Annotated in this window: 44 protein-coding genes and 1 riboswitch (2 of these 45 only partly in view); of the genes, 37 read left to right on the forward strand and 7 right to left on the reverse strand. The window is 58.7% G+C overall.

Annotation, left to right across the window (positions count from 1 at the left end; genetic code table 11):
- The 9 genes from DWY95_RS02175 to DWY95_RS02215 all read left to right on the forward strand — a co-directional run.
- On the forward strand, positions 1-1,777 hold the 3' portion of the coding sequence (locus DWY95_RS02175) for a hydratase (RefSeq protein WP_118551938.1). 500 nt of this gene lie to the left of the window's left edge; the window shows 1,777 of its 2,277 coding nt (coding positions 501-2,277); the start codon falls outside the window, past its left edge; its stop codon occupies positions 1,775-1,777.
- Positions 1,778-1,852: 75 nt separating this feature from the next.
- A complete protein-coding gene (locus tag DWY95_RS02180; protein ID WP_118551940.1) occupies positions 1,853-2,701 on the forward strand; it encodes a PHP domain-containing protein in 849 nt (282 codons plus the stop codon).
- A 45-nt stretch (positions 2,702-2,746) separates the two neighbouring features.
- Positions 2,747-3,007, forward strand: a complete 261-nt coding sequence (locus DWY95_RS02185) for a TIGR03905 family TSCPD domain-containing protein (protein ID WP_097792504.1) — start codon at positions 2,747-2,749, stop codon at positions 3,005-3,007.
- Positions 3,008-3,128: 121 nt separating this feature from the next.
- Positions 3,129-5,441, forward strand: coding sequence for an ATP-dependent Clp protease ATP-binding subunit (locus DWY95_RS02190; RefSeq protein WP_118551942.1), 2,313 nt, complete (start codon positions 3,129-3,131; stop codon positions 5,439-5,441).
- A gap of 84 nt (positions 5,442-5,525) precedes the next feature.
- Entirely contained in the window at positions 5,526-6,521 is a 996-nt protein-coding gene (locus DWY95_RS02195; RefSeq protein ID WP_118551944.1) for a diacylglycerol kinase family protein, read from the forward strand.
- A gap of 246 nt (positions 6,522-6,767) precedes the next feature.
- Positions 6,768-7,055, forward strand: coding sequence for a co-chaperone GroES (locus DWY95_RS02200; RefSeq protein ID WP_055187788.1), 288 nt, complete (start codon positions 6,768-6,770; stop codon positions 7,053-7,055).
- A gap of 50 nt (positions 7,056-7,105) precedes the next feature.
- Entirely contained in the window at positions 7,106-8,749 is a 1,644-nt protein-coding gene (groL, locus tag DWY95_RS02205) for a chaperonin GroEL (protein WP_118551946.1), read from the forward strand.
- Between the two features lie 287 nt (positions 8,750-9,036).
- Entirely contained in the window at positions 9,037-10,032 is a 996-nt protein-coding gene (locus tag DWY95_RS02210; protein ID WP_118551948.1) for a type II toxin-antitoxin system antitoxin SocA domain-containing protein, read from the forward strand.
- A gap of 16 nt (positions 10,033-10,048) precedes the next feature.
- On the forward strand, positions 10,049-10,999 hold the full coding sequence (locus DWY95_RS02215; protein WP_118551950.1) for a hypothetical protein: 951 nt from the start codon (positions 10,049-10,051) through the stop codon (positions 10,997-10,999).
- Positions 11,000-11,083: 84 nt separating this feature from the next.
- Here the strand turns inward: DWY95_RS02215 and DWY95_RS02220 are convergent, their stop codons facing one another.
- The 3 genes from DWY95_RS02220 to DWY95_RS17505 all read right to left on the reverse strand — a co-directional run bounded on the left by DWY95_RS02220 (position 11,084) and on the right by DWY95_RS17505 (position 12,190).
- Entirely contained in the window at positions 11,084-11,461 is a 378-nt protein-coding gene (locus DWY95_RS02220; protein WP_118551952.1) for a type II toxin-antitoxin system HicB family antitoxin, read from the reverse strand.
- A 140-nt stretch (positions 11,462-11,601) separates the two neighbouring features.
- Positions 11,602-11,793 carry a type II toxin-antitoxin system HicA family toxin gene (locus tag DWY95_RS02225; RefSeq protein WP_118551954.1) on the reverse strand — a complete coding sequence of 64 codons (192 nt, stop codon included), beginning with the start codon at positions 11,791-11,793 and terminating at the stop codon, positions 11,602-11,604.
- A 112-nt stretch (positions 11,794-11,905) separates the two neighbouring features.
- The gene (locus DWY95_RS17505; RefSeq protein WP_118551956.1) at positions 11,906-12,190 is read right to left on the reverse strand and encodes a helix-turn-helix transcriptional regulator; all 285 of its coding nucleotides are present in this window, start codon (positions 12,188-12,190) and stop codon (positions 11,906-11,908) included.
- Positions 12,191-12,328: 138 nt separating this feature from the next.
- Between DWY95_RS17505 and DWY95_RS02235 the strand changes: the two genes are divergently transcribed.
- From DWY95_RS02235 to DWY95_RS02265, 7 genes are all read left to right on the forward strand, one after another.
- Positions 12,329-13,918, forward strand: a complete 1,590-nt coding sequence (locus DWY95_RS02235) for a penicillin-binding transpeptidase domain-containing protein (protein ID WP_118551958.1) — start codon at positions 12,329-12,331, stop codon at positions 13,916-13,918.
- A gap of 99 nt (positions 13,919-14,017) precedes the next feature.
- Positions 14,018-14,266, forward strand: a complete 249-nt coding sequence (gene secG / locus DWY95_RS02240) for a preprotein translocase subunit SecG (protein WP_097792492.1) — start codon at positions 14,018-14,020, stop codon at positions 14,264-14,266.
- A gap of 233 nt (positions 14,267-14,499) precedes the next feature.
- Positions 14,500-16,620 carry a ribonuclease R gene (rnr, locus tag DWY95_RS02245; RefSeq protein WP_118551960.1) on the forward strand — a complete coding sequence of 707 codons (2,121 nt, stop codon included), beginning with the start codon at positions 14,500-14,502 and terminating at the stop codon, positions 16,618-16,620.
- Between the two features lie 228 nt (positions 16,621-16,848).
- Positions 16,849-18,621 carry an oleate hydratase gene (locus tag DWY95_RS02250; RefSeq protein WP_118551962.1) on the forward strand — a complete coding sequence of 591 codons (1,773 nt, stop codon included), beginning with the start codon at positions 16,849-16,851 and terminating at the stop codon, positions 18,619-18,621.
- A gap of 334 nt (positions 18,622-18,955) precedes the next feature.
- Positions 18,956-20,731 (forward strand): bifunctional UDP-sugar hydrolase/5'-nucleotidase, encoded by a 1,776-nt coding sequence (locus DWY95_RS02255; protein WP_118551964.1) that lies wholly within the window; start codon positions 18,956-18,958, stop codon positions 20,729-20,731.
- Between the two features lie 270 nt (positions 20,732-21,001).
- On the forward strand, positions 21,002-23,356 hold the full coding sequence (locus tag DWY95_RS02260) for a glycoside hydrolase family 3 N-terminal domain-containing protein (protein ID WP_118551966.1): 2,355 nt from the start codon (positions 21,002-21,004) through the stop codon (positions 23,354-23,356).
- A 185-nt stretch (positions 23,357-23,541) separates the two neighbouring features.
- The gene (locus tag DWY95_RS02265; protein ID WP_118551968.1) at positions 23,542-23,919 is read left to right on the forward strand and encodes a PH domain-containing protein; all 378 of its coding nucleotides are present in this window, start codon (positions 23,542-23,544) and stop codon (positions 23,917-23,919) included.
- 98 nt (positions 23,920-24,017) lie between these two features.
- On the opposite strand, the gene DWY95_RS02270 is transcribed toward DWY95_RS02265, so the two are convergent.
- The gene (locus tag DWY95_RS02270; RefSeq protein ID WP_118551970.1) at positions 24,018-24,269 is read right to left on the reverse strand and encodes a hypothetical protein; all 252 of its coding nucleotides are present in this window, start codon (positions 24,267-24,269) and stop codon (positions 24,018-24,020) included.
- Between the two features lie 26 nt (positions 24,270-24,295).
- Positions 24,296-25,459 (reverse strand): MFS transporter, encoded by a 1,164-nt coding sequence (locus tag DWY95_RS02275; RefSeq protein ID WP_118551972.1) that lies wholly within the window; start codon positions 25,457-25,459, stop codon positions 24,296-24,298.
- Positions 25,460-25,621: 162 nt separating this feature from the next.
- On the opposite strand from DWY95_RS02275, the gene DWY95_RS02280 reads away from it, so the two are divergent.
- On the forward strand, positions 25,622-26,551 hold the full coding sequence (locus tag DWY95_RS02280; RefSeq protein ID WP_118552076.1) for a helix-turn-helix domain-containing protein: 930 nt from the start codon (positions 25,622-25,624) through the stop codon (positions 26,549-26,551).
- A 101-nt stretch (positions 26,552-26,652) separates the two neighbouring features.
- On the opposite strand, the gene DWY95_RS02285 is transcribed toward DWY95_RS02280, so the two are convergent.
- The gene (locus tag DWY95_RS02285) at positions 26,653-29,154 is read right to left on the reverse strand and encodes a hypothetical protein (RefSeq protein WP_118551974.1); all 2,502 of its coding nucleotides are present in this window, start codon (positions 29,152-29,154) and stop codon (positions 26,653-26,655) included.
- 465 nt (positions 29,155-29,619) lie between these two features.
- Positions 29,620-29,695, forward strand: a riboswitch (cyclic di-GMP riboswitch).
- 230 nt (positions 29,696-29,925) lie between these two features.
- Between DWY95_RS02285 and DWY95_RS02290 the strand changes: the two genes are divergently transcribed.
- From DWY95_RS02290 to guaA, 12 genes are all read left to right on the forward strand, one after another.
- Entirely contained in the window at positions 29,926-30,546 is a 621-nt protein-coding gene (locus DWY95_RS02290; RefSeq protein WP_118551976.1) for a YigZ family protein, read from the forward strand.
- A 236-nt stretch (positions 30,547-30,782) separates the two neighbouring features.
- Positions 30,783-31,781, forward strand: coding sequence for a deoxyguanosinetriphosphate triphosphohydrolase (locus DWY95_RS02295; RefSeq protein ID WP_097792482.1), 999 nt, complete (start codon positions 30,783-30,785; stop codon positions 31,779-31,781).
- A gap of 22 nt (positions 31,782-31,803) precedes the next feature.
- Complete coding sequence (gene dnaG, locus DWY95_RS02300) at positions 31,804-33,582, forward strand: DNA primase (RefSeq protein WP_118551978.1); 1,779 nt, start codon at positions 31,804-31,806, stop codon at positions 33,580-33,582.
- 43 nt (positions 33,583-33,625) lie between these two features.
- The gene (gene rpoD, locus DWY95_RS02305; protein WP_118551980.1) at positions 33,626-34,702 is read left to right on the forward strand and encodes an RNA polymerase sigma factor RpoD; all 1,077 of its coding nucleotides are present in this window, start codon (positions 33,626-33,628) and stop codon (positions 34,700-34,702) included.
- Positions 34,703-35,138: 436 nt separating this feature from the next.
- The gene (locus DWY95_RS02310; protein ID WP_118551982.1) at positions 35,139-38,966 is read left to right on the forward strand and encodes a DNA-directed RNA polymerase subunit beta; all 3,828 of its coding nucleotides are present in this window, start codon (positions 35,139-35,141) and stop codon (positions 38,964-38,966) included.
- Positions 38,967-39,090: 124 nt separating this feature from the next.
- Entirely contained in the window at positions 39,091-42,666 is a 3,576-nt protein-coding gene (gene rpoC / locus DWY95_RS02315; RefSeq protein ID WP_118551984.1) for a DNA-directed RNA polymerase subunit beta', read from the forward strand.
- A 311-nt stretch (positions 42,667-42,977) separates the two neighbouring features.
- A complete protein-coding gene (gene rpsL / locus DWY95_RS02320) occupies positions 42,978-43,406 on the forward strand; it encodes a 30S ribosomal protein S12 (protein ID WP_005940205.1) in 429 nt (142 codons plus the stop codon).
- A 159-nt stretch (positions 43,407-43,565) separates the two neighbouring features.
- Positions 43,566-44,036 carry a 30S ribosomal protein S7 gene (gene rpsG / locus DWY95_RS02325; protein WP_005930552.1) on the forward strand — a complete coding sequence of 157 codons (471 nt, stop codon included), beginning with the start codon at positions 43,566-43,568 and terminating at the stop codon, positions 44,034-44,036.
- A 24-nt stretch (positions 44,037-44,060) separates the two neighbouring features.
- Positions 44,061-46,187, forward strand: coding sequence for an elongation factor G (gene fusA / locus DWY95_RS02330; RefSeq protein WP_118551986.1), 2,127 nt, complete (start codon positions 44,061-44,063; stop codon positions 46,185-46,187).
- A 171-nt stretch (positions 46,188-46,358) separates the two neighbouring features.
- Positions 46,359-47,561, forward strand: coding sequence for an elongation factor Tu (gene tuf, locus DWY95_RS02335; RefSeq protein ID WP_118551988.1), 1,203 nt, complete (start codon positions 46,359-46,361; stop codon positions 47,559-47,561).
- Positions 47,562-47,768: 207 nt separating this feature from the next.
- Complete coding sequence (locus DWY95_RS02340; RefSeq protein ID WP_118551990.1) at positions 47,769-48,398, forward strand: GyrI-like domain-containing protein; 630 nt, start codon at positions 47,769-47,771, stop codon at positions 48,396-48,398.
- A gap of 97 nt (positions 48,399-48,495) precedes the next feature.
- Positions 48,496-50,043 carry a glutamine-hydrolyzing GMP synthase gene (gene guaA / locus DWY95_RS02345; protein WP_118551992.1) on the forward strand — a complete coding sequence of 516 codons (1,548 nt, stop codon included), beginning with the start codon at positions 48,496-48,498 and terminating at the stop codon, positions 50,041-50,043.
- 157 nt (positions 50,044-50,200) lie between these two features.
- Here the strand turns inward: guaA and DWY95_RS02350 are convergent, their stop codons facing one another.
- Positions 50,201-50,704 carry a helix-turn-helix transcriptional regulator gene (locus DWY95_RS02350; protein WP_118551994.1) on the reverse strand — a complete coding sequence of 168 codons (504 nt, stop codon included), beginning with the start codon at positions 50,702-50,704 and terminating at the stop codon, positions 50,201-50,203.
- Positions 50,705-51,037: 333 nt separating this feature from the next.
- Here DWY95_RS02350 and DWY95_RS02355 point away from each other — a divergent pair, with 333 nt between their 5' ends.
- The 8 genes from DWY95_RS02355 to DWY95_RS02390 form a co-directional block, all read left to right on the forward strand.
- Positions 51,038-51,223: a hypothetical protein gene (locus tag DWY95_RS02355; protein WP_055184318.1), complete on the forward strand. Its 186-nt coding sequence runs from the start codon at positions 51,038-51,040 to the stop codon at positions 51,221-51,223.
- A gap of 4 nt (positions 51,224-51,227) precedes the next feature.
- Positions 51,228-52,304 (forward strand): site-specific integrase, encoded by a 1,077-nt coding sequence (locus tag DWY95_RS02360; RefSeq protein ID WP_118551996.1) that lies wholly within the window; start codon positions 51,228-51,230, stop codon positions 52,302-52,304.
- A 2-nt stretch (positions 52,305-52,306) separates the two neighbouring features.
- Positions 52,307-52,630 (forward strand): hypothetical protein, encoded by a 324-nt coding sequence (locus DWY95_RS02365; RefSeq protein WP_118551998.1) that lies wholly within the window; start codon positions 52,307-52,309, stop codon positions 52,628-52,630.
- Positions 52,627-53,751, forward strand: coding sequence for a helicase RepA family protein (locus DWY95_RS02370; RefSeq protein WP_118552000.1), 1,125 nt, complete (start codon positions 52,627-52,629; stop codon positions 53,749-53,751). The genes DWY95_RS02365 and DWY95_RS02370 overlap by 4 nt, the downstream gene beginning before the upstream one ends.
- 85 nt (positions 53,752-53,836) lie before the next feature.
- Positions 53,837-54,070 carry a complexin-2 gene (locus DWY95_RS02375; RefSeq protein ID WP_118552002.1) on the forward strand — a complete coding sequence of 78 codons (234 nt, stop codon included), beginning with the start codon at positions 53,837-53,839 and terminating at the stop codon, positions 54,068-54,070.
- Positions 54,071-54,323: 253 nt separating this feature from the next.
- Positions 54,324-55,592, forward strand: a complete 1,269-nt coding sequence (locus DWY95_RS02380; RefSeq protein ID WP_243082525.1) for a plasmid recombination protein — start codon at positions 54,324-54,326, stop codon at positions 55,590-55,592.
- Positions 55,593-55,844: 252 nt separating this feature from the next.
- Complete coding sequence (locus DWY95_RS02385) at positions 55,845-57,407, forward strand: type I restriction-modification system subunit M (RefSeq protein ID WP_118527921.1); 1,563 nt, start codon at positions 55,845-55,847, stop codon at positions 57,405-57,407.
- 1 nt (position 57,408) lies between these two features.
- Positions 57,409-57,671: the beginning of a virulence RhuM family protein gene (locus DWY95_RS02390; protein ID WP_118552006.1), read on the forward strand. Its footprint extends 775 nt past the window's final position; only the first 263 of its 1,038 coding nucleotides appear in the window; it begins with the start codon at positions 57,409-57,411; the stop codon falls past the right edge of the window.

A 57,671-nucleotide genomic window follows, 5' to 3' on the forward strand; every position in this document is an offset into this window, starting at 1 on the left:
GCTGGGCACTATGGCCATCGGTGAGGGCGGCGGTGAGCTGGCAAAGCAGCTGCTGGGCCGCACTTACGATGTGGCCCGCCCCGGCGTGGTCGCCATCTATCTGACGGGTGCGCTGCCTGCGGGCTGCGGCCCCCACGATGTGGCCATTGCACTGGTGGGCGAGCTGTTCAAGAGCGGCTACGTCAAGAACAAGGTGATGGAATTTGTCGGCCCCGGCATTGCTTCGCTGCGGCAGGATACCCGCAACGCCATCGACGCCATGACCACCGAGACCACCTGCCTGTCCTCCATCTGGGAGACCGATGAAAAGACCCGGAACTTCCTCGCAGCCCACGGCCGAGCAGGGGACTACAAGCCCCTCAAGCCCGCAGACCTTGCGTACTATGACGGTGTGGTGCAGGTGGACCTGTCGAAGATCCGCCCGATGATCGCACTGCCCATGCACCCGTCCAATGCGTTCACCATCGAGGAACTGAACGCCAACCTGCACGACATCCTGCATGACTGCGAGGAAAATGTCCAGAAGCTCGTGGGCCGCAGGGACGTGAAGCTGGACCTGTGCAGCAAGATCGAGAACGGGAAACTGCGGGTGGATCAGGGCGTCATCGCGGGCTGCGCAGGCGGCCTGTTCGACAGCATCTATGAGGCGGCTTCCATCCTCAAGGGCCACACCGGCGGCTGCGGCGACTATGCGCTCAGCGTTTACCCCGGCAGCCAGCCCATCATGATGGAGCTGACCCGCACCGGCGTCCTGACCGACCTGATGGCCAGTGGCGCCACCATCCGCACCGCGTTCTGCGGCCCCTGCTTCGGTGCCGGTGACGTGCCCGCCAACGGGGCACTGTCCATCCGCCATACCACCCGCAACTTCCCCAGCCGCGAGGGCTCCAAGCCCGGCAGCGGGCAGCTGGCCGGGGTGGCGCTGATGGATGCCCGCAGCATCGCGGCCACTACGGTCAACGGCGGCATCCTGACACCGGCCACTGAGATCGACTACGACCCTACCGTGCCGGAGTACCACTACGACCCGTCCAGCTACGAGACCAGAGTCTATCAGGGCTTCGGCCACGGCGATTACGACGCACTGCTCAAGTTCGGTCCCAACATCAAGGACTGGCCGGAGATCGCCCCGCTGGGCGAGAACCTGCTGCTCAAGGTGGCCTCCTACATCACCGACCCGGTGACCACCACCGATGAGCTCATCCCCTCCGGCGAGACGTCGTCCTACCGCTCCAACCCGCTGGGTCTGGCAGAGTTCACCCTCAGCCGCAAGGACCCCGCCTATGTGGGCCGCGCCAAGGCTGTGCAGGCCGAAGAAGCCGCCCGCCGCGCCGGGCAGGGGGATGCGGCCCTGCTGGAACAGATCCGCGCCGTGCCCGGCTGTGAGCAGCTGACCTGGGAGGATGTGCAGCTCTCGTCTACCATCTTCGCCGTCAAGCCCGGCGACGGTTCGGCCCGTGAGCAGGCAGCGTCCTGCCAGCGTGTGCTGGGGGCCGGGGCGAACATCGCGGTGGAATATGCCACCAAGCGCTACCGCTCCAACCTCATCAACTGGGGCATGCTGCCCTTCCAGCTGGCCGGGGCCACCCCGTTTGGGCTGGGAGACTATATCCTCATCCCCAACATCCGCGAAGCCCTCAAGGGCGACTTGCAGAACATCCCCGCCTATGTGCTGGGCGGGGCCGTCAAGCCGTTCACCCTGTATATGGCTCCGCTGACTGCGGACGAACGCCAGATCCTGGCCGACGGCTGCCTCATCAATTTCTATAAGCACTAAGCATTGATACGATGCCGAAAAAGCATTCGCCCTTTTGGGACGGGTGCTTTTTGGGCTTTCATGGGAGGAAACACAATGCCCGGCGATCTTCACAATCATTCCACCTGTTCGGACGGCTCCGTCCCCATCCACCGCCTGCCCCAGATGGCAGCGCGGGTGGGGCTGGACACCATGGCCATCTCCGACCACGATACGCTCCTGAGCGTCCGGTACTGTTACGAACACCCCACTCAGGACGGCGTCCGGCTCATCCCGGCCACCGAGTTGACCGGTTACGACTACGAGCGGCACCACCGGGTGCACCTGCTGACCTTCTGGCCCGACCCGGAAAGCCCGGAACTTATCCGCCACTGCGACATCATGCGTCAGCGCCGGAACGAGTGCTGCCTGCAAAGTGCGCGGGAGATCGAGCAGATCTACCCGCAGTTCCGCACCGAGCAGGCGCTGGAATATGCAAAGGACAGCGGGGTGCTGTTCAAGAGCGGCATCATGCAGGCGCTGTGTGAGCTGGGTCTGGCCGAGGGCATCTACGGCGAGGAGTACCACCGGCTGTTCGGCTGGGAGCCGCGCGGCATCGTGCTGCACTCGCCGGAGTATCCGCCGGTGCAGGAGGTGCTGGCCACAGCCAAAGCGGCGGGAGCCGTCGTGGTGTTTGCCCACCCGACCGTCTACAAGAGCATGCCGCTGCTGCGGGAGCTGGTCAAAGAGGGGATGGTGGACGGCATCGAGGTGGACCACCCCCGCAACAGCCCGGAAGACCGCGCCGAGTGCATCGCCCTGTGTGCGCAGTACGGCCTGATCCGCACCGGCGGCACGGATTTTCACGGCTCGAACCACAAGCACCCCCACCCGGTCGGCACCTGCACGACCCCGGACGACCAGATCGCTCGGATCGAAGTGCTTGCGCAGAAGCGGAGAAAATAGTATAATAAAAAACACCCAAATGTAAAAAGAGAGGATGTTTCCGATATGAGCAAATCGTTTGAGTTCCCCAATGTGGGCACCTGCTCCAAGCTGACCAAGATCGTCCTGAACGATGACCACACCATCGAGTCCATCGAGGTCGTCGGTGGCTGCAACGGCAACCTGAAGGGCATCAGCCGCCTGCTGAAGGGCATGAAGGCAGAGGACGCCATTGAGCGGATGGAGGGCACTACCTGCGGCCCCCGCCCCACCAGCTGCCCCGACCAGATCGCAAAGAACCTGAAAAAGGCACTGGCAGAGCTGTAACCTGCCGTGTTCCAAAGGCCGAACTGCATGTTTTGTGCGGTTCGGCCTTTTTTGCTGATTTTTTCCGGCCCGATGGGGCTATACTTCTGCTGAGTCATATCAAACGACAGGGAGCAGGCAAATGAGCATTTGGGAAGCATTCGGCATGGGCAGATACAAGGGCTTTTCGCGGGAGGCGGGGCTGCTGCTGGACGAGGCAGTGGAGTTGGCGGGCGGCTTTGGCTGCAAAAAGGCAGATACCGGCCACCTTCTCCTCGCCATGCTCCAGACAGACCGGGGCGCGGCAGGGCGGTTCCTGGCCGGAAAGAACATCACCGAGCTGGCCGTCCGGCGGCAGCTGGCCGAGGACCGCCCCGGCCCGGTGCAGCATCTGGACCGCCGTGCGCTGGCACCGGACCTCCGCCGGGCCATGGATTATGCCCTCATCGGGGCGCAGAATGCCCACCAGCCCCGCGCTGAGCCGGAACACCTGCTCTGCGCCATGCTGGAGGATACCGACTGCGCCGCCGGGGTGCTGCTGGCGTCGATGGGCGTCCAGCTGACGGATGCCGTGCGGGAGTGCCGCCAGCTTTCGGGGCAGTTCATCCTGCCCAGCCAGCCCCGCGCCTCGGCCATGCCGCGCGGGAGCCGTGCCAGCGACAAATACTGCCGCGACCTGACCCGCCGCGCCGCCGATGGCGAGCTGGACCCGGTGTTCTGCCGGGAAAAGGAACTGGACCGGATGGTGGAGATCCTGTGCCGCCGCCAGAAGAACAACCCCTGTCTGGTGGGGGAGCCGGGCGTGGGCAAGACGGCACTGGCCGAAGGGTTGGCCCAGCGCATTGCAGCCCGCGAGGTGCCCCGGATGCTGCAGGGCCGCCGCCTGCTGGCGCTGGATATGGCCAGCCTTGTGGCGGGCACGAAATACCGCGGCGACTTTGAAGAGCGGTTCAAGAACCTGCTGGAAGAACTGGTGCGGGACGGCACGGCCATCCTGTTCGTGGACGAGTTCCACACCATTGTCGGGGCCGGTGCGGCGGAAGGTGCCATTGACGCGGCCAGCATCCTCAAACCGGTGCTGGCCCGTGGGGAACTGCAGCTCATCGGTGCGACCACGAATCAGGAGTTCCGCACCCACATCCAGAAGGATGCCGCGCTGGAACGCCGCTTTGGCCGGGTGCAGATCGAAGAGCCTGCGCCGGAGCAGGCAGTGGCCATCCTCGAAGGGCTGGCCCCCCGCTACGAGCGCTACCACAATGTGCGTCTGCCGCTGGAGACCCTGCAGGAGGCCGTGGAGCTTTCGGTGCGGTATCTGCCGGGGCGGTGCCTGCCCGATAAGGCTATCGATCTGGTGGATGAGGCCTGTGCCGCCGCCCGCATCCGCGCCGAGCGGGAGGGCATCCGGGACCCGGAACTGACGCGGGAGGAGATCGCCCGTGTGGTGGCGCAGGCCAGCGGCGTCCCCGCCGAGCGGGTGGGGGAGAAGGAGCGGGAGCGGCTCGACCGTCTGGAAGAGCGTCTCAACGCGGAGATCGTCGGCCAGCAGAAAGCGGTGGCGGCGGTGGCCGGTGCCATCCGGCGCAGCCGCACCGGGCTGGGGGAGCCGGGGCGGCCCATCGGGGCGCTGCTCTTTCTGGGACCCACCGGCGTGGGAAAGACGGCTCTTGCCAAAGCGCTGGCCCGCAGCTGGTTCGGCAGTGAGAAAGCCCTGCTCAAGTTCGATATGTCGGAATATCAGGAGCAGCACACCACGGCCCGGCTGCTGGGTGCGCCGCCGGGCTATCTCGGCCACGATGAGGGCGGGCAGCTGACCGAGGCCGTCCGCCGCCGTCCTTACAGCGTCGTGCTGTTTGACGAGATCGAAAAGGCGCACCCGGACATCCAGAACATCCTGCTGCAAATTCTGGAGGACGGCCAGCTCACCGATGCCATGGGCCGCAAGGCGGATTTCCGCAACACCATCGTGCTGCTGACGTCCAATCTGGGCGCGCGCTTTCTGGCGGGGCAGAACGCGCCGCTGGGCTTTGCGGCGGGCAGCGAGGCCGTGTTCGAAAAGCAGTCGGCACAGGCCATTGAAGAGGCGAAAAAGTGGTTCCGGCCGGAGCTGGTCGGGCGGCTGGATGAGCTGATCGTCTTCCGCCCGCTGGCCGAGGACAGCCTGTGTGCCATCGCCGAAAAGCTGCTGGGCCAGCTGGAAGAGCGGGCGGCCCACAGCGGCTATCAGCTGAGCCATACGTCCCGCGTGGGCCCGGTGCTGGCGGCGCGGGCGCGTTCGCCCTATGGGGCGCGCGAACTGCGGCGGCAGGTGGACCGCGCCGTCGAACAGGCCCTGGCCGACCAGATCGCCGCCGGTGCCGCCCACACCGGTCAGCACTGGACGGCCGACTGCACAGCCGATGGGCAGGTGACGCTGCTCCAAACGGAAACAGCAGCCGTGGGGCAGACCACCGGCTGACGACCCGCTGCTCTGCCGAAAGACCCCTTGAAACTCCTGCGATTTCTGTTATCATAGAGGTAATCGAAATTATAGGAGGACGCCATGCGCACCTTATTTTTACTGAATCCCGCTGCGGGCAAACAGGACTGTACGGCCCAGCTCATTCCGCAGATCGAAGCCGCTGCCCGGCGGGCGGGCCTTGCCCCGGAAGAGGTCACGATCCACGTCACCGAATACGCTGGGCACGCGCGGAAACTGGCCCGCGCAGCGGCACAGCAGGCCGCAGCGGAGGGCGTGCCCCTCCGCATCTATACCGCCGGAGGCGACGGCACCTTTATGGAGGCTATGACCGGGGTGCAGGGCATCCCCGGCGCAGCGGTCGGATGCCTGCCCTACGGCAGCGGCAACGATTTTCTGCGCACTTACGGCACAAAGGAAGAGTTTGCGGACTTGGACGCACAGCTGGCAGGCGGGGAAGTGACCATCGACCTGCTCCAGACGAACCTGGGTCTGTCCGCCACCATCTGCGCGGCGGGCCTGGACGCCCAGGTGGCCTATGGCATCCCGAAATTCCGGCGCATCCCGCTGTGCGGCGGAGAGGCGGCATATCTGCTCTCCATCGTGGAGCAGCTGTGCGGCCGCATCGGCCGGACGCTGACCTTCACCATCGACGAAGAAACCCTGACCGTGGACTGCCTGATGTGCGCCATCTGCAACGGCAAGGCGTATGGCGGCGGCTTCCTGGCCGGGCCAGAGGCGGTGCCCGACGACGGCTGGCTGGATGTCTTCATCGTCCGCAAAGTCGGGCGGCTGACCATTGCCAAGCTGCTGAGCATGTACAAAAACGGACGCCACTTCGTGAACGGCCAGCTGACTGAGGCGGCAAAACCGTATTTCATCTACCGCCGCGCAAAGCGTGTGTCGCTCCGCCCGTCAGATGGGCGCGGGCCCATCGTGGCCACGGCGGACGGCGAGTGCGCCCCCTGCGGCGAAGTGACGGCAGTGCTTCAGCCGCTGGCAGGCCGCATCCTGCTGCCGAAGCCTGCCTATGAGCGGTTCTGTGCAGCGCGCAGCACACCGGCCGATGTGACAGAATGACTGCAAAGATCCCTGTGCGGGAGTCCATTCCGCACAGGGATTTTTACGTGGTGCGGAGGGATTTTGGAATCGTCATAAATATTTAACAAAAAAAGTTCTGAAACCTCTTGATTTTTGCGGGCAAGATGAGTACAATACACTTAGCACTCAGAGAAAAGGAGTGCTAAACAACCGGAAGCCGGTAAACCAGAGCCTCCGGGCACAACGATGTTTTCATTTTATTTTTATAATAGGAGGGCAAGAACTATGAAGATCATTCCTCTTGCAGACCGTGTTGTTATCAAGACTGTTGAGGTCGAGGAGACCACCAAGGGCGGCCTCATCCTGACCGGCAGCGCAAAAGAAAAGCCCCAGGTGTGCGAGGTCATCGCAGTCGGCCCCGGCGGCGTCGTGGACGGCAAGGAAGTCAAGATGACCGTGAAGGTCGGCGACAAGGTCCTCACCAGCAAGTATTCCGGCACCGAAGTGAAGGTGGATGGCGAGGAGTGCACCATCGTCCGTCAGGGCGATATCCTGGCCGTTGTGGAAGACTGAGTTTCCCCCTCTACTGTAAGAAATTGAGCTTTTGAAGGAGCGATTGGATTATGGCTAAACAGATCAAGCAGGGCGAGGACGCCCGCAAGGCACTGTGCGCTGGCATTGACACGCTGGCAAATACGGTTAAGATCACCCTGGGCCCCAAGGGCCGCAACGTGGTGCTGAGCAAGAAGTTCGGCGCCCCCGTCATCACCAACGACGGTGTGACCATCGCCAAGGAGATCGAGCTGAAGGACGAGTTTGAGAACATGGGCGCGCAGCTGGTGCGTGAGGTCGCAACCAAGACCAACGACGCAGCAGGCGACGGCACCACCACCGCAACCGTTCTGGCACAGGCAATGGTCACCGAGGGTATGAAGAACGTCACCGCCGGTGCAAACCCGATGGACATCCGCCGCGGTATGAGCAAGGCAGTCAACACCGCCGTTGAGACCATCAAGGCCCACAGCCAGAAGGTCAAGGATGCCAACGACATCGCACGTGTCGGCACCATTTCTGCAGGTGACCCGGAGATCGGCCGCCTGATCGCAGAGGCCATGGAAAAGGTCACTTCCGACGGCGTCATCACCATCGAGGAGAACAAGACCACCGCTGAGACCTACAACGAGATCGTCGAAGGCATGCAGTTCGACCGCGGCTATCTGACCCCGTATATGGTCACCGATACCGACAAGATGGTCGCCGACCTGGACAACGCCGCCATCCTCATCACCGATAAAAAGATCAGCGTCATTCAGGATCTGGTCCCCCTGCTGGAGCAGGTCATGCAGAACGGCATGAAGCTGCTGATCGTGGCTGAGGACATCGAGGGCGAGGCTCTGTCTACCCTGATCGTCAACCGCCTGCGCGGCACCCTGAACGTCTGCGCCGTCAAGGCCCCCGGCTTCGGCGACCGCCGCAAGGAGATGCTGCAGGATATCGCGACCCTGACCGGCGGCACCGTTGTGTCCGCTGATCTGGGCTATGAGCTGAAGGACGCAACCGTCCAGATGCTGGGCCATGCCCGCCAGGTCAAGGTCACCAAGGAGAACACCACCATCGTTGGCGGTGCAGGCGATAAGGACGCCATCGCAGCCCGTATCGCACAGATCCGCAACCAGATCGAGGCTGCGACCAGCGACTTTGACCGCGAGAAGCTGCAGGAGCGTCTGGCAAAGCTGGCCGGCGGCGTGGCCGTCATCAAGGTCGGCGCTGCGACCGAGGTCGAGATGAAGGACAAGAAGCTCCGCATTGAGGACGCTCTGAACGCGACCAAGGCAGCCGTTCAGGAAGGCGTCGTTGCCGGCGGCGGCACCGCTCCCATCAACGCCATCCCCGCTGTCCGTGCGCTGTGCGAGACGCTGGAAAGCGACGAGCGCACCGGCGCAAAGATCGTCCTGAAGGCTCTGGAAGCACCTCTGCGCCAGATTGCAAAGAACGCCGGTCTGGAAGGCAGCGTCATCATCGACAAGATCATCTCTGCCAACAAGCCCAACTACGGCTTTGATGCACAGAACGAGGTCTTCGTGGACGACATGATCGCTGCTGGCATCGTCGACCCGACCAAGGTCACCCGCTCCGCTCTGGAGAACGCAGCATCCGTCGCCGAGATGGTGCTGACCACCGAGAGCCTGGTCGCTGACCTGCCCGAACCCCCGGCTGCTCCCGCAGCTGCCGGCGGCGACATGGGCGGTATGGGCGGCATGTACTAATAACTGCCTAAAAACCGCATGAATCCTTGATTTTTGGAGCGCGCAAAAGCGGATTTACGCCAAACTTACGCCACTTACGCCAAAAATCAAAGCGCACTATAGGGTAACAAAATCGGCACTCGCTGAAAAGCGGGTGCCGATTTTTGTATCCGGAAGAATTAAAAAATGATGAACCCGCTGGTGGATTCTGCGAGCGGCAGACTGTCAGCAGCTTTATTGTTGACGAAAATCAAAGGTAGGGATACAATAATAAAAAAGAATGTAAAACTGGAAGGGAGCGTGCCGCCATGGAAAATCAGAGGGACTTCTGCACAGAATGCCGCAGAAAAAGGAGCTACACCCTGAAGAAAATCAAAATCAACCAGACCATCCGGGAAAAGGAGTATACCTTTGAGCTCACGGCTGCTTTCTGCAACAAATGCGGCGGCGAGATGGGTGTTCCCGGCCTGATGGACTACAACGTAAAGGAGATTGACGAGCAGTATCGTAAAGCGGAGGAGATCATCACGGTGGAGGACATCGAACGCCTGATGAAGCTCTACAATATCGGCAAAGCTCCTCTGTCGTTGGCATTGGGTTTTGGGGAAGTGACGATTTCCCGCTATCTTGCAGGACAGGTGCCCTCCAAAGAGTACTCGGATATCATGCTGCACGCATTGGCATCGGCTTCCTATATGAAGGAATTGCTGAACCAAAACCGTGAGAAGATCGGAGAGACCGCCTACAAAAAGGCCTATACGGCTGCAACGCAACTGGAAAATCTCTATGTGGCTGTCCCGGTGGAGCTGCTGGCAGTGATCGCCTATATCTTCTCGGCGTTGCATGAGGTGACACCGCTGACCCTGCAAAAGTTGCTGTATTATATTCAGGGCAACTATGCGGCGATTTATGACAAACCGCTGTTTGATGCCCTCTGTGAAGCGTGGGTGCATGGCCCGGTGTATCGCAATGTCTATAATCTGTTCCGGGATTTTAAGTACAACCCCATTGACGATGACCGCTTTGTGCCGCTGAAGGAGAGCGCTCTGCCGCTTACCCCGGAGGCCAAAGAGGTGGTAGACCGGGTGCTGGATACCTTTGGTATGTACAGCGGAAAGGTTCTGGAAAGCATCACCCATAAAGAAGTCCCTTGGCTGGATGCCCGGAAGGGATTTCTGCCGGACGAAACTTCTCATGCGGAGATTTCGCTGGATGCGATGAAGGCGTACTTCAAAAAGGTGGATGAGAAGTATAATATTCGGACGGAGGATGGGCTAAGAAAGTATATCGGAGCGCTGTTATAAAATTATGAGGTGCGATATGTTGTATCCACAGGGGCACAAAGGGCACATTTTGCTCAAATTTATTTCGCAACCAAACGATGGCGATAAGCTAAAATATTTGCACGATTTTTTGAATGGGAATCTTTATATGAATACTCTTTCTTATTTTTGGAATGAGTATATGCCCAAAAACGGCGAAGACCCTATAGAACTTGCGAGCAATCAGACAATAAGACCCCAAAAGATTCCGAATCAACTTCCAAAAGGTCAGGGTGATATTCTAGAAGGAACGGTAGGAATGATTCCGACTGAAAATACGAGATTCGCTAAGGCGTTCAAAAATCATCTTCTGACAGATTGCATATGCAGAGCGAATGGATTTGAATATTGTAATACGCTATGTTTTTATAGGCTTGATTATCAATCTTTTTTTGCGGCAAAGGGCAAGGTTATAAGCTTCGATACATCCTCAGCTATGAATGCTTTTGGCCAATATGTTGTTGTTGTGAAGAATGAGCAGGAACTGATTCGAAGGATTTCGAAAAAAGCGGAGCGAGAAAAATTCAAGTTTGTCTGTGGGAATGTTAATTACAAACAGATAAAGAATGGAGATGTTTTGAAGAAAACGCCTCATATAATTGTAAGATGTGGAGAAGAAATTGATCTTGACAAAATAAAAAGCAATATTGTTAGCCGACGGGATTGTTTTGATAAAGAAGATATTTATAAGTATCAAAATGAATGGAGAGTCGCTTTATACCGTGGAGAAAAAAGCATCGAGGCGTACACGCTTAAAGTAGGAAACCTCAGGGATATATGTGACTGGGTTCATGTGCAGGAATTAGAAAAGTACCTTGAACGCACATTCAAATCAAAAGTAGAACCCGGAACCGTTGGATATTATGGAAATGCACAGAGAAATGAACTAAGAGACTTGTTTTATAGTCTTGGTAATAACAAAGCAAGTGTATTTGGAGTTATAGGATGAAGACGGTTTAATAGCAACAACAGCCGCCCAGCATGACTATAGCGGTCAACTGCTGGGCGGCTGTTGTTGTACTTATAGCTATACTTACGCCAAATGGAGTTTCTCTTTCAGCGCATCCTGAAGAACGCCGGAAAAGTTGATGTGTGCCGATTCGGCGGCATCGTTGAGCCAGCCGGGAATGGAAAGAGTTTTCTTTACGGGTCTGTATCGCTTTTCGTACTCTTCCATATCGAAAGGCACCATCACCACAAAATCTTCCGGGTCAACATGGAGTGCAGAAGGGATAGAAGGCTCCGGGCAGACTTTGCAATCTTCCAGCATAAGGCCGATGGCATCCTGTGCCATGCGGACGGCTTCGTCCATGGTATCGCCTTGGGTGAAGCAGCCCTCAATATCGGGAATCTCAACAGAGTACCCGGTTTCTTCCGGGTGAAAAATTGCGGGATAGAAAATAGCGTTCATAATGTGACCTCACCTTTTATAATTCAACAAACAATCAATGTACCTTCATTTAACAGGCCTACATTATTGGTTGGAAATTGTAGAATAGTCTATGCAGTGCTTCGCAGTTTCAGAATATGAAGTCTACAATCATCATATTTTTACTTTTTGAGTCCGGCTAATTTGAGAATGTTTTTCTCGGTGCCGGGCTTCAGATCCTTTGCGTGAAATGGAACGACAGTGGTTTGGTTGGTAGTTGGGTTATGGTACTTGTAGTGTGACCCATTTGCACTGACTAAAACAAAGCCGTTCTGCTCCAGCAAGCGAATCATTTGCTTGGGAGTCATCGGCATGGTGAGTGCCCCTCCTTTCCTTCAGGATTACATCTTCATTGTATACGTACTTTACGTATTTGTCAAGAGGCGAAATAAGCCGCCCAGCGACCTTACGGTCTCGCTGGGCGGCTTATTTTTTGCGTTTCCAGAGCAAATATTCTTCGTAGCGGTGCATCTCGTTCTGCTCTTCTTCGGTCAGGCGCTGGCGCTGCTTGCGGGCTTCGTCCGAGGGGTCGATGTCGGTCAGACCCAGTAGGTAGTCGGCAGATGTGCCGTAGAGCTTGCAGATGGCAAGCAGCACATTGCTGAAGGGGTAGCTCTTTCCCTGTTCCCACGCACGGATAGACCAAACGGAAATACCGAGTTTGTCCGCAAGAGTCTGCTGTGTGTCATCATTTATAGCAATCCCACGAATTAGTGCAAATAATCACAAAATTTGAACCAACCTGAGCAGTCAGAAAGAGAAACGCTCTGAGTTGAAAAGTCGTAAATGACCGCATCAACACCCCCTGTCTGGCCCACACTGTTTCAAAAGGCCAAAGGGGGCGTTTTCATGTCCGGACGGCGGGTGCTGGCGCTGTATGCGCTGCTGGTGGGGTGTTTTGCGGCGGTGGTCTGCCGGTTGTACTGGCTGTGCTCCCACGCGGACTATGCAGCCCGCGCGGCGGCGCAGAGCGTGGTGACGCTGGCACTCCCGGCGCGGCGGGGCAATTTCTACGACTGCGAGGGCCATCTTCTGACGGGCTTTGGCACAAAGTGGATGGCGCTCTGTGTGCCCGGCGGGGGAAACTATACCCGGCTCTTTTCCTGTACCGATGCGGCTGGGCAGGCGCTGCTGTACCAGAAACGAAACGCAGTCTCTCCGTTCCTGCTCACGGTGAACCGCGATGTTTCGCCGCTGGGCATTTCCTGCTGGCCGGTGGCCGTGCGCTATGCGGCCGCGCCGCTGGCTGTGCAGCTCATCGGGTATGTGGACGGCGACGGCAGGGGAGCCGCCGGGCTGGAAGCCGCGTTTGATGCGGCGCTTTCCGGCACCGGGGAGGGCGACACTCTGACCTGCCTTGTCAATGCGCAGGGACGCCTGCGGAGCGAGCCGGAACAGACCCACGCCGACAGCGGGGCCGTGGGGGTCCAGCTGACTCTTTCCCGGCCGGTCCAGCGGGCGGCGGAAGCCGTTGCGGGCCGGATGATGACCACTGGCTGCATCGTGGTGCTGGATGCCGCAAACGCCGAAGTCCGCGCCTGCGTCAGTGTGCCGGGGTACGACCCGGCGGACCCGGCTGCCAGCCTGAATGCGGCGGACAGCCCGATGCTGAACCGGGCCTTCCAGAGCTACGCGGTGGGGTCGGTGTTCAAGCCGGTGCTGGCCGCAGCCGCGCTGGAAGCAGGGGAGACCGGTCTGGTCTACACCTGCCCCGGCTGGTGCGAGGTGGACGGGCAGGTGTTCCGCTGTGCGGGCGGCATCCCGCATGGGGAGGTAGACCTTGCCGCCGCACTGGAAAAAAGCTGCAACGGATACTTTATCCGGCTGGGGCAGGTGCTGGGGGCCGAGCGGGTCCGTGCGTTGGCTGAGCGGGTGGGCTTTGGGCAGGCTGCGGAACTGACGGACCGCTTCCGCACGGCGGCGGGCATCCTGCCAACGGCGGAAGCCCTGACCTCGTCCGGGGCCTATGCAAATTTCTGCTTCGGGCAGGGGGAGCTGCTGGCAACGCCGGTGCAGGTGGCCGGGATGCTGAACGCGCTGGTCACCGGCACCTGGCGGATGCCGCTCTTTTTGCGGAACACGCTGGACGAAGCGACCGGGGAGCCGCTGGAAACGCTGGCCCACCGGAGGGCGGAGCCGGTCGTCTCGGAACAGACGGCGCAAACCCTGCGCGGTCTGCTGGCGGGCGTGGTGGCAAACGGCACCGGCCGCGAGGCGGCCCTGCCGGAGACCACCGCCGCCGGGAAGACCGGGACGGCCCAGACCGGCCAGTTCCGGGCGGGTGAAGAGCTGAAAAACAGCTGGTTTGCGGGCGTTTTTCCGGCGGAACAGCCCCGGTATACCATCGTGGTCCTGCAGGACGCCCAGACAGAACCTGCCCATTCCAGCGCCGCAGTCTTTGCCGCTCTGGCCGAAATGCTGGAAAATTTGGCCCGATGAGGCAGAGTCCATCTTGCAATTTGCGCGGTTGTATGCTATCATATTCTTGTATTTGTATGCAGTCTCAATCAAATTTACAATAAAAGGAGCGTTCCATCCATGTCTGCTATTGAAATCGTCGGCGGCGCCATCCTGCTTGCTGCCTCGGTCGTTATCATCGTCCTTACCCTGATGCAGCACACCCACGGTCAGGGCCTGTCCGGTGCGATCAACGGCGGCGCATACGGCGCAAACAACGCACGGCTGACCCCTGCCGACCAGATGCTGGCCAAGGTGACCCGCATCGCCGGTGTCGTCTTCTTCGTGGTGGCCGTCCTGGCCTGTGTGTTCGCCAGCCGTCTGGCTTGAGGACCCGCGCACAGCCCCGTGTAAGGCGGGGCTGTTTTTCTGTCTGAAATTTCTCTGTCTGCGCTGCGGACAGCTCTTCTTCTGAGGGGAGCCTCTGACAGGCCGGGTGGGCCTGCATCGGATGAGAAAAGCCCGATGGGCAAACACTGCCGGGTGCGGATGCCTCCGGCAGAAGGTGGGAAACTCAGGATTCCGCTGGAGAATTTTGAGAATGTTGTTAAGGAGTAAAATTTATGTCATTACGCGATAAGATCGAGCATGCCATCCAGAACCAGCCCTGCACCGTCAAGGACCTGAAGGCCCGCTTCGGCGGCGACCGCGGGGCAGACCGCAAGGTGATGGAAGCGCTGGATGCTCTGGTGCATGAGGCCGTGGTCTGCCAGCGTTCGGGCGTGTTCTTCACCGTGCGCTCCGGCCGCGCCGAGAAGGCCCTGCTGTGCAAAGTGGTCAAACTGGGCAAGAACTTTGCCTTTGTCATGCTGGAAGATGAGACCAGCGATATCTTCATCCCCGGCCGCTTCACCCGCGGCGCGATGCCCGGCGACGAGGTCCTCGTCGAGAAGTTCGAGCATCCCCGTGTGGAGGGCAGCGACGAGGGCGCCATCCTTGCGGTGCTTACCGAAAAGAACGACCTGGTGGGCACGGCCCGCCGGATCGAGGGCCGTCTGAAGTTCGTGCCGGACGACTGCCCGGCCATCTCCATGCAGCTGATGCGGGACTGCGAAGGCGGCGCTAAAGACGGCGACAAGGTGGCGGTCGAGATCCTGATGCGCGGCAGCCGCCAGGAAGACCACCGCGTCGGCGTGGCCATGCGGTTCGGCAGCTCGGATGAAGCCAAGCGCTGCGCCAAGGCGTTGCTCTACGCCCGCGATATCCACACCCGCTTCCCGGACAAAGTCCGCGAGGAAGCCAAGAAGTTTGAGGGCATGACCGTTTCGGAAGAGGACTGCAAGGGTCGCATGGATCTGCGCGCTCTGCCCATCTTCACCATCGACAGCGCCGAGACCAAGGACATCGACGATGCCATCAGCCTGACCCGCACTCCGGAGGGCGGCTTTGAGCTGGGCGTCCACATTGCGGACGTCTCCAACTACGTCAAGCCCGGTTCTGAGCTGAACGAAGAGGCGTTCAACCGCGCCACTTCCGTATACTATGCCGACCAGGTCGTGCCCATGCTGCCCAAGAGTCTGTCCAACGGCATCTGCTCCCTGAACGAGAAGGAGCTGCGCCTGGCCTTCTCCTGCCTGATGCGGCTGGACAAGGACGGCAACCTGACCGATTACCGCTTCGTGAAGTCGGTCATCTGCAGCCGGGTCAAGGGCGTCTACGCAGAGATCAATGCCCTGCTGGCCGGAACGGCCGATGCCGAGATCCAGGCCAAGTACGCCGAGGTGGCCGACCAGCTGCCCGCCATGAAGGAACTGTACGCCCACCGTGCCCGCCTGCGCACCGAGCGCGGCTGCATCGACTTCGAGAGCGGGGAAGTGAAGCTCATCCTCGACGAGGACGGCCACTGCATCGACGTCAAGAAGCGCACCTCCGGCGAGAGCGAGGCCATGATCGAGGAGTTCATGCTGCTGGCCAACCAGTGCGCGGCCCACTTTGCCCGCGTCAAGCAGATCCCCTTCGTCTACCGTGTCCACGAGGAGCCCAACGGCGAAAAGCTGGAGCGCCTGCATGCACTGCTGCAGGCCTGCGGCATCAACGACCACTTTGCCAAGGAGGTGCCCACGCCCAAGGAGCTGAGCGCCATTCTGGAAGGGGTGCGCGGCACGGCATTTGAACAGATCGTCAATACCGGCATGCTCCGCTGCATGTCCAAGGCCTGCTACGAAGAAAAGCCCAAGGGCCACTATGGTCTGGTGCTGAAGGACTATGCCCACTTCACCAGCCCCATCCGCCGCTACCCGGATCTGGCCATCCACCGCATCATGACCGATCTGCTCAGCGGCACCGACAAGGAGACCATGGCCATCCGCTACACCGATTTTGCGATCCAGGCCTCTAAGCAGTCCAGCGAGCGCGAGGTCATCGCGGTGCAGATCGAGCGCAAGGCCGAGGACTGCTACAAGGCCGAGTATGCCCGCCGCCATCTGGGCGAGTGCTACGAGGGCATCATCTCCGGCGTGACCCAGCGCGGCCTGTTCATCGAACTGGAGAACGGCGTGGAGGGCTTCGTGCCCGCTTCCAGCCTGACCCCCACCGGCACCATGCTCACCGAGGGCATCCGCCTGTCCGACCCGGTCTCCGGCAAGAACTGGAACCTGGGCGACAGCATGATGATCACCATCGTCCGCGCCGATGTCAACCTCGGCAAGATCGATTTTGAGGTCGCCCCGGAGGCAAAACAGTAACCCGAACGGATTTCATCCGCTCCCGTCTTCTGTCACAGGAAGGCGGGAGCTTTTTTGCGCTTCACACTTTCGCCATATTTCCGACAAAGGTTGGGTTTTGCATAAAGTTTATACACTGGTCATCTTTTGTATGTTGTTCTGTCACAGGGGATGGGATATACTAAGCACAACGAAAGGGCGAGCGGGAATGCCGCCCGGAAAGAACCAAAACTTCAGGAGGTCTGCGTTATGTATTATTCCAGTGGCAACTACGAAGCGTTTGCACACCCCAAAAAGCCGGAAGGCGTTGACAATAAATCGGCCTATATCATCGGTTCGGGTCTGGCGGCACTGACCGCTGCCTGCTATCTGGTCCGCGATGGTCAGATGCAGGGCGACCACATCCATGTGATCGAGAAGGACCCGCTGCCCGGCGGTGCCTGCGACGGCTACAAGTACGACATCGGCTATGTGATGCGCGGCGGCCGCGAGATGGACAACCACTTCGAGGTCATGTGGGATCTGCTGCGCTCCATCCCGTCTCTGGAGACGGAGGGGGCCAGCGTTCTGGATGAGTATTACTGGCTGAACAAGGAAGACCCCAACAAGTCCCTCTGCCGTGCTACCGAAAAGCGCGGCCAGGATGCCCACACCGACGGCAAGTTCGGCATCTCCGACCGGGGCGCGATGGAGATCATGAAGCTCTTCTTCACCCCGGACGAGCAGCTGCAGGACAAGAAGATCACCGACATCTTCGACGACGAGGTCTTCAGCTCCAACTTCTGGATGTACTGGCGCACCATGTTCGCGTTCGAGAACTGGCACAGCGCACTGGAGATGAAGCTCTACCTCAAGCGCTATATCCACCACATCGGCGGTCTGCCCGACTTCACCGCCCTGCGCTTTACCCGCTACAACCAGTATGAGTCCATCATCCTGCCCATGGTCACCTATCTGAAGGACCACGGCGTGGAGTTCCGGTATGAGACCAAGGTCACCGACGTCCGCTTCCGGATCGAGGGCGGCAAAAAGCAGGCCAGCTCCATCACTGTGGAGCACAAGGGCGAGGAGAAGGTGCTGCCGCTGACCGAGAACGACCTGCTCTTCATCACCAACGGCGGCTGCGTCGAGAGCTGCACCATCGGCGCACAGGACAAGGCAGCCGGTTTCGACCCCACCATCAAGCCGGGCAACGGCTGGGATCTGTGGAAGAAGATTGCCGCACAGGACCCCTCCTTCGGCCATCCGGAGAAGTTCTGCTCGCAGCCGGAACTGTCCAACTGGGAGAGTGCCACCATCACCACTCTGGACGACAAGATCCCGCAGTATATCAAGAAGATCTGCAAGCGCGACCCCTTCACCGGCCACACCGTCACCGGCGGCATCGTCACGGTCAAGGATTCCAGCTGGCTGCTCAGCTGGACACTGAACCGCCAGCAGCAGTTCCGTGACCAGCCCAAGAACCAGCTCTGCGTCTGGGTCTACGGCCTGTTCAGCGACAAGCCCGGCGACTATGTGAAGAAGCCCATGCGCGACTGCACCGGCCGTGAGATCTGCATGGAGTGGCTGTACCATCTGGGCGTTCCCACCGAGGACATCGCCGAGCTGGCCGACCACAGCGCCAACACCGTGCCGGTCATGATGCCGTATATCGACGCCTTCTTCATGCCGCGTGCCTTCGGCGACCGCCCCGACATTGTGCCGAAGGGTGCCGTCAACTTCGCCTTCCTGGGCCAGTTTGCCGAGACCGGCCGTGACACCATCTTCACCACCGAGTATTCGATGCGCACCGGCATGGAGGCTGTTTACACCCTGCTGGACATCGACCGCGGTGTGCCGGAGGTCTGGGGCAGCACCTATGATGTCCGCTGCCTGATCGACGCCACCGTCAAGCTCCGCGACGGCAAGAAGCTGACCGATATGGACCTGCCCTTCATCCAGAGGGTGGCCCTCAAGGAAGTGCTCAAGAAGATCGAGGGCACCGACCTTGAAAAGTTCCTCAAGGAGTACAACGCCATTTAAGGCGTTTTCTCAAACGTCTCCTCCGATCCAGTTTGGACCTCCCCCTGAATGCGGCCGGGCTCTGCACCCTGAGACAGGATGCAGGGCCCGGCCCTTTTTCGTATGATTTTACGGAGAATTTCCAAAATAGTACGACTTTTGTGAAAAGGATTTGCGCGGATTTTACAGTTTTCTCTTGCCCGAAACGATATTCTGTGATATGCTTAATCCAGAAATGCAGACCTCGCTGCGGCTGCGCTGCACACCACGGCTCCCCGTTGGGGAGCTTTTGTGCGGGCGGCGGCAGAGAGGCCGCAAAAAAGAGAGTACCGTAAATTGAAGGAGGTCATTTCCTGTGAAACAGTTCATTTCCCGCCGCAGCTTCCTCAAGGCTGCCGGAGCTGCCACTGCACTGACCGCAGTCTCCCTCGGCGCACCCGCCGCATCGGCCGAAGAGACCAATTGCTTCCTGGGCGAAAAGTCGGCTGTTACCATCCTCTACACCAACGATGTGCATACCTACATCGACAAGAAATCCCCCGAACTGACCTATGCCGGCATCGCTGCACTGAAGCAGAGCTATGTGGACGCTGGCCAGAACGTTCTGCTGGTGGACGCCGGCGACCACATCCAGGGCACGGCCTATGGCTCCATGGATGACGGCGAGACCATCATCAAGCTGATGAGCGAGGCCGGTTACGACCTGGCCACCCCCGGCAACCATGAGTTCGACTACGGCATGGCCCGCGCAAAGGCAGCCATGAAGGAAGCCGCTTTCCCCTATGTTTCCTGCAACTGGGTGGACCTGCGCACCGGCCTGAAGGTGCTGCCCAGCATCAAGATCTTCACCATCGGCGGCGCGCGCATCGCATTTGTGGGCGTTACCACCCCGGAGACCTTTACCAAGTCCACCCCGGCCTACTTCATGAACGCCAGCCAGACCAAGTACATCTATGACATCCTCGGCGGCGACGATGGCCAGAAGCTGTACAAGGCCGTCCAGAAGGCCATCGACAAGGCAAAGCTGCTGGGTGCAACAACTATCATTGGTCTGGGCCATCTGGGCGTAGACCCCTCGTCCGCCCCCTGGACCAGCGAAGAGGTCATCGCACACACCACCGGTTTCGATGCCTTCATCGACGGCCACTCGCACACCGTGATGGAGAACAAGCAGGTGACCGATGCTTCCGGCAAGGCCGTCACCCTGACCCAGACCGGCTCCTACTTTAAGAATGTCGGCAAGATGACCATCGGTGCCGATGGCTCCATCACCACCGAGCTGCTGCCCAGCTACGACGGCGCAGACGCCGCTGTGGCCGCTGCTACCAGCGAGTGGGTGAGCGCAGTGGACGACATGCTGGGCGAGGAGATCGCCGTGGGCGATTCCAAGTTCTACATCACCGACCCCGCCACCGGCAAGCGCCGCATCCGCTCCGGCGAGACCAACCTGGGCGACTTCGTGGCCGACGGCATCTATGCCTACTTCAATGAGATCGAAGACCTCCACTGCGACATCGCCATCATGAACGGCGGCGGCATCCGTGCAAATGTGGACGCAGGCCCCTGGAGCTTCAAGACCTGCAAGACCGTCAGCCCCTTCGGCAATGTGGCCTGCCTGATGTCCGTCACCGGCCAGCAGATCCTGGACGCCCTCGAATTTGGTGCCCGCTTCGCCGGTGCCGAGGGCAAGGAGAACGGCGGTTTCCTGCAGGTTGCCGGTGCCAAGTATGAGATCCACGCCATGGTCCCCAACACCGTCCAGACCGACGACAAGAATGTCTGGGTCGGCAGTGCTACGACCCCGCGTGTTTCGAATGTGGAGATCTACGACAAGACCACCGGCACATACAAGCCTCTGGACCCGAACGCCACTTATGCGCTGGCCGGTATGAACTACACCCTGCGCAACCTGGGCGACGGCTTCGCCATGTTCGACGGCGCAGAGCTGATCAAGGACTATGTCTCGGAGGATTACCTCGTCATGTCCAGCTACGCAGCCATGTTCGGCGGCGTGGATGCAAACGGTCTGCCGCACCTTTCCAGTGCCAACAGCCCGCTGGCCGATTACCCCGGCTATCTGCTCAACTACGAAGATCCCTACGGCGCAGGCCGCATCCAGATGATCTGGTAATGCCCTGAACCGAGAGAGACCGCTGTGCTCCTTCCGTTATCGACGGGGCCAGCGGTCTCTTTTTGTGCCCGGCGGAGCGGACCGAGCGCGGGAACGCGCTGCGCTGGTTCGGGGAATTGCATAGATTCCGGGAGCGTTCCTTGTGAGCAATGCTGAAATTCAGAACAGCACAGGTTGTTCGCTTGCGAACGATCGGACCGTGGGGTATAATAAAAAATGACAAGTGATATATCAGCTGCGCATTCCCGCGCACGAAAAAGGAGAAACAAGATGGAGATTCGATACACCAGCGCTGCCCAGTGGGTCGATGCCCGCGACGGTGTCATTCCGGCACCCTATGCTCTGGAAGCGGGGGAGAGCATCACCGACCGTTACCTGGAGCCGGTGGTCTTCCACAACGAAAACGGCCCCGACATCGGCGTGACCACCTGCGGCGTCATCGTCAGGGATGGCCTGTACTTCAAGGATATGGACAACAGCGGCGAGCTGGCCCCTTATAAGGACTGGCGGCTCAGCCCCGAAGAGCGCGCAAAGGATATGGTGGCCCATCTGCGCCTGGACCAGCAGGCTGGCCTTGTGCTGAACACCCTGTTCAACACCCCGGTGGCCCCCACCCGCGCCGAGGCTGCCGGTGCCGACGGCAAGCCGGAGTTTGGCAAGATCTACAAGCACCACGACCCGGACGAAAAGCCCATCCCCGGCCCGCTGCCCGGCATGACCATGAGCATTGATGACGCCGATGTGCTGGACAAGCACATCACGGCGGGCGTTTACCGCGGCGATATGCACTGCGAGGCCGGTATGGTGGCACTGTACCACAATGCGGGCACCCAGATGCTGGAATGCGAAGCCTGCAAGGGCGGCGTGGCGATTCCGTACTCTCTGCACACCAACCCCATCAACATCGGCTACCCGGACTCTCTGGGCATCGGTGCAGCGGTGCTGGGAGACGGCAACGCAGACTTCGTCTATGAAATGGCCGACACGGACCGGAAGATGATGAAGGCCGAGGGCCTGCACATCATGTACGGCCCGCAGGTGGACGTGGCCACCGACCCCCGCTGGCCCCGCACCAACGGCACCTACGGCGAGCGCACCGATGTGACCAGCGACATCACCGAAGCCCTCATCAAGGGCTACCAGAACGGCGACGACGGCCTGAACGAGGGTTCGGTCGTCCTGACGGTCAAGCACTTCCCCGGCGATGCCCCCTCCGAGAACGGCTTCGAGCCGCATGTGCCCATCGGTCAGTGGCGCATCTACCGCACCCCCGGCTCGATGGAAAAGTACCATCTGCCCCCGTTCCAGCGGGCATTCGACCACAAGGCATCTTCCATCATGCCCGACTACTCCCGCATCGCCGCCGATGGCCGCGCCGTGCCCCAGACCTACCGGGGCGAGGTGACCAGCACCGAGGCGGTGCCCAGCGCATACAGCAAGGAGCTGCTCACCGACCTGGCCCGCAACAAGATGGGCTTTGACGGCTACATCAACTCCGACTCCGGCATCACCACCGTGCAGATCTACGGCGTGGAGGACCTGACGGTGCCCCAGCGCTACGCCAAGGCCATTTCCGCCGGTACCGATGTCATCGGCGGCAACACCGACCCGGAGAACATCGTCAAGGCGGTGGAGGACGGTCTGCTGCCCAAGGCCGACCTCGACCGCGCCAGCTACAACCGTCTGCTGAGCCTGTTCCGCACCAAGCGTGTGGACAACCCCTATCTGGACCCCGACCAGGCCGACCAGGCCCGGCAGGATAACTTCGATGGTGCCAGGAAGAAGGCCTACGAAGCCAACCAGAAGGCTGTCGTTCTGGTCAAGAACCACGGCGGTGTTCTGCCGCTGGCCAAAGAGAAGAAGGTCTGCATCGTCACCTTCAAGGGCGTGGACTCCGGCTTTGCCAAAATGGCACAGGCCATGGGTGCCGGTCTGGGCTCTGCCAATGCCGACGAGGCGCTGCGCAAGACACTGGCGGAGGCCTTCGAGAAGAAGGGATACACTGTCGTCGCCACCCCGGAGGAGGCCGATGTGCTGTACCTCCACGTGTGGCCCATCAGCAACGGCGTGGTGTTCTACCAGTTCGCCATGCCCGTCATCGAGATGGGTGAGATCGTCACGGACGAGCGCGAGACCAACAAGAGCCAGAAGAAGACCGGCAAGCAGGTCACGGTGACCACCCTGAAGAACGTCGAGAAGATCCGGGAGCTGGCCGATGCCATCCACGCGCGCGGCGGCAAGGTCGTGGGCACCTGCGTGGTGAACAACCCCTGGCTGCTGGACAAGCTGGAGCCCTACTGCGACGCGCTGACCATCCAGTACACCGTCAGCACGGTGGCGCTGAACAACGCCCTGAACGCACAGGTGGACGTCATCAGCGGCGACTTTGCCCCCACCGGCAAGCTGAGCCTGACCATGGTGTCCGACCCCGCCGTCATCGCCATCACCGAGCAGGAGATCGACGGTGTGGTGCGTGAGATCTGCGCTTCGCCCAACGATGTGCCCGGCTACGATAAGGACCCGTACATCGACCCGGCCATCCTCGCCGGGGTGCGCGGCGGCAGCTACGCTTACTGCGACGCCGACGGCAACTATTACCGCAGCGGGTTCGGTCTGAATTACTGACCCTCTCCGTCCTTGCTTCGCAATGCCACCTCTCCCAAAGGGTGAGGCAATGGCATGTCGGGTAGCTCCTGCTGGACGCTCAACGTTTTTTCGCTCACAAGTAGAATGGAGTTCCGTGCCGCTTGTCAAAGCCCGCCGGGGGTGCTACAATGGAGCCAGCGACCATGCTGAAAGGGGATAGAACTATGGAATTTCGGGACAAGCCCATGCAGAACCTCGTTCGCATCAAGGAGAAGGAGATCTGCAAGAATGTGCAGGCGCTTTTGCTGGACGGCGAGACCATCGTGGGCGCGTACAAGACCGTGCGCGACCAGGCGGTCTTTACCTCGCACCGCATCTTTCTGGTGGATATGCAGGGGGTCACCGGCACCCGGCAGGAGATCTTCGTCCTGCCGTACCGCAAGGTGCTGCACTTTGGCATCCAGACCGCAGGCTTCGGCGACCCGCTCCAGACCTCTGAGCTGACGGTCTGCTTCGCGGATGAGCACGAGGCAAAGTTCGGGTTCATCGGGCAGGACGAGCTGCTGAGTGTGGCCCGCGCCATCAGCCGCTGCATCCTGTAACACCGTACAAAAACGCAGAGCGCCCGCTCCGGCTTCTGACCCCGGAGCGGGCGCTCTGCGTTTGCTGTAATATGCGAATAACGGAGAATGGCGAACGATCAGCCGGCCACACGGTCCATCCGGCCTGCCTCCAGCATGTAGCGCAGGAAGCCGGTCACGTCGGCGGGGTCGGTCACAGTGATGTCAAAGCCCTTTCTGGGGGCGTCCATCATCCGGAGGATGGAGGATGCAGCGGCATCCTCTTTCAGGTCACAGGTCTTGCCGTTGTCCAGATGCAGCAGCACACTGCCGCGGCTGGCGGAAACCTGACGCATGAAACGGTCTTTATCAAAATATTCGATACGAAGCATAAAAATACCTCCTGTCAGAAAGTTGTTTATTTGCACGCCGTCTTCCGGGTGAGCTGCTCGTGCATGACGATCATCAGGATCAGCAGCGCCAGCAGATACACGGGGAAGAGGGCAGGGGCAACGTTGTTTGCCAGCAGGCCGAACAGCGGCGGCATGACCAGATTGCCGACATAGGCGCTTGCCATCTGGATGCCGATCACAGCCTGTGACCGGTCCGCGCCGAAGTGGTCCGGCGTGGAGTGGATGATGCTGGGGTAGATGGGCGCACAGCCCAGCCCCACGAGGACGAGGCCGGCCAGCGAGAGCGCCTGCGGCCTCGGCAGAAGCAGGGCGGCCACACCCACGGCCAGAACGGTCTGCCCCAGACGGATCATCTGGGTGTCGTTGAACCGGAGGGTGACGAAGCCGCAGAAGCCGCGCCCCACCGTGATGCCCAGATAGAACAGGCCCGCAAAGGCAGCGGCCGTGTCGGCCGGGACGCCCTTGCTCAGCGTGAGGTAGCTGCTGGCCCAGAGGCCCGCCGTCGTTTCGAGGCCGCAGTAGCAGAAGAAGCAGAGCATCACTTCCCGCGCACCGGGGATGGCCAGGATCTGGGGCAGCGTCAGCGGCCTGGCCGGGGTGCCGTCCGCGCTTACGGCGGCCGGGCTGCCTTTCCAGAGCGGCAGGCTCAGCACCAGAACGGCTGTGATGCCGACCTGGATGAGGGCTACGATGCGGTAGCCACCGTTCCAGCCCTGCCCGCCGGTCAGGGCCAGGCTCATCAGCACCGGGCTGATGATGGTGCCCACGCCCCACATGCAGTGCAGCCAGCTCATGTGGCGGCTCTCGTAGTGGAGGGCAACGTAGTTGTTCAGGGCGGCGTCCACGCTTCCGGCACCCAGCCCGTAGGGGATGGCCCAGAGGCAGAGCATCCAGAACGCGCTCGACACTGAGAATCCGAACAGCGCCGCCGCCGTCATCGCCACACTGAGGGCCGTGACCTTGCCGGTGCCCAGCGCACGGGTCAGCCGGTCGCTGCACAGGCTGGAAACGATGGTCCCACAGGAGATGATCATCGAGACGATGCCTGCGTAGGACACCGGCACCCCGAAAGCGGGGTAGAGGTTCGGCCAGGCGGAGCCGAGAAGCGAATCCGGCAGGCCGAGGCTGATGAACGCCAGATAGATGACCGGCAGAAGAAGCTGTGCCATGGGTTGTGTTCCTCCCGTTTCGGTGTTATACTGGACTTGCGGCCTCTGATGAAATAATACCACGAAATCAGCGGCTGTGGTAGGAGAAAATCTGAAATTTTGTACAACAAAACCGGCATTGATAAAAAATGTTCAAAGATTTGCGGAAAGGAACTGGTCAATATGGCATATCGAACGAGCTGTGCAACAATCGTCCATGAGGGCGGCGTCCACTGCGAACCGGACATCGTGGCTGACGCCGAAGGGCGCGAGCTGGTGCAGCACGGCAGTGCGCTGTTTCCCATCGCCTGCTACGCCGAAGACCTGGCCAGCTACTCGGTGGCGTGGCACTGGCATGAGGAATTTGAATACATCCTCACCATACAGGGCCCCCTCCATGTGGATGTGAACAAGACCCGCCTGACACTGCAGACCGGGCAGGGCGTCTTCCTCAATTCGGGGGCGCTGCACTCGGTGGAACAGGCGGAGGGCACGGCCCTGCTCCACTCCGGCGTCTTCCAGCCCCGTCTGGTGGGCGGCATGGACACCATCTTCTGGCAAAAGCTCATCCGGCCCCTGCTGCAGCCCGGTGCCCCGGCGTTTTTTCTGCTGGACGAGGCGGTGCCCTGGCAGAAACAGGTACTCGTCTTTCTGCGGGACGCCTGGAAAGAGGTGGCGGACGAGCCGTTCGACTACGAGAACCGGGTGCGGTATCATCTCTCGGCGGCGCTGCGGCTGCTGAGCACCCAGTGCGTGGGCGGCAAGACCAAGGTCTCGGAGCAGGAGCAGATCGCCTCGGAGCGGATGAAGCGGATGCTCCGCTACGTGGAGGAGCACTACGCCGAGGAGCTGACGGTGGAGAAGATCGCGGCCTGCGTGGCCCTGAGCGAGAGCGCCTGCCTGCGCAGCTTCCGGCAGCTGCTGGGCATCACGCCCATCCAGTACGTCAAGCAGTTCCGGGTGGAAAAGGCCGCCGAGCTGCTGCGCTCCACCCGGCTGAAGACCGGCGAGATCGGTCTGGAATGCGGCTTCTCGGACGGCAGCTACTTTATTAAAACGTTCCGGGAGATCAAGCACTGCACCCCCCGCGAATACCGCACAAAATTCTGTTGAGATCTGGAAAAGGAAAAAAACGGAAGACAAAGTGTGCATAACCAAACAGCCGGGAGGCGTTCCGAAACGGAAGCCTCCCGGCTGTTATGGTTCAGAGGGTCTTATTGCAAAAGGCTGCTGGAATCGGTGCCGCCGGCCGTCAGGCGGGCCTGGATCCCGTTGTGCGTCCAGAGGATGTCGGCTTCATCGACCCCAAGATTCAGAAGTGCGTCGATGGAGACCGAAGTCGGACGGTACAGCAGTGTGCAGAAACGGATGGTTTCTACCCCCTGCGCTTTGAGCGTCCGGAGGGTCTCCATGGTGAGATGTGCGGTGGCCACAATGCTGTTGACGCGAATGGTAAGGACCTTGCCTTGGGCATTCAGTGTGCAGGTGTGCGTGATCTGCTTTCCCAGTGCATTGGTGACGGAAAGCCCCTCTACGGTAACGAGATACTCTGCATCCGAGGCGGTCAGCTCTTCGGCAGGAGCGGAAGTCGAGACCGCACCCGACGGCTCAGAGGGCTGCTCCGGGTTAGGGTTGGGCTGCTCCGGGTTGGGATTAGGATTCTCCGGGTTGGGGTTAGGATTCTCCGGGTTGGGGTTAGGATTCTCCGGGTTGGGGTTAGGATTCTCCGGGTTGGGGTTAGGATTCTCCGGGTTGGGGTTAGGATTGGGTTTCTCCGGGTCAGGTTTCTCCGGCTTTTCCGGTTCCGTAGGCTTGTCATCCTTTAGGGTAAGATCCACACCGGCCGAATCCCACCGTTTGATGACAGCACCTACTGGCAAACCGGCAAACTTCTGTTCTTTGAGCGGTGTATCGCCAATGGCAATGCTTCCGCCTGCGGTGGCATCAATGGTTACTTTGCCTTCAATGGTAATATCGGACTTTACCTCAGTAGCACCGTCAGCAACGCTGCCGCTGCCGATGGCCGCAGCACCGGCGAGGGGATAATTCTCGTCATTCAGAACGCCGCCGCCTGTAGCAGTAATGTTAGGAGAACCAGCTTCGGTGCTCTTGATGGAAACTTTGTTTCTGGTATCCTCGGTGTCGGGTTCTGTTTCTGCGCCGCCACCGATACCGGCAGCACCAGCGCCGCCCTGTGCGTTTTCGATGGTGACATTGCCCTCGATGGTCACGTCACCAGTTCCAAGAGCACCGCCGCCAATACCGGCACCTTCTTCGCCGCCGGCGGCGTTGCCGATTTGAGCGTTGCCTCTAATGATTACATTGCCGATGCCAATAGCGCCGCCGCCAATGCCGGAACCACCAGAACCACTTTTTGCATTTTCGATTTTGGCGTTGCCTTCAATGGTCACGTTGCCTACAGTTGGATCGATTACCATGCCATCGCCATCGGGATACAAATCGCCTTGGCCGCTGCCGATGCCAGCGCCGTTTGCGCTACTTTCTGCATTTTCAATGACTGCATCACCTCTGATGAGGATCTCGCTGTCACCATAGGTGCCACTGCCGATGCCGGCTCCAGCTTCACCGCCCTGTGCGTTTTTGATGACGGCATCACCTTCAACGGTCACTGTGCCCAGACCCTGATAGCCGCTGCCGATGCCAGCAGCCATATAGCCACCAGAGGCTTCGGTGATGGTGCCGCCGCTGATGGTGACAGTGCCATTTCCTCCAATAAGAGTGTCCTTCGGTATCGCGCCAAGACCGCCACCAATACCGGCACCATAATTGCCCGTAGCCTTTGCGGTGATATCGCCGTCGGTAACTGTGACAGTACCATTGCCGTAGGCACCGCCGCCAATACCGGCACCCAGACTGCCGCCCGTAGCGGTGATCGTACCGCCGGAAATTGTCACATCGCCGTCACCGCCGACGGCGTCCGTGTCACCGGCACCGCCGCCAATACCGGCACCCTGACTACCACCGTTGGCAGTGATCTCACCGCCCGTAATGGTCACTTGGCCGTCTTGTTTGTCACTGCCGCCGATGCCAGCACCGTGGTAACCACCCGTGGCAGTCAAACTGCCAGTAGTATCGGACGCACTTCCCTTTGCGGAGCCATCATCATTCTTTTCGTCCTGAATCGTCAGCGTGCCGCTGTCGTCGGTCTTGTTATGCTCCAGACCGGCGTGGCCATATCCGCTTGTCAGCGTGTTGTTGCCGTTCAGCTCGATGTTCGTATTGCCGCTGCCGGTCACTTCCACGGCGGTTTTGTATTGATCGGGGTCGTAGCCGTGTTCGTATTTTTCATCAACATTGATGTTCACATCTTTCAAGGTGACATTGGCCGTCTGGTCTTTGTCTGCGTCGATGGTGACCGTGTTCCCCGTGCTTGTGCCGGTGATGGTGATTTCGTTGTCCTCACGATCTTGGATGTATCCGCTGCTGTCGCTGACGTATTCCTTTTGTTCCCCATTCATAAACCACTGGCTGATGAGATTGCCGTTTTCCGTAGCGTGGATATCAATGGAGCCGCTGGCAATATCATACGTAGCGGCAAAAGCAGGAAGGGCCATGCCGGTCATCATGGCACAGGCGAGAGCGAGGGCTGCGATCCGTTGTGCGGCAACGCGGGGAGGGGGAGCTGCCTTTTTCTTGCCGAAAGGCACCGGAACATGCCCCAGGACGCGCATGGCGAGTCTGCGATAAGAGACCATTGAGAATACCTCCTATTACATATATTCTATAATATATTGGAACCGGACAGGGCGGTGCGCCACCGTCCCTTCCAACTCGTACCACAACATGGATTGAGGAACCAGAAAACAGAGGTTGCTTGCTAAGCTAAATATAGCACGTGGGGGGGGGGGTAAATGCAAGACTTTTCTGCGTGAATGGGTGCATTTCCTGCGTGAAACATGGAAAAATTCCAGAAATTCCCTTTTTTGCGGTGGCTCACGCAAGCAACGTTGAGCCGGATGCTTTTTTTGGCAGGGAGGGCGAGGCGGCAGAAAACGGGCCAGAACAAAACAGCAGCAGCCGGGAGGCATGAAAAAGATCTGCAAAAACGGAAAAAACCGGCCGCAGAATCTTGACGAATGAAGACAAACATGATAGAATAAAAAAGTAGTCAGGGAGACGCGCGAACGGCGGCTGGACTGCGATGCAAGATCTACGGAATTGAATATTCTCGGCAAAGCAGTCGAAAGGCTGTGACGCAAAGCTATAGGGCCTGTAAAATGGCAGCCAGTTGCTTCTCAAATCGGGCACGATGTGTACCCGCCTTTTGAGCGACCTTCATCTGAACAGCAGGTGTCGATTTGCCGAGTTTGCCTTGGCAAATCGACACCTTTTTCATTATGACATCTCCGTGCTTCAAATAAATCCGGGGAAGGCCCGACACGAGCAATGCTTGTGTCGGGCTTTTTCTTTACCCGGATTTATGATATACTGTTTTGCAAGGAACACAACAAACAGGAGGAGTCAGCGTGGAGGATTACCGCACCATCCGGGGCACAGCCATCGGCGAATATGAGGAGAAGAAGAGCCGCTTCATTGCGCAGCTCGCGTTTGCAGACAGTGAGGAAAAGGCCGTGGCCTTTCTGGAGCAGGTGCGCGCCGCCAACCGCACCGCGCGGCACAACGTTTACGCCTACCGCCTGCGGGAGGGCAACCGGGAGCGCTACTCCGACGACGGCGAGCCTGCCAAGACCGCCGGGACCCCGGCGCTGGAAGTGCTGCAGCACAGCGGCCTGACCGACCTCATCGTGGTCGTGACCCGGTACTTTGGCGGGGTGCTGCTGGGCACGGGCGGCCTCGTCCGCGCCTACACCACCGCGACCGCCCGCGCACTGGAAAACGCCGAGGTCGTCACGGTGCGCAGCGTGGTGGAGCTGGAAGTGACGGTGGACTATGCACTCTACGAGCGGGCTGCGCTGCTCATCCACGCCGCCGGGGCCAAACTCGCCGACCCGCAGTTCACCGACCGCGTGACCCTGCACTGGCAGATGCCGGAGGGCACCGAGCCGCCGCTGCTGGAACAGCTGCGGGAGCTGACGCGGGGCGGGGCCGAGGTGAGCGTCTCGCAGCCGTTCTATGCGCCGTTCTGATGCCCCTCTCCGTCTCGCATTCGCTCGTCCGCTCCCCCGAAGTGGGAGCCATTGGCAGTCGGCTGCATGGCTGCATGGCCGCTGCGCTCTGGGAGCAGCACCGAGAGATTTTTATAGGATAATTTTGGACAGGACAGGAAGATTCCCCCTTCGACAGAGCAATTCTGCTACAATAGCTGCGGGCGCAGCTGCGCTGGGAAGGGGGCAGGAACCAGCATGAAAGTGAGGGATACCGGATGGATGTACGCCAGCGTACCGAAGAGATCGAGCGGCTGACCTTTGCCCCCTGGGCGACCTTCAGCGATGCAAGCCGGGGCCGGGCCCGGCCGGAGCCGCAGGACCCCATCCGCCCGGTGTTCCAGCGCGACCGGGACCGCGTGATCCACTGCAAGGCGTTCCGCCGCCTCAAGCAGAAAACGCAGGTCTTCCTCTCGCCGGAGGGCGACCTCTACCGCACCCGGCTGACCCACACGCTGGAGGTGGCGCAGATCGCCCGCACCATCGCCCGCGCCCTGCGCCTGAACGAAGACCTGACCGAGGCCATCAGTCTGGCGCATGACCTGGGCCACACGCCCTTTGGCCACGCAGGGGAGAGCGCACTGGACAAGCTCTGTCCGGATGGCTTCAAGCATTACCGCCAGAGCCTGCGGGTGGTGGACAAGCTGGAACAGAACGGCCGGGGCCTCAACCTGACCTGGGAAGTGCGGAACGGCATCATCACCCACACCAAGGGCACCTGGGCGGCGACCCCGGAGGGCCGCATCGTCCGGATGGCGGACCAGATCGCGTTCGTCAACCACGACATCGAGGATGCCGTCCGTGCCGGGGTGCTGGACCCGGCGATCCTGCCCAGAGAATGCACCGCCGTGCTGGGCGAAACGAAATCCCAGCGCATCACGACCATGATCCAGAGCATCCTCGCCCATAGCGACGGCGATGTGGCCATGGGCGCGGAGGAAGAGGAAGCCTTCCTTGCGCTGAAGGATTTCATGTATGCCAATGTCTACAATGACCGCACCGCCAAGCGCGAAGAGCAGAAAGTGGAAAAGGTCCTCACGGAACTGTACGAATACTACCTGACCCACATCGACCAGATGTCCAACTTCTATTTGCAGCTGGCCTATCAGGAGGGCCGTGACCGCGCCGTGACCGATTACATCAGCGGCATGAGCGACGAGTTCGCCATCCGGACCTTTGAGGATGTGTTCGTGCCCCGCAAGTGGCACGTGTTATAAAAGGAAGCAGGAAAAAAGAGCCATGATCCCACACGAGTACATTGAAGAGCTGAACCGCCGCACCGACATCGTCGATCTGGTGGGCAGCTATGTGCAGCTGAAACGGAAGGGCCGCCTCTATGGCGGCCTGTGTCCGTTCCACAGCGAGAAGACCCCCTCGTTTTACGTCTACCCGGACACCCAGAGCTTTTACTGCTTTGGCTGCGGGGCGGGCGGCGATGCCATCAGCTTCGCCAAAAAGATCAACAGCATCGACTACGGCGAGGCTGTCAAGATGCTGGCAGCCCGCGCCGGGATGCCGGAGCCGCAGGAGGACGACAAGACCGGGCGGATGCGCAGCCGCATCCTCTCGATGAACCGCGAAGCGGCCCGCTTCTTTCACGCCTGCCTGAATTCGACGGTCGAGGAGGCCCGGCAGGCCCGTGCCTACTGGCGCCGCCGCGGGCTGGACGACAAGACCATCGTGCGGTTCGGCCTCGGCTATGCCCCCAACGATGGACAGGCCCTCTATCAGTTCCTGCGGGATAAGGGCTACAACCAGCAGGAGCTGGACGCCAGCGGCCTGTTCAAGCGCAGCGCTTCCGGGCGCATCTACTGTTTGTTCTGGAAGCGGGTCATGACCCCCATCTTCGACCTGCGCGGCAACATCATCGCGTTTGGCGGGCGTGTGCTGGACGACTCCAAGCCCAAATACGTCAACAGCCCCGAAACGCTGGTCTACCACAAATCCGAGACGGTGTTCGCGCTGCAGATCGCCAAAAAGAGCGCCTCCCGCCGGTTCGTCCTCTGCGAGGGCTATATGGATGTCATCAGCATGCAGCAGGCGGGCATCGACACCGCCGTCTGCGCCTGCGGCACGGCCCTGACGCCGGAGCAGGTGCGGCTCATCAGTGAGTACGCCGATGAGGTCATCCTGAGTTACGACTCCGACGAGGCGGGCCAGAAAGCCACCCTCCGCTCGCTGGAACTGTTCCGGAACAGCACGGTGCGGGTGGGGGTGCTTCAGATCCCCGGCGCAAAGGACCCGGACGAGTACATCAAGCGCTATGGTGCCGACCGCTTCCGCGCCCTGCTGGACGGCGTAGGCAACGCACTGGATTTCCGGCTCAAGCGCCTGCGGGATCAATACGACCTGACCCAGGACGCCCAGCGGCTCGAATACATCCGCGATGCCGTGGATCTGCTGGCCGAGCGCTCCAACCCCACCGAACAGGAGGTTTACGCCGGGCGGCTGGCCGAGGAGACGAACATCTCCAAGACCGCCATCCTGACCCAGCTGGGCACCGCTGTCAAAAAAGCGGGCAGCAAGCGACGACGGGAGGAGAACCGCTCCCGCCTGCACTCCGGTGAGATGGATCAGATCAATGTTCCTTACAGCGCAGGCGGCTCGCAGGCGCTGGGTGTGGCCTCGGCTGAGCAGCGGTTGCTGGCGGCACTGCTGCGGGAGCCAAGCTACATCCCCAGGGTGCGGGCCGCACTGCCGGCGGAAAAGTTCCTCCTGCCCCAGCAGAAGGAGCTGTATCAGGCCATGCTGGACTGTCAGGCGCAGGGCATCGAGGTCAGCCTTTCCACCCTGCGCGGCTTTGTACAGAGCGAAGAGGCCCTGAATGAACTGAGCCGCCTTGCGGCACAATACAGCGATGTCAACTGTACCACCGAGGATATCAACTTTTATCTGGAACGCATCGCCCGCGGCACCCCGATCGCGAAGAAGGCGGCCCAGATGTCCAATGAAGACTTAGAGCAGTATCTCCAGTCGATGCGAGAAAAGAAACAGGGAACTCTCCCTGCAGAAGACTGAGCGCTCCCTTTCCTCCCGGCTGGAGCTGGAAGGAGAAGGAATCATGCGGAAATTGTCGCAGACGGAAGAACTTGCAAAGATTTTGGCGAGCCGTGCCCGGCACCACCTTCTGACGCCGGAGCAGGTCAGCCGCGCCATGGAAGAGCAGGAGTACGATGTCGCCGGGCTGGACGCGCTGTATGAGGCGCTGGAGGCCCGCGGCATCCGGGTGGAGGAAGAGGACGCCGACCTCCCGCTGCTGGACGATGCCCAGATCGGCCGACTGGAACATGAGCTTTCTGCCGAGGGCGTGGCGCTGGACGACCCGGTGAAAGCCTATCTGAAGGAGATCGGGCAGGTGCCGCTCCTCTCGGCAGAAGAGGAACAGACGCTGGCCCGCGCCGCCAGAGCAGGGGATGCGGACGCCCGCCGACGCCTCAGCGAGGCGAACCTGCGGCTGGTGGTCTCGGTGGCCAAGCGCTACGCGGGCAGGGGGCTGCCCTTCCTCGACCTCATCCAGGAGGGCAACCTCGGCCTGATGAAGGCAGCGGAGAAGTTTGAGCCGGACAGGGGCTTCAAGTTCTCCACCTACGCGACATGGTGGATCCGGCAGTCCATCACCCGTGCCATTGCCGACCAGGGGCGGACCATCCGCATCCCGGTGCATCTGGTGGAGCACATCAACCGGGTCCGGAAGACGGCAGGGGAGCTGCTGCGGAAGAATGGCCGCGAGCCCACGGCGGAGGAGATCGCTGTCCGGCTGGAGATGGAGCCGGACCGGGTGCGGGAACTGCTGCAGCTGGCGCAGGAGCCGGTCAGCCTGGAAACGCCGGTGGGCGAGGAAGAAGACGCCCACCTCGAAGATTTCATTCAGGACGAAGAAGCCGGGATCCCGGTGGATGAAGCGGGCCGCCAGCTGCTCCGCCGGGAGCTGATGAGTGTGCTCAAGAGTCTGACGCCCCGCGAAGAGCGGGTGATCACGCTCCGCTTCGGCCTCGACGACGGCCGGCCCCGCACTCTGGAAGAGCTGGGGAAGGAGTTCAACGTCACGCGGGAGCGCATCCGCCAGATCGAGGCAAAAGCCCTCCGCAAGCTCCGCCATCCCAGCCGGGCCAAACGGCTGCGGGATTATCTGGAATAAAGCTCCCGAAGGGGCACCCATCACGCCGGGTGCCCCTTTCGTCTGCCCGGAAGCACAAGAGCAAACCTGTACAAAATGCACAAGGGTGTTTTTGGTGAGAACGTGCAAAACTCAAAAAGCAATACCCAAAACGCACAAAGCGAACACGGAACCGGGTGTGCCACAAAAGCGGGGGCTTGACAAAAAAATCGGCCCGAAATAGGAAAAATGGCTTGACAACAGGGCTTTCCCGGTGTATACTGCATTAGTATCACATAATGGCCTAGTGCGCCAAAAAGGGAGCTTCGGTTCGGTCGGCCCAAGGGGCAGACATGAAAAGTTTGTGAAAAACGCCGAACTTCCTCGGAGGATACGGGTCGATTTATGTGCGTCTGCTCAAATTTGACCCGTAGAACGCAACATCCGTAGAGTATAAAAGTAAGGAGTGGTTGATTTTATGATGAAAGTCAAGCCCGTCAAGCTCGGCAAAACCGAGCGCATGAGCTTCTCCCACATCGACGAAGTCATCAGTATGCCGAACCTGATCGAGGTCCAGAAGAACTCTTACCAGTGGTTCCTGGACGAGGGCCTGAAAGAGGTCTTCCACGACATCGGCACCATTGAGGACTACACCGGCAATCTGGCACTGAGCTTCGTGGACTTCCGGCTGGATAAGGAGCCGAAGTACAGCATCAAGGAGTGCAAGGAGCGCGACGTGACCTACGCTGCCCCCCTGCGCGTGACGGCCCGTCTGCTGAACAAGGAGACCGGCGAGGTCAAGGATCAGGAGATCTTCATGGGAGACTTCCCCCTGATGACCGACGCCGGCACCTTCGTCATCAACGGCGCAGAACGTGCGATCGTCAGCCAGCTGGTTCGTTCTCCCGGCGTATTCTACGGAGATGCCAAAGATAAGGTCGGCAACGATCTGTACAGCGCCACCATGAACCCCAACCGCGGTGCATGGCTGGAGTACGAGACTGATGCAGCGAACGTCTTCTACGTTCGTATCGATAAGAACCGCAAGCTGCCCGTCACCGTGCTGTGCCGTGCACTGGGTCTGTCCACCAATGAGGATATCCTGAACTTCTTCGGCGACGATGAGCGCATCCTCGCTACGCTGGAGAAGGATACCACCAAGAACCAGGAAGAGGGTCTGCTGGAGGTCTACCGCAAGCTGCGCCCCGGCGAGCCTCCCACGGTGGAGTCCGCTACCAGCCAGATCAATATGCTGTTCTTCGACCCGCGCCGTTACGATCTGTCCCGCTTCGGCCGCTACAAGATGAACAAGAAGCTCTCTCTGGCCCGCCGCATCACCGGCTTTGTGGCCGCAGAGAACATCGTTGCCCCGCTGACCGGTGAGGTCATCGTGGAGGCCAACGGCAAGATCAGCCGCGAGCTGGCCGAGAAGGCCGACAACGCCGGTGTCGATACCGTCGTCCTGCTCATCGAGGGCAAGAAGGTCAAGGTCATCACCAACGGCTGTGTGGATGCACAGGGCTTCTTCTCCTTTGACGTCAAGGAGTGCGGCATCAACGAGCGCTGCTCCTTCGATGAGATCAAGAAGATCCTCGACACCACCTCCGATGTGGAGGAGCAGAAGGAAATGCTCCGCCGCAACCATGACCAGCTGATCGGCCGCACCGTCACTGTGAAGGACATCCTGTCCTCCATCAACTACCTGAACGGTCTGGGCCACGGCGTGGGCACCACCGATGACATCGACCACCTGGGCAACCGCCGCATCCGCAGCGTCGGTGAGCTGCTGCAGAACCAGTTCCGCATCGGCTTCTCCCGCATGGAGCGCGTCATCCGTGAGCGCATGACCCTGCAGAGCCAGGACCAGAGCGTCATCACGCCGCAGGCCCTCATCAACATCCGCCCGGTCGTCGCCGCCATCAAGGAGTTCTTCGGTTCTTCGCCGCTGTCTCAGTTCATGGACCAGAACAACCCTCTGGCGGAGCTGACCCACAAGCGCCGTCTGTCTGCTCTGGGCCCCGGCGGTCTGAGCCGTGACCGCGCAGGCTTCGAAGTCCGCGACGTTCACTACAGCCACTACGGCCGTATGTGCCCCATCGAGACGCCCGAAGGCCCGAACATCGGTCTGATCTCCTATCTGGCATCCTATGCCAAGATCAACGAGTACGGCTTCGTTGAGGCTCCGTACCGCAAGGTCAAGAAGACCTACGACGAGAACGGCCGTCTGATCGATCAGGTCGTTACCGACGAGGTCGAGTATATGACCGCTGACGTCGAGGACGAATACGTCGTCGCCCAGGCCAACGAGCCGCTGGACGAGGGCAAGCACTTCATCCGTCCCCGCGTTTCTGCCCGCCGCCGCGACGACATTCTGGAAATCGACGCCGAGAAGGTCGATTACATGGACGTCTCGCCCCGTATGATGGTCTCTGTCGCGACCGCCTGCATCCCATTCCTGGAGAACGATGACTGCAACCGTGCTCTGATGGGTTCCAACATGCAGCGCCAGGCTGTGCCTCTGATGGTCACCCAGCAGCCCATCGTGGCCACCGGTATGGAGTACAAGGCCGCCACCGACTCCGGCACCGCAGTTCTGGCAAAGAACGACGGCGTCGTCGAGAAGATGGACGCAGACCATGTGGTCGTCCGCAATGAGCAGGGCACCCTGGACAACTACTCGCTGATCAAGTTCGCCCGCTCCAACGCAGGCACCTGCATCAACCAGCGTCCCATCGTCGAGGTGGGCGAGTCCGTCAAGGCAGGCCAGGTCCTGGCCGACGGCCCCGCAATGCGCAACGGCGAGATCTCTCTGGGCAAGAACGCTCTGATCGGCTTCATGACCTGGGAGGGCTACAACTACGAGGACGCCGTCCTGCTGAACGAGAAGATCGTCCGTGAGGACGTTTACACCTCCATCCACATCGAGGAATATGAGACCGAGTCCCGCGATACCAAGCTGGGACCCGAAGAGATCACCCGCGACATCCCCAACGTTTCGGAGGATGCCCTGAAGGATCTGGACGAGCGTGGCATCATCCGCGTGGGTGCCGAGGTCAAGAGCGGCGATATCCTGGTCGGCAAGGTCACCCCGAAGGGTGAGACCGAGCTGACCGCTGAGGAGCGCCTGCTCCGCGCCATCTTCGGCGAAAAGGCCCGCGAAGTCCGTGATACCTCTCTCCGTGTGCCCCACGGCGAGTACGGCATCATCGTGGACGTCAAGGTCTTCACCCCGGAGAACAGCGATGAGCTGCAGCCCGGCGTCCGCGAGGTCGTCCGCTGCTACATCGCACAGAAGCGCAAGATCAGCGTCGGCGATAAGATGGCAGGTCGTCACGGCAACAAGGGTGTCGTTTCCCGCATCCTGCCGCAGGAAGATATGCCCTACCTGCCCGATGGCACCCCGCTGGACATCGTGCTGAACCCCCTGGGCGTTCCTTCCCGTATGAACATCGGTCAGGTGCTGGAAGTCAACTTGGGCTACGCTGCCAAGGCATGCGGCATCAAGGTCATGACCCCCGTCTTCGACTCCGCTCGTGAGAACGACATCGGCGATACCTTCGATACCGCGCGTGAGCTGTGGCACGGCGAGAACGCACCGGCTTATCCCACCAAGCTCCCCAAGATCATGGGCGAGAAGGGCCATATCATCGACTTCTCCAAGATCGAGCTTGACCGCGACGGCAAGACCACCGTTTACGACGGCCGCACCGGTGAGAAGTTCGACAACCGCGTCACCGTCGGTTATATGTACTACCTGAAGCTGCATCACCTGGTCGATGATAAGATCCATGCCCGTTCCACCGGCCCGTACTCTCTGGTCACCCAGCAGCCTCTGGGCGGCAAGGCCCAGTTCGGCGGCCAGCGTTTCGGCGAGATGGAGGTCTGGGCACTGGAAGCATACGGCGCCGCTTACACCCTGCAGGAGATCCTGACCGTGAAGTCGGACGATGTCGAGGGCCGTGTCAAGACCTACGAGGCCATCGTCAAGGGCGAGCCCATCCCGCAGCCGGGCATTCCGGAGTCCTTCCGCGTTATGCTGAAGGAGCTGCAGTCCCTGGGTATGGACGTCGTGGTCCAGGACAAGGACGGCAACGAGATCGACATGCGCCAGAACTTCGACGACGAAGAGACCGGCTTCGATATGCGTGACGTTGCAGGTTCCGAGACCGTGACGAACGAGAACGAGCTGCTGAACGATTACACCATCAAGGACGCCGACGCAGGTTTCGATGATCCTTCCGTGCTGGACGATGACAATTCTGCCCCCGCAGAGTCCTCCTCCGACGAAGTGAATTTGGACGACTAAATCCCGGACAAGCTGCCGCCCCCGCAGCGGTGCGCGTGCTGCCGCCGCAAGGGCGGGGGAGAGCAGCGGATTTGGATCGCCTGCCATCATCGAAACAACGAGAGATTAAGAAAGGGTTCGTTTCATGGAAAACAACGTTTTCGATTCCATTAAGATCGGCCTTGCCTCTCCGGAGCAGATCCGCAACTGGAGCTACGGTGAGGTCAAAAAGCCTGAGACCATCAACTACCGCACCCTGAAGCCGGAGCGCGACGGCCTGTACTGTGAGCGCATCTTTGGACCCACCAAGGACTGGGAGTGCCACTGCGGCAAGTACAAGCGCATCCGCTATAAGGGCAAGATCTGCGACCGCTGCGGCGTCGAGGTCACCAAGGCAAAGGTCCGCCGTGAGCGCATGGGCCACATCGAGCTGGCAGCCCCTGTCAGCCACATCTGGTATTTCAAGGGCATCCCCAGCCGCATCGGCCTGATGCTGGACATCAGCCCCCGCCTGCTGGAGAAGGTCCTCTACTTTGCAAGCTATATCGTCACCGATCCCGGTCTGACCCCGCTGGAAAAGAAGCAGCTGCTGACCGAGAAAGAGTACCGCGAGATGCGCGAGCGCTACGGTGACGAGTTTGAGGCATCCATGGGTGCCGAGGCCATTCAGGAGCTCCTGAAGGAGATCGACTTGGATCAGCTGAGCGCTGAGCTGACCGCCGAGGTCGAGAAGTCCTCCGGCCAGAAGAAGGTCCGCATCCTGAAGCGTCTGGAGGTCGTCGAGGCCTTCCGCATCTCCGGCAACCGCCCGGAGTGGATGGTCATGGACGTTCTGCCCGTTCTGCCCCCGGACCTGCGCCCCATGGTCCAGCTGGACGGCGGCCGCTTTGCGACGTCTGACCTGAACGATCTGTACCGCCGCGTCATCAACCGCAACAACCGTCTGCGCCGCCTGCTGGAGCTGGGTGCGCCGGACATCATCGTGCGCAACGAGAAGCGGATGCTGCAGGAAGCAGTGGACAGCCTGATCGACAACGGCCGCCGCGGCCGTCCGGTCACCGGCCCCAACAACCGCGCCCTGAAGAGCCTTTCCGATCTGCTGAAGGGCAAGCAGGGCCGCTTCCGCCAGAACCTGCTGGGCAAGCGTGTCGACTACTCCGGCCGTTCGGTCATCGTCGTCGGCCCTGAGCTGAAGATGGACCAGTGCGGTCTGCCCAAGGAGATGGCTCTGGAGCTGTTCAAGCCCTTCGTGATGAAGGATCTGGTGGAGAAGGGTGTTGCCAACAACATCAAGTCCGCCCGCAAGATGGTCGAGCGCGCCAAGCCCGAAGTCTGGGACAGCCTGGAGACCGTCATCAAGGGCCACCCGGTTCTGCTGAACCGTGCACCGACCCTGCACCGTCTGGGCATCCAGGCCTTCAACCCCGTGCTGGTCGAGGGCCGTGCCATCAAGCTGCACCCGCTGGCATGTACCGCATTCAACGCCGACTTCGACGGCGACCAGATGGCAGTCCATCTGCCCCTGGGCGAGGATGCCTGCCGTGAGGCCAAGATGCTGATGCTGGCTTCCGGCAACCTGCTGAAGCCTTCGGACGGCGCTCCTGTTACCGTCCCGACGCAGGATATGATCCTGGGCAGCTACTACCTGACCACCGTTCGCGAGAACGAAGAGGGCGCAGGCAAGATCTTCCGCGATGAGAACGAGGCCCTGATGGCATACGCTGAGCATGTCGTCACCCTGCACGCTCCCATCAAGGTCCGCCGCACCATGACCATCGATGGTGTCGAGCACACCGGTCTGGTCGATGCGACCGTCGGCCGCATCATCTTCAACACCCCGGTGCCCCAGAACCTCGGTTATATCGACCGTACCGATCCGGAGCACTGGCTGGAGTATGAGGTCAGCTTCCGCGTGACCAAGAAGACCCTGCCCGACATCATTTCCCGCTGCATGACCCGCAACGGCACCCGCACCTGCGCCAAGATGCTGGATGCCATCAAGGCACAGGGCTACAAGTACTCTACGCTGTCTGCCATCTCCGTCGCAGTCTGCGACGCTGTCATCCCGCCCCAGAAGGACGAGCTGATCGCCGATGCAGACAAGCAGGTCTCCCAGGTCAACAAGCTGTTCAACCGCGGCCTGATCTCCGAGAACGAGCGCTACACCCAGACCATCAACATCTGGCAGGCAACGACCGATAAGGTCTCCAAGGCGCTGGCAGCAAACCTGCCCAAGGACAACGAGATCTTCATGATGGCAGATTCCGGTGCGCGTGGTTCTATGAACCAGATCAAGCAGCTGGCCGGCATGCGCGGCCTGCTGGCAAACACCGCCGGTAAGACCATCGAGATGCCCATTCGTGCCAACTACCGTGAAGGTCTGAACATTCTGGAATATTTCGTTTCTGCCCGTGGTGCTCGTAAGGGTCTGGCCGATACCGCTCTGCGTACGGCGGACTCCGGCTACCTGACCCGTCGAATGGTCGATGTCTCTCAGGAGGTCATCGTCCGTGAGATTGACTGCGGCACCACCGATGGCCTGTGGGTCTCTGAGATCCACGAGGGCAAGGAGAAGATCGAGAGCTTCCGTGAGCGTATCATCGGTCGTTACGCTGTGGGCGACGTGGTCAACCCCGTCACCGGCGACGTCATCGTGCCCGAAGGCAAGATGATCGACCTGTACGATGCCAACGACATCGAGGCAGCCGGCATCACCAAGCTGAAGATCCGCAGCCTGCTGACCTGCCGCGCCAAGGTGGGCGTCTGCGCACACTGCTACGGCAGCGATATGGCCAACGGTGAGCCCGTCCAGCTGGGCGAGTCCATCGGCGTCATCGCAGCAGAGTCCATCGGCGAGCCCGGCACCCAGCTGACCATGCGTACCTTCCATACCGGCGGTATCGCATCGGCAGAAGATATTACCCAGGGTCTTCCCCGTGTTGAGGAGCTGTTCGAGAGCCGCCGCCCCAAGAGCATGGCCATCATGAGCGAGATCTCCGGCGTCGTCTCGCAGGACGACACCAAGAAGAACGTCGTCATCAAGGTCACCGGCCACGATGAGACGGGCGCAGAGGTCGTCAAGAGCTACTCCATCCCGTTCACCCAGCATGCACGTGTCATGCCCGGCGACCGTGTGGAGAAGGGCGACATCATCACCCGCGAAGGTGTTCTGTATCCGCAGGATATTCTGGCCATCAAGGGTCTGGAGGACGTCCAGAACTACCTCATCAGCGAGGTCCAGAAGGTCTACCGTCTGCAGGGCGTTGAGATCAACGATAAGCATATCGAAGTCATCGTCCGTCAGATGTGCCGCAAGGTCCGCGTGACCGACTCCGGTTCCTCCGACCTGATCGGCGGCGCATTGGCCAACCGCCTCGAAGTGGAGAACATCAACGCCGAGCTCCAGAAGCGCATCGATGCTGGCGAAGAGGGCATCAAGCTGGTCGAGTACCAGCAGGTGCTGCTCGGCATCACCAAGGCTGCTCTGGCCAATGAGTCCTTCCTGTCCGCCGCTTCCTTCCAGGAGACCACCCGTGTCCTGACCGAAGCTGCCATCAAGGGCAAGGTCGACCCGCTGGCCGGCCTGAAGGAGAATGTCATCATCGGTAAGCTGATCCCGGCCGGTACCGGTCTCCCGGAGGTCCGCGAGGATCTGAAGCGCCGTGAGGCAGAGCGCGACGAGGCTGTCGCTGCTGAGATGGCTGCTGCAAGCCAGCAGTAAGCGCCCGGAACTGAAATTCAAGCACTGCAATTGCCGCCCTGTGGGAAATCGCCCCGCAGGGCGGCTTTTTGCGCCGTTTGCCTGTTCCGCTCCGGCCATCGGCAGGCTGGGCAGGGGACGGGATCGCAGAAAAAGCCGGGTGTTGCGGCAAAACGGAAAGAAAAGAGAATAATTGCAAATTTTTCTGGAAAAACTGTTGACATTCCAAATCAAAACGAGTATTATATAACTGTTGCGCGTCCCTGAAGGGGAAGTGCGGCAAAAAAAGTCGGAAACTGTCCGATGTTCATCATTAAGAAAGGAGAAACAAAATGCCTACTTTTAACCAGCTTGTACGCAAAGGCCGTCAGGTCCTGGCTACCAAGAGCACCGCTCCCGCACTGCTGAAGAGCTACAATTCTCAGAAGAAACAGTATTCTGATCTGAACAGCCCCCAGAAGCGTGGTGTCTGCACCGCTGTTCGTACCATGACCCCGAAGAAGCCTAACTCTGCTCTGCGTAAGGTTGCTCGTGTCCGCCTCACGAATGGTATTGAGGTCACCTCTTACATTCCCGGTATCGGCCATAACCTGCAGGAGCACTCCGTCGTGCTGATCCGTGGCGGCCGTGTTAAGGACCTGCCCGGTGTGCGTTACCACATCATCCGTGGTACCCTGGATACTCAGGGTGTGGCAGGCCGTAACCAGGCCCGCTCCAAGTACGGCGCGAAGCGTCCTAAGGCCGGTGCTGCGAAGAAGTAATTAAGGAACGAACCGCCATAAACGGCTTTCCATTATATAAATAACAAGTCCGCAACTGCGGAGGGTAACGGTTTATGTAAGGTCAGCTCTTTGTGACACAACGGGAGTTTTATTACTTTCGAGTACCGATGATATCATTCTGTGAAGGAGGGAAGAAAGATGCCTAGAAGAGGTAACATTGCTAAGCGCGATGTCTTAGCTGATCCTATTTACAATTCCAAGATGGTCACCCGTCTGGTCAACAGCGTGATGCTGGATGGCAAGAAGGGCGTCGCTCAGAAGATCGTTTACGAGGCTTTCTCCATGATCCAGGAGAAGACCGGCAACGATCCTCTGGAAACTTTCGAGAAGGCGATGGAGAACATCATGCCCAGCCTCGAGTGCAAGACCCGCCGCGTCGGTGGTGCCAACTACCAGGTTCCTCTGGAAGTCAGCCCTGCCCGCCGCGAGACCCTGGGCCTGCGTTGGTTGACCGCTTACAGCCGCAGCCGTGGTGAGAAGACCATGGCCCAGCGTCTGGCTGCCGAGATCATGGATGCTGCCAACAACACTGGTAACGCCGTGAAGAAGCGCGAGGACACCCACAAGATGGCCGAGGCCAACAAGGCTTTCGCTCATTTCCGTTATTGATCTGTTCTGTAGGAGGTTAATTTCATGGCTACTCCCAGAGAAGTTTCTCTTCAGATGACGAGAAATATCGGCATTATGGCCCATATCGATGCCGGCAAGACGACCACTACCGAGCGTATCCTGTACTACACCGGTATCAACCACAAGATTGGTGAGGTCCACGATGGCGGCGCCACCATGGACTGGATGGTCCAGGAGCAGGAGCGTGGTATTACCATTACTTCTGCTGCTACCACCTGCTACTGGTCTCACTCCGAGACCCAGAAGGATCCGGTCGCGTTCAAGAAGAACCGTCACCGCATCAACATCATCGACACTCCGGGCCACGTGGACTTCACCGTTGAGGTCCAGCGTTCCCTGCGCGTTCTGGACGGTTCTGTGACCGTTCTGGCTGCTAAGGGCGGTGTCGAGCCTCAGTCTGAGACCGTCTGGCGTCAGGCTGATGAGTACAAAGTCCCCCGTATGGTGTACGTCAACAAGATGGATACCATGGGTGCTGACTTCTTCCGCTGCATCAAGATGCTGCATGATCGTCTGCACGCCAATGGCGTGGCCATCCAGCTGCCCATCGGTCAGGAGGATACCTTCCGTGGTATCGTTGACCTGGTCGATATGAACGCTGAGGTCTACTATGACGACATGGGCAATGATATGCGTACCGAGCCCATCCCCGAAGATATGGTCGAACAGGCTGAGGAGTATCGCAACATCCTGGTCGAGGCTGTTGCCGAGAACGACGAAGTCCTGATGGAGAAGTATCTGGAGGGTGAGGAGATCACGCGTGAAGAGCTGAAGGCTGCGATCCGCAAGGAGACCATCGCCAACACTCTGGTGCCCGTGGTCTGTGGTTCTTCCTACAAGAACCGCGGCGTTCAGAAGCTGCTGGACGCGATCGTGGACTACATGCCCGCTCCTACCGATGTCGAGGACATCAAGGGTGTGAATCCTGAGACCGAAGAGCAGGAGACTCGTCCTTCTTCTGATGACGCTCCGTTTGCTGCTCTGGCCTTCAAGATCGCTACCGACCCGTTCGTCGGTAAGCTGGCATACTTCCGTGTTTACTCCGGTAAGGTTGAGGCAGGCACCACTGTCTACAACTCCGTGAAGGACAGCAAGGAGCGTATGGGCCGCATCCTGCAGATGCACTCCAACCACCGCAAGGATATCGACTGCTGCTATGCAGGTGATATCGCTGCCGTTGTCGGTCTGAAGAACACCACCACTGGTGATACTCTGTGTGATGAGAATCATCCCATCATTCTGGAGTCCATGAAGTTCCCTGAGCCCGTTATCCGCGTTGCCATTGAGCCGAAGACCAAGGCTGGCAACGAGAAGATGGGCATCGCGCTGGCAAAGCTGGCCGAAGAGGACCCCACCTTCAAGACCTACACGGACGAAGAGACTGGCCAGACCATCATCGCAGGCATGGGCGAGCTCCATCTGGAGATCATCGTCGATCGTCTGCTGCGTGAGTTCAAGGTCGAGGCAAACGTCGGCGCACCTCAGGTCGCTTACCGTGAGACCATCCGCAAGGAGGCCAACCAGGAGACCAAGTACGCTCGTCAGTCCGGTGGTAAGGGCCAGTATGGTCACGTCAAGATCAAGATCGAGCCCAACGAGCCTGGCAAGGGTTACGAGTTCGTCAACGCCATCGTTGGCGGCGCGATCCCGAAGGAATACATCCCGGCTATCGACAACGGTATCCAGGGTGCTATGAAGGCCGGTGTTCTGGCTGGTTATCCTGTTGTTGACGTCAAGGTCACCCTGTGGGATGGTTCTTATCATGAGGTCGACTCCTCTGAAATGGCCTTCTCCATCGCAGGTTCTATGGCCTTCAAGGACGCTATGCGCAAGGCTGACCCCATCATCACCGAGCCCATCATGAAGGTTGCTGTCATCGTTCCCGATGAGTATCTGGGCGATGTCATCGGCGACCTGAATGCTCGCCGTGGCCAGATCCAGGGCATGGAAGCAATGGCAGGCACGCAGCGTGTCAATGCTTTCGTTCCTCTGGCTCAGATGTTCGGCTACGCCACCGACCTGCGTTCCAAGACCCAGGGCCGTGGCCAGTATGTCATGGAGCCGTCTCACTACGAGCCGGTGCCCAAGAACATTGCCGACCAGATCATTGCTGGCCGCACCAAGGCTTGATTGCCTGAATTGAAAACGAATTTTGCCGGGGTAGTGTAGCTCCGGCAAAATTTCCTGTAAAAACACTTGATTTTACAGGCTGAATCTAGTAGAATAGTTTTGCAATGCAATTCTGTTTTTGCAGGACTGTTGTAACCAAATTCAATCCGATTATAAAGGGAGGATATTCCAATGGCTGAAAAGGCAAAATTTGACCGTTCCAAGCCGCATGTTAACATCGGCACCATCGGTCACGTTGACCACGGCAAGACCACTCTGACCGCTGCGATCACCAAGTACCTGGCACTGAAGGGTGATGCAGAGTTCATGGACTATGCCAACATCGATAAGGCTCCCGAAGAGCGTGCTCGTGGTATCACGATCAACTCCGCTCACGTTGAGTATCAGACCGACGCTCGTCACTATGCTCACGTTGACTGCCCGGGCCATGCTGACTACGTCAAGAACATGATCACTGGTGCTGCTCAGATGGACGGCGCTATCCTGGTCGTTGCTGCTACCGATGGTCCCATGCCCCAGACCCGTGAGCACATCCTGCTGGCTCGTCAGGTCGGCGTGCCCTATATCGTTGTTTTCATGAACAAGTGCGATATGGTCGACGACGAAGAGCTGCTGGATCTGGTCGAGATGGAGATCCGCGAGCTGCTGAGCGAGTATGACTTCCCCGGTGACGATACCCCGATCATCCGTGGTTCTGCTCTGAAGGCTCTGGAGGCTCCCAACGATCCTTCTGATCCTGCTTACGAGTGCATCAAGGAGCTGATGGACGCTGTTGACTCCTACATCCCCAACCCGGATCGTGAGGAGGACAAGCCCTTCCTGATGCCCATCGAGGATGTCATGACCATTTCTGGCCGTGGTACCGTTGCTACCGGCCGTGTCGAGCGTGGTGTTGCCAAGGTTGGCGACGCTATGGAGATCGTCGGCATCAAGCCCGATCGCCTGAACACCACCATCACCGGTCTGGAAATGTTCCGTAAGTCTCTGGACTTCGCTGAGGCTGGCGATAACATCGGCGCTCTGCTGCGTGGTGTTGATCGTACCCAGATCGAGCGTGGCCAGGTCCTGGCAAAGCCGGGTTCTGTTCACCCCCACAAGGTCTTCGAGTCTCAGGTCTACGTTCTGACCAAGGACGAAGGCGGCCGTCACACCCCGTTCTTCTCCAACTATCGTCCTCAGTTCTACTTCCGTACCACCGACGTGACCGGCATCATCACTCTGCCGGAAGGCACCGAGATGTGCATGCCTGGCGATAACGTCATGATGCACGTTGAGCTGCTGACCCCCGTTGCTATGGAAGAGGGCCTGCGTTTCGCTATCCGTGAGGGTGGCCGTACCGTTGGTTCCGGCGTTGTCGGCAAGATCATTGAGTGATTTTGACCCTTCGCGCCTGTTCTAAGGCATAAGGTTAAACTTACAAAGAGCGTTCCCATTCCGGAGAGTGGGAACGCTCTTTTTGCTTATATCAGCCCTTCTGCGACAGGCGCAGAAGGGCTTTTTCGTTTTGATAAAAAGCGGCTTTACAAATTTTGGTTGTTGTGATACACTTGAAACAGAATAAATCTCCGGAGGGTGTAAACGATGGCCTTTGATTATAAGAAAGAATACAAGGAATTTTACCTGCCGCCGAAGCAACCAACGCTTGTGACCATCCCGCCTATGAATTTTGTGGCGGTGCAGGGGAAAGGGGACCCCAATGAGCCGGATGGCGAATACAAAGCAGCGATGGAGCTGCTGTACGGCATTGCATTCACCATCAAGATGAGCTATAAGGGGAGTCACATGATCGACGGTTACTTCGAATATGTCGTTCCGCCGCTGGAGGGTCTGTGGCATCAGGCAGGCGTTGATGGGGTGGACTACGCCCACAAGGAGACATTCGAGTGGACGTCGATGATCCGCCTGCCGGAGTTCGTGACGAAAGCTGAGTTTGACTGGGCTGTGCAGGAAGCGACCGCCAAAAAACGGAAGGATTTTTCAAAGGTTGAATTCTTCCATTATGACGAGGGGCTTTGTGTTCAGTGTCTGCACCTTGGTCCATACGACAATGAGCCGGAAACACTGCGCCAGATGGACGCCTTTGCGGAGGTGCAGGGATATGAGGTTGACTTTGCAGCCCGACGCCACCATGAGATCTATCTCTCCGACCCTCGCCGCACGGTTCCGGAAAAATGCAAGACAGTCCTGCGGCACCCAATTCGAAAAAAATAAATCCGGTCAAATCCACAAAAGATGTCGATTTTGGTTGTGAAATGTGCTATACTATTCTTATCTATAAAAGCACACCTGCAACAGGGAGGAGAATATCATGCAGCACGAAACCGTGATCGTTCTGGATTTCGGCGGCCAGTACAACCAGCTGATCGCCCGCCGCGTCCGCGAGAACAATGTCTACTGTGAAATCTATTCCTACAAGACGGATCTGGCACTGATCAAGGCCAAGAACCCGAAGGGCATCATCTTCACCGGCGGCCCCAACAGCGTCTATCTGGAGGATTCCCCGACGATCGACCCGGAGATCTTCAACTGGGGTGTGCCCATCCTGGGCATCTGCTACGGCAGCCAGCTGATGATGCACCTGCTGGGCGGTCATGTCTGCCGTGCACCGGAGCGTGAATACGGCAAAACGGAGGTCTTCGTGGACAATTCCAGTAAGATGTTCGCGGATGTTCAGCCCTCCACCATCTGCTGGATGAGCCACAATGACTACATTGAGCAGGCAGCACCCGACTTCCGGATCACGGCGCATACGGTGAACTGCCCGGTGGCCGCTGCGGAAAATGCAGAGAAGGGCCTGTATGCCGTCCAGTTCCATCCGGAAGTCCTGCACACCGCCGAGGGCAAGAAGATGCTGCACAACTTCGTGTATAACGTCTGCGGCTGCACGGGCGACTGGAAGATGGACTCTTTCGTGGAGAACAACGTCAAGGCCCTGCGGAAAGAGATCGGAGACGGCAAGGTGCTGTGCGCTCTGTCCGGCGGCGTGGATTCCTCGGTCCTGGCAGCTATGCTGGCCAAGGCGGTCGGCAAGCAGCTGACCTGCGTTTTCGTGGATCACGGCCTGCTCCGCAAGAACGAAAAGGAAGAGGTCTGCGCCGTCTTCGGCCCCGGCAACCCCAACTTTGATATCAACTTCGTCTGCGTGGATGCCCGTGAGCGTTACTTTGGCAAGCTGGCAGGCGTCACAGAGCCGGAACGCAAGCGCAAGATCATCGGCGAGGAGTTCATCCGCGTCTTCGAGGAAGAGGCCAAGAAGATCGGCAAGGTGGATTTCCTGGCACAGGGCACCATCTATCCCGACGTTGTCGAGAGCGGTCTGGGCGGCGAGTCCACCGTCATCAAGAGCCACCACAATGTCGGCGGCCTGCCCGACACGGTGGACTTCAAGGAACTGGTCGAGCCTCTGCGCAACCTGTTCAAGGACGAGGTCCGTCAGGTCGGCCGTGAGCTGGGCCTGCCGGAGTATCTGGTCAGCCGTCAGCCGTTCCCCGGCCCCGGTCTGGGCATCCGCATCATCGGCGAAGTGACCCCCGAAAAGGTCGCCATCGTGCAGGACGCAGACGCTATCTGGCGCGAGGAGATCGCGAAGGCCGGTCTGGACAAGGAAATCAACCAGTATTACGCAGCTCTGACCAACATGCGCAGCGTCGGTGTTATGGGTGACGAGCGCACGTATGACTACGCTGTGGCTCTGCGTGCTGTCACCACCACCGACTTCATGACTGCCGAAAGCTATAACATGCCCTGGGATGTCCTGGGCACTGTCACCAGCCGCATCGTGAATGAGGTCAAGCATGTCAATCGCGTGTTCTACGATTGCACCGGCAAGCCGCCCGCCACGATCGAGCTCGAGTAATCTGCAAACCCTGAAAAGTATTGATGCAATGCAATATTTTGAGAGTCAAAAGGCTCTGTGATACTGCTTTGATACTATCAGGCGATTATTCACAAAGAGAGACATGAGAATGCCCTCTGAGAAACGGTAAGTTTTTCAGAGGGCATTTTTGTGTCTTTTATTCTTTACGCCACTTTTTCTTCGGCTCGTAGCGTCCGCAGTCGTCGGCGGTCTGAGGCCAGTTGAGCTTCCATTCCAGATACTCTTCCTTGGTGATCTCGCCCTCCCGGAGCTGCTTCTTGCGAAGCTGCCACTCCTTTAAGAAATCATCCAGCAGGCGATAACGGAAACTGACAGCCATGTGCTTTTCCGGGAAATTCGGGTCTGTGGTGTCTGTGACCTCGTAGAGCCGGGTGCCGGGATAGTGCTCGTCCAGCTCGAACAGAGTGTACATCACATCCTCTGCAGCGTACAGGGTCGGCTCATAGAGGGAACGGTAGTTCACGTCCAGCACCTCCGCAATCTTGCGGAGCAGCTCTTCCTTGGGAGTGCGGGTGTTGCTTTCGTATTGTGCGATACGGATGTCTGCGCTCTTCTCCTCAAACCCGATAGCAATGCCCAGTTCTTTCTGGGTCATACCTCGGAGGTTGCGGGCACGTTTGATGCGGTCACCGACTGCCATGCGATTGCCTCCTGACTTAAACATATTTGTTGAACCTAGTATAGCACAGAAAAACAGGAGGTGCAATAGAAAATAAACAAAAAAGTTTAAGATTTTACCTGAAAACCTCTTGACTTAACGGAATGTGTTTAGTATAATGAGGATGCAAAAAGATAAGCAAAAATGCTTAGTAAAATTGAATGACCGCCAAACTGACCCAAACCGCCAAGACCTTCCGAAAGGAAGCGAGCGCTCCGTAAGGGGACGGCACAGCACCGCAAAGGGGATATGCCTGCCGGAAGTCAGCGAGGACGAAGCGGCACCGAAACGAAACCGACAAGGAAAGGACAAAAAATGGCAAACAGCATTTTTATCAAGGCAGACGAGCTGGCAAAGGAACTGGACATCTCCCAGGGTCTGGCGTACAAGATGATCGCCCAGTGGAACGAGGAACTGAAGGCCAAAGGCTACACGACCGTAGGAGGCCGGGTAAGCAGGAGGTACTATCAGGAGAAAATCTACGGGGCAGGGGAGGAGTGATAGGATGCCAGCCTACAAGGACAGCAAACAGGGCACATGGTACGCTTCCTTCTACTTCGAGAACTGGCAAGGTGTGAAGCAGAAAAAGCTGAAACGGGGATTTGCCACCAAGAAGGATGCTCTGGCGTGGGAGCGGGAGTTCCTTCTTCAACAGGCGGCAGACCTGACCATGACATTTGAAGCCTTTGTGGAAATTTATATCACGGACAAAAAGAAGCGACTCCGGGAAAACACATGGTTTACCAAGGAGCATATCATCCGAACGAAAATCTTACCGTATTTCAAAGAAAAACGGCTCAGCGAGATAAAGCCACGGGATGTGATCGCATGGCAGAACGAGATGCTGAACTACCGGGACAAAAACGGCAAGGCCTACTCGCCGACCTACCTCAAGACGCTGCATGGACAACTCAGTGCCATTCTGAATCACGCCGTCCGGTTCTACGGGCTGAAATCAAACGCAGCAGCCACAGCCGGGTGCATGGGGTCAGAAAAGCACAAGGAAATGCTTTTCTGGACAAAGGAAGAGTACCTCAAATTCGCAGAAGTCATGATGGACAAGCCGCAATCCTATTACGCTTTTGAGGTCCTCTACTGGTGTGGCATCCGGGAGGGCGAGCTGCTGGCTCTGACTCCGGCAGACTTCGACTTGGACAAGGGGCTGCTCTCCATCACCAAATCCTATCAAAGGCTGAAAGGCCGGGATGTGATCACCGACCCGAAGACACCCAAGAGCGTCCGTGTCATCCAGATGCCGCAGTTTCTGACGGACGAGATCAGAGACTACCTGAAATCCCTCTACAAAGTCCAGCCGGATCAGCGAATCTTTGAGGTGACCAAGAGCTACCTGCACCATGAGATGGACAGGGGAGCCAAGGAAGCCGGGGTGAAGCGGATACGAATCCACGACCTACGGCACTCCCATGTGTCGCTGCTGATTGAAATGGGCTTCTCGGCTTTGGCAATCGCTGACCGGGTAGGGCATGAGAGCGTGGACATCACCTATAAGTACGCACACCTCTTCCCCTCAAAGCAGCAGGAGATGGCGCAGAAGCTGGACATGGAGCGAAAGGAAGGGTGAAAATGGAACGGGTACTCGACAGGCAAGGCCGCTGGCGGAACAAGGTGGTGGCCTTCCGAATGTCACCAGAGGAGGATGCACTGCTGGATGCAAAGGTCAGGCTTTCGGGGCTGACCAAGCAGGAGTATATCATCCGCCGCCTGACAGACCGGGAAATCACGGTGGTGGGAAATCCAAGGGTCTATAAAGCCTTGCGAGGTCAGATGGAACTGATCTATCAGGAATTGCAGCGACTGGCAGTGGATGAAGAGATTCCGCCGGACCTGCTGGAAACGATTCAAATGGTGGCTCTGACGTTGAACGGACTTAAGGAGGAATGCGAATGACGGACAATAGAAAAACGACCGTACCGGGTGCATCTGTTGGCGCAGATGCGGTACAGCCGTCATGTAAAAAGCACACCAATATTATAACAAATTCGGACAAGAAAATCAATCTGCAAGCCGCGAAAAAAGCAAACAATTTCGGACTGAATACGGTATCAATGACCGAACTGTATGACACGGTCTATCCGCCGAGGAAACCAATTGTGAATGACCTGCTTTACAGCGGAACGTACCTCTTCGTAGGTGCGCCAAAGGTTGGCAAATCGTTCTTCATGGGGCAGCTTGCCTACCATGTGGCGATGGGACTTCCGCTGTGGGAGTACGAGGTGCATCAAGGCACCGTCCTCTATCTGGCTTTGGAGGATGATTACGCCCGGTTGCAGCGGCGGCTCTCCCGGATGTTCGGGGTGGAGGAGACCAGCAATCTCTACTTCGCAACGCAGGCCAAGTCCGTGAGCGAGGGACTTGACCAGCAGTTGGAAGGATTCATCCGGGAGCACCCGGATGTACGGCTCATCATCATCGACACCCTGCAGAAGGTGCGGGAGATCGGCGGTGACCGATACAGCTACGCCAGCGACTACGAGATCGTGACCAAACTGAAAACTTTCAGCGACAGGTACGGCATCTGCCTGCTGGTGGTTCATCACACCCGGAAGATGGAAGCCGAGGATAGCTTCGATATGATCTCTGGCACCAACGGTCTGTTGGGTGCAGCGGATGGCGCATTCATCATGCAGAAGAAGCGGCGCACAGACAACACCGCCCTGCTGGACATTGTGGGACGTGACCAGCCGGATCAGGAGTTGACGTTGGAGTTCAACCGGGAACGCTGCGTGTGGGAGTTCCAAGGAGCCGAAACGGAACTCTGGAAGCTGCCGCCCGACCCGCTTCTGGAAGCGGTGGCAAAGATGCTCAGCCCGGAACATCCAGAGTGGAGCGGTACGCCCACGGAGCTGCTGGAACGTCTGCCGGGTGTGAGCATACAGGCAAACATCTTGACCCGGAAGCTGAACGTGAGTGCCGACAGGCTCTACAACGACTATGGGATTCGGTACGAAAGCAGGCGCACCCATGAGGGCAGGGTGGTCAAATTAACGCTGGAAAATTCTGGGGCGTGACGATTCGTGACGGTTGTGACGGTATTTTTGCTACTATGTAAAATACCGTCACAATCGACACAACCGACACGGGATGGTGATAACGATGAAAAATGTGCAGATTTCGCAGGAACTTTTCGTCGCCTTGCTGCATTATCATTTGAGCGGCGAAAATGAGTACGAAGAGATTATTGAACAGGGCTTGGAGCAAAAACTGGATGCGATGCTGCGGCATGAGCTGTATGCCCAGTACAAGACAGCACCAACCGAGGAACAGCGGGAGCAGGCTCGGCAGGAGTATCTGGACAAACGAGGCGTGCCAGAAAGCTTCCGCTGGTGAGTTCCTCTATTGGCAGAGGACAGGAGCGTGTCACGCTCCTGTGAATGCAATCACGCAGGAAGGTGGTGTTGGACCGGGCAGCGACGAGATGCAGCGAACCCCCGTCCGCAGACGAAGGCCCCCGGCAAGGCGCAAAGGCATCTTTTGATGGACGGAACGTCTGTCAAAAGTGCTTTTGCGTTACTTTCGACGAAAGTAACAAAGCCTTTGCCGTGTCCGGCACCAGTACCTTCCACAGAGAAAGGACGTGCGATTGAAAAGAACCATTTCCGCAATGCGGGGTCCCGGCTCCCTCAACCATAACCGGAGAAGTTTCACCGCTGAAAACGTAGACCCGAAGCGCAGCAGTCTGAATGTCGTGTACCGGGATGAGCCGATTCAGAAGGTGTACCACGAACTGTTTGACGAGGCAGTGAAGCGTTACAATGCCAAGCAGAAGCGCAAGGACCGCTGTATCACCGACTACTATGAGCACCTGCGGACAGGCAAGCAGGAAAAGCTTTTCCATGAGCTGATCGTCCAGATCGGCAACAAAGATGATATGGGTGTCCTGACCGAGAATGGCGCACTGGCAAAGGAACTGCTGGACGAGTATATGCAGGGCTTCCAAGAGCGGAACCCGACACTGCGGGTGTTCGGGGCTTTCCTCCACATGGACGAAGCTACGCCCCATCTGCACATCGACTTCGTGCCGTATGTGTCCGGCTGGAAGGGCAAAGGACTGGACACCAAGGTTTCCCTGAAGCAGGCTCTGAAGGCCTTGGGCTTTGCAGGCGGCTCCAAGCGGGAATCTGAGCTGAACCAGTGGATCAACGCCGAGAAAGAGCAGCTTGCTGCCGTGATGGAGCGGCATGGCATCGAGTGGGAACAGAAAGGCACCCACGAAGAGCACCTGTCTGTGCTGGACTTCAAAAAGCAGGAGCGTAGTAAAGAGGTAGCGGCTCTGGAAGCTGCCAAGCAGGAGTGCCAGACCGACCTGACCGAGATGCAGGAACAGCTGGAAACAGCGCAGACAGCCGTAGAAGCCGCTGAACAGCGGGTACAGAAAGCAGAGCTGACCTACCAGAAGCAGAGCCAGAAGCTGAACAAGCTGGCTCCCATTATGGAAGGTTTGGAAAACCTGTCAGCACAATACTCCCAGCGGCCAGAAGAATGGGTGCCAGAAGCAGCCACATTTGAGACCGCCAAGAGCTATCGGGAGAAGAAGGCCATGCCGCTGATCCAGAAGTTGGTGAAGGTACTCTTTGCCCTCCATCGGAAGTACTGGGAGGTTAAGAACGAGAGGGATAAGTACCAGTATTTCTATCAGGACGAGAAGAAAGCTACCCGCCATTTGAGCCAGCAGCTGGAACAGGTAAAAGCTGAGAATTCGCAGCTCTATGCGATGAAACGTGATTTCAGGCGAGTATGGAACTATTTCGGTGCCGAAAAGATGCAGCAGGTCACTGGGTTTATGAGGGAGCAGGAGCAGACCACAGATAGGAGCCAGAAGAAGAGCAGACAGAACAGTGTAGAGCTGTAAGTATAGCAGACCCCCGTCAGCGAATGCTGGCGGGGGTCTGTACATATAAGTGATAATTCGACAAAAAATGCAATAGAAAGTTTTATCGGCTTGCAATCATGGAAAAGCTGTGGTACGCTTTACTAGAATAGTATAAAGGAAAAATATATTCTTTTTTGAAAAAGACACCATGATGTACCAATAGTGGTACATTTGCTATGTTAAAATGAAAGAAAACAATGCGGGAATCCGCATTTGATGGAGGAAATAAAAATGGTAGACACCAAAAAAGAACAGGAACGCGAAGAACTGCACCGTGCAATCTGGGCGATAGCGGATGATCTGCGCGGCGCAGTGGACGGATGGGATTTCAAGAGCTACGTTCTCGGTACGATGTTCTACCGTTATATTTCGGAGAACATTGCCAGCTACATCAATCAGGGCGAAATTGATGCAGGCAACCCGGACTTCCGCTATGAGGATATGCCTGATGCAGAGGCAGAGCAGGCACGGGAAGGGCTGGTACAGGAAAAAGGGTTCTTCATCCTGCCCAGTGAGTTGTTCTGCAATGTACGGGCAAAAGCGGCCAGCGATGAAAACCTCAATGAAACGCTGGAAACGGTGTTCCGGCACATTGAGGAATCCGCAAAGGGCAGCTCCTCTGAGGGACAGTTTGCAGGGCTGTTTGATGATTACGATGTGAACAGCAACAAGCTGGGCGCGACCGTTGCCAAACGCAATGAAAAGCTCGTGAAGCTGCTGAACGGCGTAGCAGATATGAACCTTGGAGATGTGAAAGAGCATGACATTGATGCTTTTGGCGATGCCTACGAATACCTGATGACCATGTACGCCAGCAATGCGGGCAAGTCCGGCGGCGAGTTCTTTACGCCTGCCGATGTTTCGGAGCTGCTGACCCGGCTGGGTACGGTAGGCAAGAAGGAAATCAACAAGGTATATGACCCGGCCTGCGGCTCTGGCTCGCTGCTGCTGAAGGCAGAAAAGGTGCTGGGACGGGACGCTGTGCGCAATGGCTTCTTTGGGCAAGAAATCAACATCACAACGTATAACCTGTGCCGTATCAATATGTTCCTGCACGACATTGAGTTTGACAAATTCGACATTGCCTGTGAGGATACGCTGACAAATCCGCAGCACTGGGATGATGAACCCTTTGAGCTGATCGTATCGAATCCGCCGTACTCCATCAAGTGGGCCGGTGACGAGAATCCGCTGCTCATCAATGACCCGCGTTTTGCTCCGGCTGGTGTGCTGGCTCCGAAGAGCAAAGCGGACTTAGCGTTTATCATGCACTCGCTGGCATGGCTGGCTTCCAACGGTACGGCTGCAATCGTCTGCTTTCCCGGCATCATGTACCGTGGCGGCGCAGAGCAGAAAATTCGCAAGTATCTGGTGGACAACAACTTTATTGACTGTATCATCCAGTTGCCGAGCAACCTGTTCTTTGGTACCAGTATTGCCACCTGCATCATGGTGCTGAAAAAGGGCAAAACGGACAATAAAGTGCTGTTCATTGATGCTTCTTCCGAGTGCGTCAAGGTGACGAACAACAACAAACTCACCCCGGAGAACATTAACAAAATAGTGGACACCTTTGCACAGCGGGCAGAAGAAGCACACTTCTCCCATCTGGCGGAGTATTCCGAGGTGCAGGAAAATGACTACAATCTGTCCGTTTCCACTTATGTGGAGGCTAAGGACACCCGTGAGAAGATCGACATTGTGAAGCTGAACGCTGAAATTGCGCAAATCGTAGCACGAGAAAATGAACTGCGGGCCGCCATTGACCAGATCGTGGCAGAAATCGAGGGCTAAGATGGAAAACAACAAGAAGGATTCTGCATTGGTACGTTCTTCTGCGGCGGAATACCTGACCTTTGTTGCATCCACAGGGGAGGACAAGGACAGCATCGAGATGCGCTACGAGGATGAAAACATCTGGCTGACGCAAAAGATGATGGCGACCCTTTACGATGTGGGGCTTCCGACCATCAATGAGCATATCAAAAAGATTTATGCTGACCATGAGCAGGACGAGGCGGCAACGATTCGGAAATTCCGAATAGTTCAAAATGAGGG

The sequence above is a fragment of the Faecalibacterium sp. AF28-13AC genome, from assembly GCF_003478405.1.
Taxonomy (GTDB): domain Bacteria; phylum Bacillota; class Clostridia; order Oscillospirales; family Ruminococcaceae; genus Faecalibacterium; species Faecalibacterium prausnitzii_E.

Bases quoted from the DNA above. Each gene is read 5' to 3' on its own strand.
- DWY95_RS02275 (WP_118551972.1), bottom strand. From the start codon at position 25,459: ATGGCACAGCTTCTTCTGCCGGTCATCTATCTGGCGTTCATCAGCCTC.
- dnaG (WP_118551978.1), top strand. From the start codon at position 31,804: ATGATCCCACACGAGTACATTGAAGAGCTGAACCGCCGCACCGACATC.
- DWY95_RS02185 (WP_097792504.1), top strand. From the start codon at position 2,747: ATGAGCAAATCGTTTGAGTTCCCCAATGTGGGCACCTGCTCCAAGCTG.
- guaA (WP_118551992.1), top strand. From the start codon at position 48,496: ATGCAGCACGAAACCGTGATCGTTCTGGATTTCGGCGGCCAGTACAAC.
- DWY95_RS02215 (WP_118551950.1), top strand. From the start codon at position 10,049: ATGTTGTATCCACAGGGGCACAAAGGGCACATTTTGCTCAAATTTATT.
- rpsL (WP_005940205.1), top strand. From the start codon at position 42,978: ATGCCTACTTTTAACCAGCTTGTACGCAAAGGCCGTCAGGTCCTGGCT.
- DWY95_RS02310 (WP_118551982.1), top strand. From the start codon at position 35,139: ATGATGAAAGTCAAGCCCGTCAAGCTCGGCAAAACCGAGCGCATGAGC.
- rpsG (WP_005930552.1), top strand. From the start codon at position 43,566: ATGCCTAGAAGAGGTAACATTGCTAAGCGCGATGTCTTAGCTGATCCT.
- DWY95_RS02370 (WP_118552000.1), top strand. From the start codon at position 52,627: ATGACGGACAATAGAAAAACGACCGTACCGGGTGCATCTGTTGGCGCA.
- DWY95_RS02375 (WP_118552002.1), top strand. From the start codon at position 53,837: ATGAAAAATGTGCAGATTTCGCAGGAACTTTTCGTCGCCTTGCTGCAT.
- DWY95_RS02180 (WP_118551940.1), top strand. From the start codon at position 1,853: ATGCCCGGCGATCTTCACAATCATTCCACCTGTTCGGACGGCTCCGTC.
- DWY95_RS02285 (WP_118551974.1), bottom strand. From the start codon at position 29,154: ATGGTCTCTTATCGCAGACTCGCCATGCGCGTCCTGGGGCATGTTCCG.
- DWY95_RS02365 (WP_118551998.1), top strand. From the start codon at position 52,307: ATGGAACGGGTACTCGACAGGCAAGGCCGCTGGCGGAACAAGGTGGTG.
- DWY95_RS02295 (WP_097792482.1), top strand. From the start codon at position 30,783: ATGGATGTACGCCAGCGTACCGAAGAGATCGAGCGGCTGACCTTTGCC.
- DWY95_RS02280 (WP_118552076.1), top strand. From the start codon at position 25,622: ATGGCATATCGAACGAGCTGTGCAACAATCGTCCATGAGGGCGGCGTC.
- DWY95_RS02340 (WP_118551990.1), top strand. From the start codon at position 47,769: ATGGCCTTTGATTATAAGAAAGAATACAAGGAATTTTACCTGCCGCCG.
- DWY95_RS02265 (WP_118551968.1), top strand. From the start codon at position 23,542: ATGGAATTTCGGGACAAGCCCATGCAGAACCTCGTTCGCATCAAGGAG.
- DWY95_RS02225 (WP_118551954.1), bottom strand. From the start codon at position 11,793: ATGCCGATGACTCCCAAGCAAATGATTCGCTTGCTGGAGCAGAACGGC.
- groL (WP_118551946.1), top strand. From the start codon at position 7,106: ATGGCTAAACAGATCAAGCAGGGCGAGGACGCCCGCAAGGCACTGTGC.
- DWY95_RS02385 (WP_118527921.1), top strand. From the start codon at position 55,845: ATGGTAGACACCAAAAAAGAACAGGAACGCGAAGAACTGCACCGTGCA.
- DWY95_RS02210 (WP_118551948.1), top strand. From the start codon at position 9,037: ATGGAAAATCAGAGGGACTTCTGCACAGAATGCCGCAGAAAAAGGAGC.
- DWY95_RS02190 (WP_118551942.1), top strand. From the start codon at position 3,129: ATGAGCATTTGGGAAGCATTCGGCATGGGCAGATACAAGGGCTTTTCG.
- DWY95_RS02200 (WP_055187788.1), top strand. From the start codon at position 6,768: ATGAAGATCATTCCTCTTGCAGACCGTGTTGTTATCAAGACTGTTGAG.
- DWY95_RS02355 (WP_055184318.1), top strand. From the start codon at position 51,038: ATGGCAAACAGCATTTTTATCAAGGCAGACGAGCTGGCAAAGGAACTG.
- DWY95_RS02195 (WP_118551944.1), top strand. From the start codon at position 5,526: ATGCGCACCTTATTTTTACTGAATCCCGCTGCGGGCAAACAGGACTGT.
- DWY95_RS02260 (WP_118551966.1), top strand. From the start codon at position 21,002: ATGGAGATTCGATACACCAGCGCTGCCCAGTGGGTCGATGCCCGCGAC.
- DWY95_RS02250 (WP_118551962.1), top strand. From the start codon at position 16,849: ATGTATTATTCCAGTGGCAACTACGAAGCGTTTGCACACCCCAAAAAG.
- DWY95_RS02220 (WP_118551952.1), bottom strand. From the start codon at position 11,461: ATGAACGCTATTTTCTATCCCGCAATTTTTCACCCGGAAGAAACCGGG.
- secG (WP_097792492.1), top strand. From the start codon at position 14,018: ATGTCTGCTATTGAAATCGTCGGCGGCGCCATCCTGCTTGCTGCCTCG.
- DWY95_RS02270 (WP_118551970.1), bottom strand. From the start codon at position 24,269: ATGCTTCGTATCGAATATTTTGATAAAGACCGTTTCATGCGTCAGGTT.
- fusA (WP_118551986.1), top strand. From the start codon at position 44,061: ATGGCTACTCCCAGAGAAGTTTCTCTTCAGATGACGAGAAATATCGGC.
- rnr (WP_118551960.1), top strand. From the start codon at position 14,500: ATGTCATTACGCGATAAGATCGAGCATGCCATCCAGAACCAGCCCTGC.
- rpoC (WP_118551984.1), top strand. From the start codon at position 39,091: ATGGAAAACAACGTTTTCGATTCCATTAAGATCGGCCTTGCCTCTCCG.
- DWY95_RS02235 (WP_118551958.1), top strand. From the start codon at position 12,329: ATGTCCGGACGGCGGGTGCTGGCGCTGTATGCGCTGCTGGTGGGGTGT.
- rpoD (WP_118551980.1), top strand. From the start codon at position 33,626: ATGCGGAAATTGTCGCAGACGGAAGAACTTGCAAAGATTTTGGCGAGC.
- tuf (WP_118551988.1), top strand. From the start codon at position 46,359: ATGGCTGAAAAGGCAAAATTTGACCGTTCCAAGCCGCATGTTAACATC.
- DWY95_RS02360 (WP_118551996.1), top strand. From the start codon at position 51,228: ATGCCAGCCTACAAGGACAGCAAACAGGGCACATGGTACGCTTCCTTC.
- DWY95_RS02350 (WP_118551994.1), bottom strand. From the start codon at position 50,704: ATGGCAGTCGGTGACCGCATCAAACGTGCCCGCAACCTCCGAGGTATG.